The 56,627-nt window shown below is 71.5% G+C and carries 51 protein-coding genes, 1 tRNA gene and 1 pseudogene (2 of these 53 only partly in view); 12 read left to right on the plus strand and 41 right to left on the minus strand.

Annotated elements, in window-relative coordinates; all coding sequences use genetic code 11:
* From ACQP2Y_RS32785 to ACQP2Y_RS32835, 11 genes are all read right to left on the minus strand, one after another.
* A protein-coding gene (locus ACQP2Y_RS32785; RefSeq protein WP_433719527.1) for a zinc-dependent alcohol dehydrogenase family protein crosses the window boundary here: on the minus strand, positions 1 to 18 show its 5' end (the start). It extends 1,023 nt beyond the left edge of the window; the window shows 18 of its 1,041 coding nt (coding positions 1-18); the start codon lies at positions 16 to 18; its stop codon lies off the left edge, out of view.
* A gap of 314 nt (positions 19 to 332) precedes the next feature.
* Entirely contained in the window at positions 333 to 812 is a 480-nt protein-coding gene (locus ACQP2Y_RS32790) for a universal stress protein (RefSeq protein ID WP_433719530.1), read from the minus strand.
* A 51-nt stretch (positions 813 to 863) separates the two neighbouring features.
* Entirely contained in the window at positions 864 to 3,533 is a 2,670-nt protein-coding gene (locus tag ACQP2Y_RS32795) for a cation-translocating P-type ATPase (protein ID WP_433719533.1), read from the minus strand.
* Between the two features lie 201 nt (positions 3,534 to 3,734).
* Positions 3,735 to 6,356: a cation-translocating P-type ATPase gene (locus ACQP2Y_RS32800; protein WP_433719535.1), complete on the minus strand. Its 2,622-nt coding sequence runs from the start codon at positions 6,354 to 6,356 to the stop codon at positions 3,735 to 3,737.
* A gap of 5 nt (positions 6,357 to 6,361) precedes the next feature.
* Entirely contained in the window at positions 6,362 to 7,075 is a 714-nt protein-coding gene (locus tag ACQP2Y_RS32805; protein WP_433719538.1) for a hypothetical protein, read from the minus strand.
* Complete coding sequence (locus ACQP2Y_RS32810) at positions 7,072 to 7,962, minus strand: hypothetical protein (protein WP_433719541.1); 891 nt, start codon at positions 7,960 to 7,962, stop codon at positions 7,072 to 7,074. The genes ACQP2Y_RS32805 and ACQP2Y_RS32810 overlap by 4 nt, the downstream gene beginning before the upstream one ends.
* A 120-nt stretch (positions 7,963 to 8,082) precedes the next feature.
* The gene (locus ACQP2Y_RS32815; protein WP_433719544.1) at positions 8,083 to 8,517 is read right to left on the minus strand and encodes a hypothetical protein; all 435 of its coding nucleotides are present in this window, start codon (positions 8,515 to 8,517) and stop codon (positions 8,083 to 8,085) included.
* A 107-nt stretch (positions 8,518 to 8,624) separates the two neighbouring features.
* Positions 8,625 to 9,356, minus strand: a complete 732-nt coding sequence (locus tag ACQP2Y_RS32820) for an ANTAR domain-containing protein (protein ID WP_433719546.1) — start codon at positions 9,354 to 9,356, stop codon at positions 8,625 to 8,627.
* 37 nt (positions 9,357 to 9,393) lie between these two features.
* Positions 9,394 to 10,110, minus strand: coding sequence for a GAF domain-containing protein (locus ACQP2Y_RS32825; protein WP_433719549.1), 717 nt, complete (start codon positions 10,108 to 10,110; stop codon positions 9,394 to 9,396).
* A 243-nt stretch (positions 10,111 to 10,353) separates the two neighbouring features.
* Entirely contained in the window at positions 10,354 to 11,157 is an 804-nt protein-coding gene (locus tag ACQP2Y_RS32830) for an ATP-binding protein (RefSeq protein WP_433719551.1), read from the minus strand.
* A gap of 1 nt (position 11,158) precedes the next feature.
* A complete protein-coding gene (locus ACQP2Y_RS32835; RefSeq protein WP_433719554.1) occupies positions 11,159 to 11,461 on the minus strand; it encodes a hypothetical protein in 303 nt (100 codons plus the stop codon).
* Between the two features lie 198 nt (positions 11,462 to 11,659).
* On the opposite strand from ACQP2Y_RS32835, the pseudogene ACQP2Y_RS32840 reads away from it, so the two are divergent.
* Positions 11,660 to 11,769 (plus strand): annotated as a pseudogene (locus ACQP2Y_RS32840) (ABC transporter ATP-binding protein); the annotation flags it as partial.
* Between the two features lie 306 nt (positions 11,770 to 12,075).
* Here the strand turns inward: ACQP2Y_RS32840 and ACQP2Y_RS32845 are convergent.
* From ACQP2Y_RS32845 to ACQP2Y_RS32870, 6 genes are all read right to left on the minus strand, one after another.
* A tRNA-Pro gene (locus ACQP2Y_RS32845) sits at positions 12,076 to 12,149 on the minus strand.
* A gap of 96 nt (positions 12,150 to 12,245) precedes the next feature.
* Complete coding sequence (gene der, locus ACQP2Y_RS32850) at positions 12,246 to 13,598, minus strand: ribosome biogenesis GTPase Der (RefSeq protein ID WP_433732161.1); 1,353 nt, start codon at positions 13,596 to 13,598, stop codon at positions 12,246 to 12,248.
* A gap of 50 nt (positions 13,599 to 13,648) precedes the next feature.
* Positions 13,649 to 14,329, minus strand: coding sequence for a (d)CMP kinase (gene cmk, locus ACQP2Y_RS32855; RefSeq protein WP_433719557.1), 681 nt, complete (start codon positions 14,327 to 14,329; stop codon positions 13,649 to 13,651).
* Positions 14,330 to 14,384: 55 nt separating this feature from the next.
* Positions 14,385 to 15,125: a pseudouridine synthase gene (locus tag ACQP2Y_RS32860; RefSeq protein WP_433719559.1), complete on the minus strand. Its 741-nt coding sequence runs from the start codon at positions 15,123 to 15,125 to the stop codon at positions 14,385 to 14,387.
* Positions 15,112 to 16,011 carry an SMC-Scp complex subunit ScpB gene (gene scpB / locus ACQP2Y_RS32865; protein WP_433732163.1) on the minus strand — a complete coding sequence of 300 codons (900 nt, stop codon included), beginning with the start codon at positions 16,009 to 16,011 and terminating at the stop codon, positions 15,112 to 15,114. Before scpB ends, ACQP2Y_RS32860 begins: the two co-directional genes overlap by 14 nt.
* A 614-nt stretch (positions 16,012 to 16,625) precedes the next feature.
* Positions 16,626 to 17,801 (minus strand): segregation and condensation protein A, encoded by a 1,176-nt coding sequence (locus tag ACQP2Y_RS32870; protein WP_433719561.1) that lies wholly within the window; start codon positions 17,799 to 17,801, stop codon positions 16,626 to 16,628.
* Positions 17,802 to 18,065: 264 nt separating this feature from the next.
* Between ACQP2Y_RS32870 and ACQP2Y_RS32875 the strand changes: the two genes are divergently transcribed.
* Positions 18,066 to 19,238 carry a hypothetical protein gene (locus ACQP2Y_RS32875; protein WP_433719563.1) on the plus strand — a complete coding sequence of 391 codons (1,173 nt, stop codon included), beginning with the start codon at positions 18,066 to 18,068 and terminating at the stop codon, positions 19,236 to 19,238.
* Positions 19,239 to 19,263: 25 nt separating this feature from the next.
* On the opposite strand, the gene ACQP2Y_RS32880 is transcribed toward ACQP2Y_RS32875, so the two are convergent.
* The 4 genes from ACQP2Y_RS32880 to ACQP2Y_RS32895 all read right to left on the minus strand — a co-directional run bounded on the left by ACQP2Y_RS32880 (position 19,264) and on the right by ACQP2Y_RS32895 (position 23,734).
* Entirely contained in the window at positions 19,264 to 20,040 is a 777-nt protein-coding gene (locus tag ACQP2Y_RS32880) for a glycosyltransferase family 2 protein (RefSeq protein WP_433719565.1), read from the minus strand.
* A 7-nt stretch (positions 20,041 to 20,047) separates the two neighbouring features.
* A complete protein-coding gene (locus ACQP2Y_RS32885; RefSeq protein ID WP_433719568.1) occupies positions 20,048 to 20,722 on the minus strand; it encodes an ElyC/SanA/YdcF family protein in 675 nt (224 codons plus the stop codon).
* A 94-nt stretch (positions 20,723 to 20,816) separates the two neighbouring features.
* A complete protein-coding gene (locus tag ACQP2Y_RS32890) occupies positions 20,817 to 23,156 on the minus strand; it encodes a S8 family serine peptidase (protein WP_433719571.1) in 2,340 nt (779 codons plus the stop codon).
* Between the two features lie 89 nt (positions 23,157 to 23,245).
* Positions 23,246 to 23,734, minus strand: coding sequence for a hypothetical protein (locus ACQP2Y_RS32895; protein WP_360828645.1), 489 nt, complete (start codon positions 23,732 to 23,734; stop codon positions 23,246 to 23,248).
* 61 nt (positions 23,735 to 23,795) lie between these two features.
* Here ACQP2Y_RS32895 and ACQP2Y_RS32900 point away from each other — a divergent pair, with 61 nt between their 5' ends.
* Positions 23,796 to 24,782 carry a helix-turn-helix transcriptional regulator gene (locus ACQP2Y_RS32900; protein ID WP_433719574.1) on the plus strand — a complete coding sequence of 329 codons (987 nt, stop codon included), beginning with the start codon at positions 23,796 to 23,798 and terminating at the stop codon, positions 24,780 to 24,782.
* Here ACQP2Y_RS32900 and ACQP2Y_RS32905 read toward each other — a convergent pair.
* Both ACQP2Y_RS32905 and ACQP2Y_RS32910 read right to left on the minus strand, forming a co-directional pair.
* On the minus strand, positions 24,764 to 25,978 hold the full coding sequence (locus ACQP2Y_RS32905; RefSeq protein WP_433719576.1) for an MFS transporter: 1,215 nt from the start codon (positions 25,976 to 25,978) through the stop codon (positions 24,764 to 24,766). The two genes, ACQP2Y_RS32900 and ACQP2Y_RS32905, sit on opposite strands and share 19 nt — an antisense overlap.
* A gap of 4 nt (positions 25,979 to 25,982) precedes the next feature.
* Positions 25,983 to 26,585, minus strand: a complete 603-nt coding sequence (locus ACQP2Y_RS32910; RefSeq protein WP_433719579.1) for a TetR/AcrR family transcriptional regulator — start codon at positions 26,583 to 26,585, stop codon at positions 25,983 to 25,985.
* A 73-nt stretch (positions 26,586 to 26,658) separates the two neighbouring features.
* On the opposite strand from ACQP2Y_RS32910, the gene ACQP2Y_RS32915 reads away from it, so the two are divergent.
* Positions 26,659 to 27,573, plus strand: coding sequence for an NADP-dependent oxidoreductase (locus ACQP2Y_RS32915; protein ID WP_433719582.1), 915 nt, complete (start codon positions 26,659 to 26,661; stop codon positions 27,571 to 27,573).
* Between the two features lie 10 nt (positions 27,574 to 27,583).
* Here the strand turns inward: ACQP2Y_RS32915 and ACQP2Y_RS32920 are convergent, their stop codons facing one another.
* Entirely contained in the window at positions 27,584 to 28,300 is a 717-nt protein-coding gene (locus ACQP2Y_RS32920) for a VOC family protein (protein ID WP_433719584.1), read from the minus strand.
* A gap of 132 nt (positions 28,301 to 28,432) precedes the next feature.
* Here ACQP2Y_RS32920 and ACQP2Y_RS32925 point away from each other — a divergent pair, with 132 nt between their 5' ends.
* On the plus strand, positions 28,433 to 29,317 hold the full coding sequence (locus ACQP2Y_RS32925; RefSeq protein ID WP_433719587.1) for a UbiA prenyltransferase family protein: 885 nt from the start codon (positions 28,433 to 28,435) through the stop codon (positions 29,315 to 29,317).
* Here the strand turns inward: ACQP2Y_RS32925 and ACQP2Y_RS32930 are convergent.
* Complete coding sequence (locus ACQP2Y_RS32930) at positions 29,302 to 29,790, minus strand: inorganic diphosphatase (protein WP_433719589.1); 489 nt, start codon at positions 29,788 to 29,790, stop codon at positions 29,302 to 29,304. The two genes, ACQP2Y_RS32925 and ACQP2Y_RS32930, sit on opposite strands and share 16 nt — an antisense overlap.
* A gap of 136 nt (positions 29,791 to 29,926) precedes the next feature.
* On the opposite strand from ACQP2Y_RS32930, the gene fucP reads away from it, so the two are divergent.
* Positions 29,927 to 31,255 carry an L-fucose:H+ symporter permease gene (fucP, locus tag ACQP2Y_RS32935; protein ID WP_433719592.1) on the plus strand — a complete coding sequence of 443 codons (1,329 nt, stop codon included), beginning with the start codon at positions 29,927 to 29,929 and terminating at the stop codon, positions 31,253 to 31,255.
* Positions 31,252 to 32,538, plus strand: coding sequence for an ABC transporter substrate-binding protein (locus ACQP2Y_RS32940; RefSeq protein ID WP_433719594.1), 1,287 nt, complete (start codon positions 31,252 to 31,254; stop codon positions 32,536 to 32,538). The genes fucP and ACQP2Y_RS32940 overlap by 4 nt, the downstream gene beginning before the upstream one ends.
* A 4-nt stretch (positions 32,539 to 32,542) precedes the next feature.
* On the opposite strand, the gene ACQP2Y_RS32945 is transcribed toward ACQP2Y_RS32940, so the two are convergent.
* Complete coding sequence (locus ACQP2Y_RS32945) at positions 32,543 to 32,920, minus strand: VOC family protein (RefSeq protein WP_433719597.1); 378 nt, start codon at positions 32,918 to 32,920, stop codon at positions 32,543 to 32,545.
* A gap of 127 nt (positions 32,921 to 33,047) precedes the next feature.
* On the opposite strand from ACQP2Y_RS32945, the gene ACQP2Y_RS32950 reads away from it, so the two are divergent.
* A complete protein-coding gene (locus ACQP2Y_RS32950) occupies positions 33,048 to 33,644 on the plus strand; it encodes a DUF6518 family protein (RefSeq protein ID WP_433732165.1) in 597 nt (198 codons plus the stop codon).
* A 3-nt stretch (positions 33,645 to 33,647) separates the two neighbouring features.
* Here ACQP2Y_RS32950 and ACQP2Y_RS32955 read toward each other — a convergent pair whose 3' ends face one another.
* Positions 33,648 to 35,732, minus strand: coding sequence for a M6 family metalloprotease domain-containing protein (locus tag ACQP2Y_RS32955; protein WP_433719600.1), 2,085 nt, complete (start codon positions 35,730 to 35,732; stop codon positions 33,648 to 33,650).
* 101 nt (positions 35,733 to 35,833) lie between these two features.
* On the opposite strand from ACQP2Y_RS32955, the gene ACQP2Y_RS32960 reads away from it, so the two are divergent.
* Positions 35,834 to 38,089 (plus strand): molybdopterin oxidoreductase family protein, encoded by a 2,256-nt coding sequence (locus tag ACQP2Y_RS32960; RefSeq protein ID WP_433719603.1) that lies wholly within the window; start codon positions 35,834 to 35,836, stop codon positions 38,087 to 38,089.
* Between the two features lie 35 nt (positions 38,090 to 38,124).
* Positions 38,125 to 38,580: a hypothetical protein gene (locus ACQP2Y_RS32965; RefSeq protein WP_433719605.1), complete on the plus strand. Its 456-nt coding sequence runs from the start codon at positions 38,125 to 38,127 to the stop codon at positions 38,578 to 38,580.
* On the opposite strand, the gene ACQP2Y_RS32970 is transcribed toward ACQP2Y_RS32965, so the two are convergent.
* From ACQP2Y_RS32970 to ACQP2Y_RS32985, 4 genes are all read right to left on the minus strand, one after another.
* Positions 38,559 to 39,536: a hypothetical protein gene (locus ACQP2Y_RS32970; RefSeq protein WP_433719606.1), complete on the minus strand. Its 978-nt coding sequence runs from the start codon at positions 39,534 to 39,536 to the stop codon at positions 38,559 to 38,561. The two genes, ACQP2Y_RS32965 and ACQP2Y_RS32970, sit on opposite strands and share 22 nt — an antisense overlap.
* A 115-nt stretch (positions 39,537 to 39,651) precedes the next feature.
* Complete coding sequence (locus ACQP2Y_RS32975; RefSeq protein WP_433719609.1) at positions 39,652 to 41,163, minus strand: vanadium-dependent haloperoxidase; 1,512 nt, start codon at positions 41,161 to 41,163, stop codon at positions 39,652 to 39,654.
* A 94-nt stretch (positions 41,164 to 41,257) separates the two neighbouring features.
* Entirely contained in the window at positions 41,258 to 41,890 is a 633-nt protein-coding gene (gene prfH / locus ACQP2Y_RS32980) for a peptide chain release factor H (protein WP_433719611.1), read from the minus strand.
* Positions 41,887 to 43,032: an RNA ligase RtcB family protein gene (locus tag ACQP2Y_RS32985; RefSeq protein ID WP_433719614.1), complete on the minus strand. Its 1,146-nt coding sequence runs from the start codon at positions 43,030 to 43,032 to the stop codon at positions 41,887 to 41,889. Before ACQP2Y_RS32985 ends, prfH begins: the two co-directional genes overlap by 4 nt.
* 153 nt (positions 43,033 to 43,185) lie before the next feature.
* On the opposite strand from ACQP2Y_RS32985, the gene ACQP2Y_RS32990 reads away from it, so the two are divergent.
* Positions 43,186 to 43,602 (plus strand): DUF1801 domain-containing protein, encoded by a 417-nt coding sequence (locus ACQP2Y_RS32990; protein ID WP_433719616.1) that lies wholly within the window; start codon positions 43,186 to 43,188, stop codon positions 43,600 to 43,602.
* Between the two features lie 10 nt (positions 43,603 to 43,612).
* Here the strand turns inward: ACQP2Y_RS32990 and ACQP2Y_RS32995 are convergent, their stop codons facing one another.
* The 6 genes from ACQP2Y_RS32995 to ACQP2Y_RS33020 form a co-directional block, all read right to left on the minus strand.
* The gene (locus tag ACQP2Y_RS32995; RefSeq protein WP_433719619.1) at positions 43,613 to 44,296 is read right to left on the minus strand and encodes a hypothetical protein; all 684 of its coding nucleotides are present in this window, start codon (positions 44,294 to 44,296) and stop codon (positions 43,613 to 43,615) included.
* A gap of 1 nt (position 44,297) precedes the next feature.
* Complete coding sequence (locus tag ACQP2Y_RS33000) at positions 44,298 to 45,230, minus strand: ParA family protein (RefSeq protein WP_203774887.1); 933 nt, start codon at positions 45,228 to 45,230, stop codon at positions 44,298 to 44,300.
* A 112-nt stretch (positions 45,231 to 45,342) separates the two neighbouring features.
* On the minus strand, positions 45,343 to 46,239 hold the full coding sequence (locus tag ACQP2Y_RS33005) for a site-specific tyrosine recombinase XerD (protein ID WP_433719622.1): 897 nt from the start codon (positions 46,237 to 46,239) through the stop codon (positions 45,343 to 45,345).
* Between the two features lie 23 nt (positions 46,240 to 46,262).
* Complete coding sequence (gene ald, locus ACQP2Y_RS33010; RefSeq protein ID WP_433719625.1) at positions 46,263 to 47,378, minus strand: alanine dehydrogenase; 1,116 nt, start codon at positions 47,376 to 47,378, stop codon at positions 46,263 to 46,265.
* A gap of 137 nt (positions 47,379 to 47,515) precedes the next feature.
* Positions 47,516 to 48,514, minus strand: a complete 999-nt coding sequence (locus ACQP2Y_RS33015; RefSeq protein ID WP_433719628.1) for a CU044_5270 family protein — start codon at positions 48,512 to 48,514, stop codon at positions 47,516 to 47,518.
* Positions 48,511 to 49,134, minus strand: coding sequence for an RNA polymerase sigma factor (locus ACQP2Y_RS33020; protein WP_433719631.1), 624 nt, complete (start codon positions 49,132 to 49,134; stop codon positions 48,511 to 48,513). Before ACQP2Y_RS33020 ends, ACQP2Y_RS33015 begins: the two co-directional genes overlap by 4 nt.
* A 100-nt stretch (positions 49,135 to 49,234) precedes the next feature.
* Here ACQP2Y_RS33020 and ACQP2Y_RS33025 point away from each other — a divergent pair, with 100 nt between their 5' ends.
* Entirely contained in the window at positions 49,235 to 50,239 is a 1,005-nt protein-coding gene (locus tag ACQP2Y_RS33025; RefSeq protein ID WP_433719633.1) for an LLM class flavin-dependent oxidoreductase, read from the plus strand.
* Positions 50,240 to 50,381: 142 nt separating this feature from the next.
* Here the strand turns inward: ACQP2Y_RS33025 and ACQP2Y_RS33030 are convergent, their stop codons facing one another.
* The 4 genes from ACQP2Y_RS33030 to ACQP2Y_RS33045 form a co-directional block, all read right to left on the minus strand.
* Positions 50,382 to 50,978, minus strand: coding sequence for an NUDIX domain-containing protein (locus ACQP2Y_RS33030; RefSeq protein ID WP_433719635.1), 597 nt, complete (start codon positions 50,976 to 50,978; stop codon positions 50,382 to 50,384).
* Positions 50,975 to 52,741, minus strand: a complete 1,767-nt coding sequence (locus ACQP2Y_RS33035; RefSeq protein WP_433719637.1) for a CTP synthase — start codon at positions 52,739 to 52,741, stop codon at positions 50,975 to 50,977. The genes ACQP2Y_RS33030 and ACQP2Y_RS33035 overlap by 4 nt, the downstream gene beginning before the upstream one ends.
* 141 nt (positions 52,742 to 52,882) lie before the next feature.
* Entirely contained in the window at positions 52,883 to 55,093 is a 2,211-nt protein-coding gene (locus ACQP2Y_RS33040; protein WP_433719640.1) for a hypothetical protein, read from the minus strand.
* Between the two features lie 740 nt (positions 55,094 to 55,833).
* A protein-coding gene (locus tag ACQP2Y_RS33045; protein ID WP_433719643.1) for a glycosyltransferase family 4 protein crosses the window boundary here: on the minus strand, positions 55,834 to 56,627 show its 3' portion. The gene runs 340 nt beyond the window's last position; 794 of the gene's 1,134 nt are visible here — the last part of the coding sequence; its start codon lies beyond the right edge, outside the window; the stop codon is at positions 55,834 to 55,836.

Consider the following 56,627-nt stretch of genomic DNA (forward strand, 5'->3'; position numbering starts at 1 on the left):
GTAGACGAGCGCCTTCATGGTGAGCCTTCCGGGATCGGTAGTGCCCGAGAGCTTCCGCCGGGTTCACCGGCAGAACCGGCAGAATCCGACGCACCCTCACCCTCTTCGTCCAGCGCGCCGATGCGCAGAGTCTTTGGTCCTGTCCCCGACGCCGGTTCCTCAGCCGCGGGTCGTGCCGCAGTGCGGTCAGTGGCCAGCAGGTTGAGTTCGCTCTGCAGGCGGGCTACCAGGGCCGGCAGATCCGGGCAGCGCCAGCTGCCGCCTCCGCACCGTGGCAGCCGCCGCGACGACGGTCATCGACATGACCAGGGAGGAGACGCGCGCCGTCCTGGTCATGGCGAGGTCCTGGGCTTGACGTCGTCCGGCACGACGATCACGGGGCAGGGCGCATGGTGGGTGCAGTGCTGGCTGACCGATCCGAGCAGCATGCCGGCGAAGGCGCCGTGCCCGCGGCTTCCGACGACCAGGAGTTCCGCACCGGCCGCGGCTTCCAGCAGGATCTGTGCGGCAGGTCCGTGTGCGACCTTGACCCGGACGTCAACGGGTTGGTCGCTGGTCCCGACGACCTCCGCCACGGTCTCGGTGAGGACCTTCTCGGCGGTGGTGGCGATGCTGTCGCCGGGCGACGGGAACGGAACCGCGCCGTAGGAGTATTCGTAGGTCGCCGGCTGCTGCCAGGCGGCCACTGCTTCGACCGTCGCGCCGGTCAGTCGGGCTTGCGCCAGCGCCCACCGCAGTGCGGCTTTGGAGCCGTGCGAGCTGTCGACGCCCACGACGATGTACCGGTCCTCGGAACGTGTCTGGTCGCTCATGTCTACCTCCGGGTGAGTCGCCTCAGTAGAACGCCGCGCCGGTGCGAAGCGTCAGTGCCGAACGGCCCGTCCGAGCCGGGACTCCCCCGGTGTCGAGGCCCGTGCGCGCACCACCGCTTTGCGGATCTCGTCCGCGACCAGCAGCACCACACCGAACCCCACCAGGATGGCCCAGTCCAGCGCGGACAGCGGCGCGGTGTGGAACAGCCGCTGCAGCGCCGGCACGTAGCTGATCGCGCAGATCAACAGCAGGCTGAGGCTCTGGGCAGCGAGCATCCGGCCGCTGGAGCGCAGGCCGAGGGTGACGATGCTGAGCCGGTCGCTGCGCACGGTGAGACCGACGAAGATCTGGCTCACCACGATGCCGGCCTGGGTCATGGTGAGCGCCTCGCGGTAGACCGGGTTGTCGACGGTGAAAGCATCGAACGGCAGACCCGCGGTGTGGATGCACCAGAAGAACGCCGCAGTGACCCCGGCTGCCTGAAACCCGCCGAGGAACAGGATCCGGCGCACGACCGCGCCCGAGAACAGCGACTCGCGAGGGTTACGCGGCGGCCGGTCCATCGTGCCGGGCTCGGGATGCAGGGTGCCCAGGGCCAGGGCCGGCAGCACATCTGAGCCGAGGTCGATCGCAAGGACCTGAACGGCGGACAACGGTACGAGCGGGAACCCGGCGAACGTGGCCACCAGGATCGGCACGAGCTCGCCGACGTTCGAGGTGAACACATAGATCAGGAACGTACGGATGTTCTGGTAGACGGATCGGCCCCGCTCCACTGCCGCGGCGATGGAGGCGAACGAGTCGTCCAGCAGCACCATCACGGCGGCTTCGCGGGCGACGTCGGTGCCGGAGGCGCCCATGGCCACCCCGATGTCGGCGCGGCGCAACGCGGGCGCGTCGTTCGCGCCGTCACCGGTGACCGCGACGACCTCGCCCAGGTCTTTGAAGGCGGACACGACCCGCATCTTGTGTTCCGGCTTGACCCGGGCGAACAGCACCGGTGACGGGTCCTTCAGCAGGGCCCGCAGGGCGTCTTCGCCGAGGCTGTCGAGGTCCGCGCCGGTCACGGCCCGGGGTACCGCCTCGGTGATCAGTCCGATCTTGCGGGCGATGGCTTCAGCGGTCAGCGCGGAATCACCGGTCACCATGACGATCCGGATCCCGGCCCGGTGGCAGGCCGCGATGGCCGGGGTGACCTCCATCCGCGGCGGGTCGAGCATCCCGACCAGACCCAGCAGAATCAGCTCCTGTTCGGCGTCGGCCGGCCCGACGCCGGACGGCACCGGGCGGTACGCGACGGCGAGCACCCGCAGCGCGTCCCGCGACATGTCGTCGTTGACGGCCAGCGCCCGGGCGCGCATCGCCTCGCTGATTGGTATGACTCCGCCGGATCCGTCGACCACCCGGGTGCAGCGAGCGAGCAACTCCTGCGGGGAGCCCTTCACGTAGGCGACGAAGGCGTCGTCGACCCGGTGCACAGTGGTCATCAGCTTGCGATCGGCGTCGAACGTGAACTCCTCGACACGCGGCGCCCGCTGTTGCTCCGTGGCGAGGTCCACACCGCTCTTGGCGGCGACGACGAGCAATGCCCCCTCGGTGGTGTCCCCGAGCACCCGCCAGCCTGCCTCGTCCTGCGGCGGCAGCAGACGCGCGTCGCAGCACAAAACGGCAGCCCGCAGGGTCTGCCGCAGTGGTTCGGGGCCCTCGACGTCGCCGACCGGCTCATACCCGGCGCCGGACACCGTATGGGTCCGGTCCGGGACCCAGACCGCCTGCACCGTCATCTCGGCCTTGGTCAGCGTGCCGGTCTTGTCGGTGCAGATCACCGTGGTGGACCCCAGCGTCTCCACCGCGACGAGCTTCTTGATCAGGGCCTTGCGGTGGGCCATCCGCCGGACGCCGACGGCCAGCGCCACCGACATCGTCGCCGGTAGGCCCTCGGGGACGAGCGCGACCATCACGCCGAGCGCGAAGACGAAGGTGGTCACGACCGGGCCGCCGAGCGGCAGCCGGATCGCGAACACCAGCGCGCCGAGGCAGAACGCTCCGGCGGCCACCCGCCGTGCCATGGTGGCGACCTGCCGCTGCAGGGGGCTGCGTTCAGCCTTGGTCTGAGCGGTCAGCCGGTAGATGCGGCCGAACTCGGTGTCCTTCGCCGTGGCGACGACGACGGCGCGGGCGGTGCCCGCCGCGACCGTCGTGCCCATCCACACCAGGTTGCCCGATTCCGACGGTGGTGTGCCGGGCGCGGGCGGGTCAGCGGTACGCCGGGCAGGCTTGCTCTCCCCCGTCAGTGCGGCGTTGTTGACGGTCAGGCCGTGGGACTCGATGACACGAGCGTCGGCCGGCACCGCGTCACCCGCCTCCAAGACCAGGACATCGCCGACGACCAGGCCGGCGGCGGGCACGTCGGCACGTTCCCCGTCGCGGAGCACCGTGGCGCGGTGGGGCACCATCGCCCGCAGCGCTTCGGCCGTACGCTCGGCCGCGAACTCCTGCCCGAATCCGATCACCGCGTTGAGCAGCACCACGGCCAGGATCGCGATCGCCAGTTGCAGGTTGCCCACGTCGCGGGGCCGGCCCAGCTCGTACGCGACGAGGGTGATCACCGCCGCGACCAGCAGCATCACGGCGAACAGGTCGGTGAACTGGGCCGCGAAGCGGCGCAGCAGCGACGGCCCGCGGGCGATCGGGAGTTCGTTGGGGCCGTCACGGGTCAACCGCGCTGCGGCCTCAGCGGCAGACAGGCCATGCGAGATCCCCGCCGAGGCATCAAGCGTGTCAGCCGCGTCCGCAGCTCTGGTTCCAGGCGCACCGGGCGGCGTGCGTGCCTGCCCGTCGATTTCTAGCGTGGCTCCTCCTCAGCCGCTGCGGGCGGCTCTGCGGTGACGACGAATGGTGCCAGGGTGGCCATGGTGCAGTCAGGATCGTCCGGCGGGCCGTTTCGCCGGGTGGATGAGGCGGTCGAGACGGATCGCCGCGTAGCCGAGGCTGGACACCGCACCGACGATCAGCAGGTCCGCCAGAGCCGGCGGTTCGGTGCCCAGCAGGTCCTGCAGGAACGGCAGATAGAGGCCGGCAAGTTGCAGGATGAAGGCGACGCCGACAGCGGCGAGCAGCATCGGGTTGGCCCGGGTGCCGGGACGGGCCCGGGAGCCGAGAGCGACGGCGAGCTGGGTGGCGCCGAGGGCGAGGAACGTCAGGGTCTGCCACGGCCGGTCGGTGGCGTGTGCCCAGACCCCGACGCCGATGGTGACCGCGGCGATGACCGCACCGACGCGGATGATGCGTTTCCAGAGACCGGCGCCGAGCACCGTTTCCGACGGCGGCCGAGGTGGGCGCCGCATGGCGTCCGGGTCGACGGGTTCGCTGCCCAGGGCGAGCCCCGGCAGGCCGTGGGTGATCAGGTTGATCCAGAGGATCTGCGCCGGCAGCAGCGGCAGCGGCAGGCCGGCGAACGGTCCGGCCAGCATCACGGCGATCTCGGCGGCGCCGCCGGACAGGGCGTAGAGCAGGAACCGGCGGATGTTCGCATACACCCGGCGGCCCTCCTCGGCCGCCGCCACGACAGTGGCCAACTCATCGTCGGCCAGTACCAGGTCGGCGGCCTGCCGGGCCACCTCGGTGCCCCGCTTGCCCATCGCGACGCCGATGTCGGCGCGGTGCAGGGCGGGGCCGTCGTTGACGCCGTCACCGGTCATCGCGACGACGTGCCCGGCAGCGCGCAGCGCGTCGATGATGGCGACCTTCTGCTCCGGGGTGGCCCGGGCGAAGACCCTGCTGCCCTGCCCGGCGCGGGCGCCCGGGTCGGTGATGCGGCAATCGGTCACGTCGTCGCCGGCGGCGATGATGCCGAGGTCGCCGGCGATCGCGGCGGCGGTGGCCGGGTGGTCCCCGGTGATCAGAACCGGGGTGATGCCGGCTTCGCGGCAGGCGGCGATCGTGCCCGCCGCCGAGGCCCGGGGCGGGTCGAGAATGGCCACCAGGCCGAGCAGGCGCAGACCCTGCTCCGCCGCGTCGTTGTCGGGGGCGGTCGCCCGGTCGACCTGGGCGACCGCCAGCACCCGGAAACCGAGAGCGGCGAGTTCGTCGGCCCGGGTCGCGGCCCGCGCGATCAGCTCGTCCGGATCGGACAGGACGGCGGCCTGAAGCACCGCTTCCGGTGCGCCCTTGCAGACGGTCAGGATCCGGCCGCTGGGCAGTCGGTGTGCGGTCGACATGCGTTTGCGGATGCTGTCGAAGGGCTGCTCCGACACCCTCGGCAGCTCCAGATCCAACGCTCGCCGGTCGATGCCGGCCTTCGCCGCCGCGGTGATCAGTGCGACCTCGGTGGGGTCGCCGACCGGTGACCAGTCCGGGCTGTCGCCGTCCGGCGCGCGCAGCGATCCGTCGTTGCACAATGCAGCTGCTCTGAGCAGCTCCACCAGATCAGGGGCGTCCGGGCCGGTGACGACCTCGCCGGCCCGGCGCAGCTCACCGTGCGGTGCGTAGCCCGAGCCGTCGACGCCGGCGTCACCCTGGATCGTCCACAGCTCGCGGACCACCATGGTGCCTTCGGTGAGGGTGCCCGTCTTGTCGGTGGCCAGAACGGTCACCGAGCCGAGGGTCTCCACCGCGGGCAGTCGCCGGATGACGGCGTGCCGGGCAGTCATCCGGCGCGCGCCCAGGGCGAGACTGAGGGTGACCACGGCCGGCAGGGATTCCGGGACCGCCGCGACCACCAGGGTGATCGCGATGACGATCATCAGCTGCACGGGCTGCCCCCGCCACAAGCCGAGGGCGAGCACGACGGCGCACAGCCCGACCGCGAACAGGGCCAGCATCCGGCCGACCCCGGCGAGGCGCCGTTGCAGCGGGGTCAAGCCTGCGCTGGTCACCATCATCGCCGCGATCCGACCCATGGCGCTGGCCGCGCCGGTGGCAGTGATGACGCCACGGCCTCGGCCGCGCACCACTACCGTGCCCGCCGACAGGGCGTCGCCGGTATCCGTCGCATCGTTGCCGTCCATCTTGTCGACCGGAACGGACTCCCCGGTCAGCGCGGACTCGTCGACCAGCAGCGCGACCGATTCCGTGACGTGCGCATCGGCCGGCACGATGTCGCCCTCGGCCAGCACGAGCAGGTCACCGACGACCAGGTCGGCGGCCGGAACCTGCTGTTCGGCGCCGTCGCGGACCACCCGGGCATCCGGCGCGGTCAACGCCGACAGCGCGGTGATGGCCCGTTCCGCTTTGACCTCCTGCACCACGCCGACCGTGGTGTTCACGACGATGACGAACAGGATGACCGACGCGTCGGTGAAGTCAGCGGTGAACAAGGTGAAGGCGGCCGCGGCCAGCAGAACCAGCACCAGGGGATCACGCAGTTGCGACACGACCCGTCGCCACAGCGGCGCCGGCCGGCGCGACGGCAGCACATTGGCCCCGTCACGCAGCAACCTGGCGGCCGCCTCGGGCGCTGACAGGCCGCCCCCATCCGCGGCCGTGTCCGCACCGAAAGGATCGGACTGTTCGGGCGCCAACTGCAGGTCAGGGATACTCATGCCGGCTACAGCCTCTCCGCTGGAAGGCCACTTCGTGGTCCCCGGTGGTCGGCGAAGCCCTTGGCATCAGCGCGACGGTGCGGCTGTCCCCTGCGGTGGCGGCCGCCTCGGACCAGCAGCACCGCGCCCATGGCCATGAAGCCGAGATCGCGGACGGCGGCCGACGCCGTCTGGGCGGCGGCCGGCAGGCTCAGGGTGCTGACCATCAGCAGCATCCCCGCGATCAAGGTCGCGCCGGTCCACCACGGAAGCACCCTGGCCCGGATGACCGCGATGCCGAATCCGATCCCGGCCACGATCATCAAGGCCGAGTGGATCGTGATCCACATTCCCAGGCGTCGTTCGAGAGCCGGCCAGTCGCTGGTCCCCTCGACCAGCGCGTACACGACCGTGCCGGTGAAGTACACGAAGGTGTAGGCGTACAGGACGGCACTTGTCAGACCGAGCCGGCCGATCCGCGGCCGTTGCACCCCGTAGAGGCCGAGGACAAACAGTGGGATGGCGGCCTCGGCGGCGTAGGTCAGGACAAGTTGCGACGTCGAGAAGCCGCCGTGAACGAGCTCCAGCAGATCCGAGAACAGATAGATCGCGGAGAACGCGACCGCGACCAGCCCGACCAGGACGGCGACACTCGACGTATCACCGGACGGCCGCGGGCCGGCCCTGGAGTCAGCCATCCGGGCGGGTTCCTCGTCCACGTGGTCGGTCAGGCTCGTCATACCGTGCTCTCCTCGAGGCGGGCAGGGGCTACGGCCACGGACGGTGCCGTACCGGCTCGCCGGAACAGCGGCCGGTAGACGGCGCACGTCAACCCGGCCAGCAATGCCGTCAGCAGGACGGACCCGACGGCGGTCGCGGTGGAGGCGTCCGGGTCGTCGCGGGCGACCATGGTGATCGCCATGCCGGCGACGGAGGCGCCGATCAGCGTGTACGCACCCAGCAACGCGTAGACCGGTTTACGGGCCCACTGGCGGTGGCGCAGCGTACCGATGCCGACGGTGATCGCGGCGGGCACGACGATGCCCAGGTCCATGAACTTGACCAGCCAGAACGCTGTCGGGCTGGACAGGTACTGCACAGTGTCGGGATGGTCGCGCATGGCGTCCAGATAGTTCGGCAGATGCAGGCCGACCAGAACGAACGTGGCAATCACCAACAGCAGAACCCCGGCCGTACGGTCGACAGCTACCGACGTCGGTGGCAGTCGTCCTGCCGGAACGCTGTTCCACGCCCGCAGAGCGATTGCACCGGCCAGGATGAACACCGCGAGCAGGAGCGGGAAGAAGCGCTCGACGTTGCCCGGCAGCTGGAGATATTCATTCCCGATGATCAGCTGCGTGTACGTGTAGACCACGAAGATCGACGGCGCCAGTGCCAGCACCGAGGCGGCCGGATGGCCCCGAATCGCCAGGAAACCCACTGTGACGGTGATCGGCACAACCACGGCCAGCGCGGCGGCGTCACCCCCGATGACCTGGTTCAAGCTCGTCGCAGAGATGCGGTAGCGCAGCACGTCGAGCACGAGCGGACCCAGCACCGCCACGGTCGCCATCGCCACGCCGAGCGTCACCAGCCCGGCACCGAGCAGACGGTTCTGTGTCCCCATCGCGTACCTCCGGCAGGTGTTCGTGCCGAAAGTCTGCGCCCGAACGGCCGGGTTGGTCAGGGCCGTACGACCCCTCACGCGGAGCAGTCAGGACGCGCCGGGGGCATCCGTGGGTGTAGGTCAGGCGTTGTCGCCGTCCGAGGACGTGGAATTGTCCTCGGTGAGTTCAGATCGGTCCGTCGCAGCCGAATGCCGGTCGGTCTTGGAATCCGTGCGGTCGATGGCGGCAGAGCGGCGCGCCGTCAGGGCCGGACCGTATTCCTGCTCGCCGTCACGCAGGAAGGAGCGCAGGCTGGCTGCTGTGTCGCGTGTTGTCGCGGCAACGTCACGCGCGTCTGCTTGATCGTCACGTTTGTCGGCTTCGGCGAGGATCCGTGTCGCCCGTTCCATGCGGTCGGCTTGCTCCGCTTCGCGGAGGTCGGCGCGCACCTCACGAACATCAAGCTCGGCTTCGCGCTGGTCGGCCCGGGTCTCCCTCGAGTCCCCGGCATCCGGCGCCTGGGCTGCGGTCCCGTCATCGGAGAGCCCTGGAGAGTCTCCTTCAGGCTTTTCCACGCGGTACCTCCCTCGTCCGCAACGCCCCATCGGCACGCTGCGGTCTCAGTATCCGCTGCGGCACGTTCCGGCGCTGCGCGCCTGACCGGCACCCGTCACGGACCGGCTCATTGCGGGAGGATCTGCTGCAGGGTCTCCGGGTCGGTGACGATGCTCTGGGCGACTTCGGTCAACCGGCGGTTGTGCCCCCGGGCATAGCCGCGGATGGCCATGAACGCCTCGTCGACGCTGATGCCGCGGGCCTGCGCGACCGCACCCTTGGCCTGTTCGATGATCACCCGGCTGTTCAGGGCTGATTGCAGCTGTTCGGTGAGCGCCTCGCTGCGGCTGACGGTGCGTTCCTGCAGCAGGCCGATGGTGGCGGCGTCCGCCAGGGCCTGCATGATCGCGATGTCGTCGTCTTCGAAGTCGTTTCCAGAGGTGTCACCGAAGACGTTGAGCGCTCCGATCACCTGCCGGCGCAGCCGCATCGGGAAGGCGTGCACCGATTGGAACCCGGCCGCAGCGGCGCGCGGTGCGAAGCGTGGCCAGCGGGCGACGGCCTCGCCCAGGTTCACGTTGACGACGGGCTCGCCGGAGTCGAACGCTTCCAGGCAGGGCCCTTGCTCGTTCTGCAACTGGAACAACTCCACCAGTTTGACGTTCTCGTCCGAGCCGGCGATGAACTCGAGCCGGCCCCGCTGGTCGGCGAGCAGCATTCCGGCGGCTGCCGCGTCGGTCAACTCGACGACCCGCTCGGTGAGCATGTGCATGTAGTCGAGCAGATCGAATTCGTCGACCAGCGTGTCGGCGATCTCGACGAAGACCTTCGCGAGCTGCTGCGCGGATACGGTTTTCATGCCTGCCTCCCGGCCTGGCCGGCGGTCACGTGCGCGGTCATGGGCGGTCCCGGTCGAAGTGCAGTCTGCGGGCGAGCACATCGGCGGCCACCTGGTCGAGGCGGCGGCCGTGCGCGTACGCGTACGCCCGCATCCGGACCATCGCCTCACCGATGGGAACCCCCAGCTGCACCATGACCATCCCCTGGGCCTGGAACAGCTCGGCGCGGTACTCGACCGCCTCGGCGAGGCCCTCGCTGAAGGTGTTCACCGCCGCCTTCTCGTGCTGGTCCAGCAGAGCCGTGATGGTCACGTCTGCGAAGGCGAGCGCGGTGGCGAGTTCCTCGCCGGTCAGCGACCCGGTCCGCTTGCGGAAAACGTCGAGAATCCCGATACGAGCGGCACCCATCTGCAGCGGGAACGAGAACACCGCCCGGATGCCGCTGTCGTGGGCGGCCGGGGTGTACATCGGCCACCGAACCGCCGACTCGCCGTCGAGGTTCGGTACCAGCACCGGCCGCCGGGTGGAAAACGCATCCCAGCACGGTCCCTCGCCGAGAACGAACTGCAACTCCTCTATGTGCTCGGTCAGCGGGTCCGACGCGGCGTAGACCCCCCGGGCCCCCGCCTCGCTCATCATGCTGATCCCCGCGCCCGAGGCCGCCAGCGTGCGCGCGGCGACGGCGCATACCCGAGGCAGCAACCCTGCGCCGTTGTCCGGCGACGGCGGCTCATCCTCGATCAGGTGGCGGATCATGGCGACGCGATCATCCATGGCGACCACCCGACGCCATGCCCTCACCGGCACGCCGGCACGCCGCTGAAGCGGCGGAAACACGCTGCACTGGATGTGACACCGCTGTACCTCCACGCCAGGGGCCACGACACGGGCCGGGCAGTGAGGCCGGAACCTTCCCGGGCCCGTCGAAGTCTACCGACGCCGCGTGCCCCTCGACGAATCCCGGTACTCGCCCCGCATGCGCCGGCCGCAGTGGCGGCCCTGCGCACGCTCGCGCCGTCACCGGTGTGGGCAGGCAAGCACGGTGGCCCAGACGACCTTGCCTCCGCGGGTTGGCATGGCACCCCACGCCGTGGCGCAGACGTGCACCATGCGAAGGCCGTTGCCCCGCTCGTGCGGCGGCTGCCCGGCGGCCGAGGGCGTACCGTCGAGCAGGCGCGGTAGCCGGGTGGTGCCGTCGCGGACCGCCAGGTGCAGGCCCGTGCCGCGCTGCGACACGGTGACGAGCACGGTGGTGCCCGCGTGTTGCACGGCGTTGGCCACCAGCTCGGACAACACCAGCTGGGCGCGTTGCCGCAGCTTCGGCAGGTGCCAGTCCTCACATGCATGGGTGACGAGGTCGCGGGCCGTATCGGGCGAGGCCGGCTGCGGCAGCAGGGTCGCCTTCAGCGTCGGGGTCGCCGGCAGCCGGCTGATCACGGCGGTGCGGGCCTCGGGCATGGTGGTGAACACGGACGGGTGTTGCGCACCGAGGCGCCGTAGCCGGCGGTTCAGCATCGTCGCTGTGGGCAGGCACAGAGCCAGGGGCACCGGTGGCTGCATGACGATGCCGGCCCGGCGCGCGGCCAGCCACATCGGCATGCTGGCACCGTCCGGGTCGCCCATGTCCCGCAGGTCGGCGATGATCGCCGCCGGGTGCTCGGCCAGGCCTTTGCGGATCGCGGTGGACACGTCCATGCCGAGACGCTGCGACCACCGGCCGTGCACCGCCATCTCCACCACCCCGGTGGTGACGTCACCGGTGACGCTCAGCGTGCGGCGTCGATCGTCGGCGTTGAACAGATACGGGGCGCGCACCTGCATGTCAATCTCCTTGCGGGCCGCGGTGGCCATCAGGCGCGGCGAGCCGGGCCGCCAGTTCCGCGTACTGCTGCCCATAGCGGGCATCGTCGATCGCCGCCTGCCACGTCCGTGCCGGACCGGCACCGATCAGGCGTAGCTGTTCGGTGGCCCGGTGCAGAACGCCGAACGCGTCCCGGTCACCCCGGGTGACTGCGGCGACGAGTCGATCAACGCGGCAACGTCCGACGTGGTCGCTGGACGGATCTTGCTGCACCGACAGGTACGGCAGAGGCCGGGCGGCACCGGCGCGGATCTCAGCGGTCACGGCAACTCCTGATAGGCACCTGCGCTGACGGGGTGCACTACCGGGGTCCGGGGTAGCGGGCTACGGACATGACGCCCGACGCCTTCATCGAGGGTAAACCACCCTGCTTCAGACGCCGTCCCGCATATGGGGTCATCCACATCGCCCTGTTGGCGACTTTGCGGACAAGCGCAAGTGAACTCCCGGCCGAAGAGGGTGCGGGTCGTGTGCGCCCGGGCGCTGGTCAGCCGACGGCGATCGTCTTCGCCGATGAACCCACCGGCAACCTCGACTCGCGGGCCAGCGCGGAGATCCTGCGCTTTCTGCGAGCGTTCGTGTCGTGCAGGTGACACGATTATCCATCGTGGATAGCCGAGCAGCCGTCAGGCTCCAAGGTTGAGCCAGGTCCGCAGTCAGCGAACCAAGACAGATCTCGCCTGGTCAGCGGCGCGTCAACGATCAACGCTTCACCCTGAGCCGCGGCTTCAGCCACGTCGCCGATCAACTCGTGGCCGCCGAAGGCAGGACTGAGCGGGAAACCGTACAGGCGTACGGGCGAAATAGAGTGTCGCGCGATGCCGTATAGATTAAAATCGGTAAATGAAAAAGGCCAGCTGAGCTGGCCTTTCACAAAGTCGGGCTGACAGGATTTGAACCTGCGACCCCTTGACCCCCAGTCAAGTGCGCTACCAAGCTGCGCTACAGCCCGATGCCACGCCCCGGAACCCCAGTGCGCGGCAACACCACAACCCTACCCCAGCCCTTCAACCGACTTACCACCGGCCTGCCGGGACGAGGCCAGAACCTACCCGTGCGCCTTACCCCGCCCACCAGGCCCGAGCTTCTTCCGTGGCTTCACCGAAACCTCGATCGGTGACCCCTCGAACCCGAACTCCTCACGGAGCTTCCGCTCGATGAACCGCTGATACCCGGCATCCAACGGCGCGGTCGTGAAGAGCACGAACCGGGGCGGCGCCACCCCCGCCTGCGTCGCGAACATGATCCGCGGCGCCCGCCCACCTCGCACCGGGTGGGGCGTGGCCTGTGTCAGCGCCGTCAGCCACTGGTTCAGCGTCCCCGTCGGGATGCGCTTCTCCCAGCTGTCCAGGGCCTTGCGCAGCGCCGGTGCCAGCTTGTCGACCGCGCGGCCGGTTTTCGCTGAGATGTTCACCTTGATCGCCCACGGGATGCGCTTCAGCTCGCGGTCGATCTCCTTGTCCAGGAAGATCCGGCGGTCGGCGTCGACCAGGTCCCACTTGTTGAAGGCGATCACCAGTGCGCGCCCGGCCTCGACCACCTGCGTCAGCACGCGCTGGTCCTGCTCGCTGATGACCTCCGACGCGTCCAGCAGGACGACGCCCACTTCGGCGGCTTCGACAGCTCCGGCGGTACGCAATGACGCGTAGTACTCCGTACCGGATGCCTGGTTGACCCGCTTGCGGAGGCCGGCGGTGTCGACGAACTGCCAAACTTCGCCGTCCATCTCGACCAGGCTGTCGACCGGGTCGACCGTGGTGCCCGCCACCGAGTCCACGACCGCTCGCTCTTCGCGGGCCAGGCGGTTCAGCAGGGACGACTTGCCGACGTTCGGGCGGCCGACCAGGGCCACGCGGCGCGGGCCTCGGGGGGCGTTCTCGATGATCGCCGGGGCCGGGGGCATCGCGGCCAGGATCTTGTCGAGCAGGTCGCCCGCGTTGCGGCCGTGCAGGGCGGACAGCGGGAACGGCTCCCCCAGCCCCAGGCCCCACAGGGACACGGTGTCGTTCTCGATGTTCTGGTTGTCCGCTTTATTCGCCACCAGGATGACCGGCTTGTGGCTGCGGCGCAGCATCCGGACGGCCTTCTCGTCGACGTCCGTGGCGCCGACCATGGCGTCGACCACGAAGATGACCACGTCGGCGGTCTGGACGGCGATCTCGGCCTGGGCGGCGATCGCGGCCGCGCGGTCGCGGGCGTCCGGTTCCCAGCCGCCGGTGTCGACCACGGTGAAGCGGCGGCCGCTCCACTGCGCGTCGTACGGGACGCGGTCGCGGGTCACGCCCGGCTTGTCCTCGACCACGGCCTGGCGGCGGCCGATGATCCGGTTGACCAGGGTCGACTTGCCGACGTTGGGCCGGCCGACGACGGCGACGACCGGTACGGGGCCTTCCTCCGCCATGGATTGGTGCAGTGCGGATTCCAAGGCCGAGACCTCGGAAGAAAAGTCACTCACGAACTCACCTTGCTGTTGAGCATGCTCAGGAGCGTTGCCACGACCTCGTCGATGCCCATGCCCGTGGTGTCGAGCGTGACGGCGTCGTCGGCCTGGCGCAGCGGGTCGACCGCGCGGCTGGAGTCGAGCTTGTCGCGGCGGTTCAGATCGGCCTCGGTGGCCGCCACGTCGGTGGCGTCCTCCGCGCTGCGGCGCTGGGCGCGCGCGGCGGCCGACGCGGTCAGGTAGACCTTGAGGTCGGCGTCCGGGGCGACGACGGTGGCGATGTCACGGCCCTCGACGACGATGCGGGGGGCGGCGGTGATGATCTCCTGCTGGAGGCGGACCAGCTGACGGCGTACCGCTGGGACCGCGGCCACGGCCGAGACCGCGCCGGTGACCTCGGGCCCGCGGATGGCCGCGTCGACGTCCTCGCCGTTGGCGCGAAAATGCGGCGCGAGCGGGTCCGTGCCGATCTCCAGGGTGGTCTCCTGGGAGATCTTGGCGATCGCGTCCGGGTCCTGCAGATCGACGCCGGCCTGCAGCACCGCCCAGGTGATCGCCCGGTACATCGCGCCGGTGTCCAGGTAGATGCCGTCGATCGCGGTGGCGAGCCGCCGGGAAACGGTGGATTTGCCCGATCCCGAGGGACCGTCGACGGCCACCACGCATCGTTCGGGCCGCACTGCTCGCTCCACCGCTACCTCCAAGACGTCTGACGGACAACTACCTATTGTGCCGGGCGCGCCCGGCTCAGTCGCCGACGGCCTTGAAGAGGGCGCTCACCTCGGCGTTCGACAGCCGGCGGAAGCCGCCCGGGCGCATGTCGCCGAGCCGGATCGGGCCGACCGCCGTACGGATCAGGCGCGACACCGGGTGCCCGACCTCGTCCATCATCCGGCGCACGATGTGCTTGCGGCCCTCGTGCAGGGTGATCTCGATCTGCGCGGTCTTGCCGACCGCGTCGACCAGCTTGAACGAGTCGACCTTGGCCGGGCCGTCCTCCAGCTCGACGCCGGACTGCAGCCGGCGGCCGACGGTGCGCGGCAGCGGGCCGGCGACCTCGGCGAGGTAGGTCTTGGCGACCCCGTACGACGGGTGCATCAGCTTGTGCGCGAGCCCGCCGTCGTTGGTGAGCAGCAGCAGGCCCTCACTGTCGGCGTCGAGCCGGCCGACGTGGAAGATCCGCTGCTCGAACGTGCCGAGGAAGTCGGCGAGCTCGTTGCGGCCCTTCTCGTCGTCCATGCTCGAGACCACGCCGCGGGGCTTGTTCATGGCCAGGTAGACCAGCTTGGTGTCCGTGACGATCCGCGCGCCGTCCACCCGGATCTCCACCTTGGCCGGGTCGACCTTGTCGCCGAGCTTGGCGACCTTGCCGTTCACGGTGACGCGTCCCCGGAAGATCAGATCTTCAGACGCGCGCCGGGATCCGATTCCCGCGGTGGCGAGAATCTTCTGCAGCCGCACGGAGCTATCCGGATCAGCCTGAGGCATCGAGCACTTCTTCCACATCGTCGGGTAGGAACGGGGCCAGCGGCGGAAGCTGGTCGACCGAGTTGAGGCCGAGCTTCTCCAGGAACAGCGCCGTGGTGCGGTACAGGAATGCCCCGGTCTCGCCCTCAGTGCCGCATTCCTCGATGAGGCCGCGAGTGGTAAGCGTACGCATGACGCCATCACAGTTCACACCGCGGATGGCCGAGATGCGCGACCTGGTGACAGGCTGCTTGTAAGCGACTACAGCGAGCGTTTCCAGCGCGGCCTGGGTGAGCCGCACCGACTGGCCATCCAATACGAACCGCTCAACGTAGGCCGCATATTCCGGCCGCGTGTAGAGACGCCAGCCACCCGCGGCCCGCCGCAGGTCGAACCCGTGCCCGGCCGCGGTGTACCGCGCCGAGATGTCCTCCAGCATGCCCGCGACCCGCTCGGTCGGCTGCTCTACGATCTGCGCGAGCTGCATCTCGGCGACCGGCTCATCAACAACAAGCAGAATGGCTTCCAGCGCCGCCCGCAACTCGGCATCGTCCATCGGCGGGAGTGGTTCCGCTTCTTCTTCGGTACGGGTCGACGACGCCACAGAAGCAGCGGCGCCCCCCTTGCTGCCACGTCCCTGCGCGGGAATCCCGGAACTCGGCCGCGCCCGTGCCACAGGCTGACTCGCGACGGCCCCGGCGGTCACCGCGGCCTCGACATCGGCGGCACCCCGAGCGGCCGCATCCGCGGCCACCAACCCACCCCCGGGCGCAACGGGCTCCGCGTCGTCGTCGCCGGCCGCCGGCACGGCATCGTCGGCAGCCGTCAGCGCGGCATCGTCGACGGTCGTCGGCGCGCCGGCGGCCGCGAGGATCGTCGGAGCCGCATCGTCGGCGGTCGTGCGCATGCTTGCGTCGTCGGCGCGGGCAGCCGATTCGTCGTCGGACGTCAGCGCCTCGGTGGTCGACGCGGATTCCTGAGACTGATCGCCGGCGGGCGGCTCGTCGTCCTCTTCCGGCCCGGGCACCTCCTCCGTGAACGGCAGGTCGACCTCCGCGTCATCCCCGACGTCGTCATCGGCGGCCACGTCGAAGACATCCCCGGCATCGTCACCGTCGAGCGGCGCGTCGACCAGCGGGGCGTTGCCGATCTCGTTCTCGGCGGCCTCCTCGATGGCACCCGGCAGCGGCAGTTCCGGCCCGACACCGACGTCGGTCGGCTCGCGCTCCTCGTCGCCGGGCATCTCCCGGGGAGCGTCCACGGTCGGCGGCCCACCGGCCTCCTCCGGGAACGGCGGCAACTCGGCCGGCACCCCGTCACCGGGCGACGGGTTCGCCCCCTCGAAGGCGGGATCGAAATCGTCGTCGTCATCCGTGAGATTCGACTCGGTGAGCTCCTCGTCGTCGCTCTCCCCGGCCCGGACCTTGGCCTCGAAGTCCCGGTCGGGCGGCCGCGGCGCCCGCTCCCAGGGCGGCACCCAGGAGGCGGCCTGCGCGGCAAGGGACTCGGGACGCTCGTCGCTCATGACTGTTCCTCGTCGGTCGAAACACGGTCTGCGGTGCGGTCGGCCCCAGGAATACCCGCCCCCACCGACCCGAACTCACCCGGCCCGGGCAGCCCGGCGGCGTCGGCGTCGGCGTCGGCGGAATCAAAGGCGGAGCCGGGGTATTCGGTGATCTCCGGGATGTCGAAGTCGTCGAGATCAGCGTCGTCGTCGGCGTCCTCGCCCTCGTCCTCCGCCACCGAGGCCATCGCCCCCGGCACGGAGTGGGCGTCGTCCTCTTCATCCAGCTCCATCGCCGCGGTGTCCGGCTCCGGCGGGCTTCCCTCGTAGTCGTCGATGTCCAGGTCCCCCTCGACCTGGTCGCCGCCGATCCAGCGGACCGTCATCTCCTCCAGCGACACCGGCTGCTCAAAATCAATGAGCCCTTCGCGGTACAGCTCCAGCAACGCCAGGAAGCGGGCCACCACCTCGAGCGTGTTCTCGCAGTCGGCGATCAGCAGGCTGAACGTCGCGCTGCCCGCGCGGCGGAGGCGGTCGCGGATGAGGGTCGCGTGTTCGCGGACGCTGACCCGGACCTGGTGGATGTGCGCGATCGACACCTCGGGCGGTCCCGGTTTGGGCAGGAACTGCTTCAGGGCCATCTTCAGCAGGCGCTCCGGCCCGATGCCGAGGACCAGGTCGGGCAGCGCCTCCGCGTACCGGGGCTCCAGGGAGACCGCGCGCGGCCAGCGTTTGGTGCCGACGCCTTCCAGGTCCGCGATCACGGCCGCGGCTTCCTTGTACGCCTTGTACTGCAGGAGGCGGGCGAAGAGCAGGTCGCCGGCTTCCAGCAGGGCCAGGTCGTCCTCGTCCTCCACCTCCGCCGAGGGCAGCAGCCGGGCCGCCTTCAAGTCCAGCAGAGTCGCCGCGACCAGCAGGAACTCGCTGGTCTCGCCCAGGTCCCAGTCGTCGCCCATGGCCCGGATGTACGCGATGAAGTCGTCGGTGACCTGGTGCAGCGCGATCTCGGTCACGTCGAGCTTGTGCTTGCCGATGAGCTGCAGCAGCAGGTCGAACGGTCCGGTGAAGTTGGTCAGCCGGACCGTGAACTTGCCGGAGTCGACCTCGGCCTCGACGGGAACGCCGAGTTCCGCGACGGGAACGCCGGCTTCCGGCGCGGCGTCGGCCGACTCTGAGACTGGCTGTTCAGGCACGTGAAGACCGTAGACCACGGGCTCGACAAGCTGTTCCCCGCTCAACCCCGTACCCCCGCCGCCCGTGCGGAACACCGCTCCGCGATGGTTCAACGCCGCTGGGTACCGCCGGTCACGGTCCGGCCGGCCTTGACACCAGGAAGGTGACCGTTAACATCTCCTTCACATCGATGCCCGTGTATGGAAAGCGCTTACCGGAGGCATCGGGACACAGCCGTGAGGGCGCACGGCGGTCAGCTCGTCAGCCGAGATTTTGGAGCAGTCATGACCTCCCCAAGCCCGAAGACCCCGTCGCGCCGGCGCTGGCGGACCGGCCTGCTGGCCGCCACCACGCTGGTGCTCTCCGGTGCCGGCGTCGCCGTCGGCCTCTCCCAGGCCTCGGCCGCCGCCTGCGGCGCCCTGTCGTACCAAGCCGAGGCGACGCTCAGCGGCAGCACCTGGACCGCGCGCCGGGGCAGCAGCACTGTCTACACCGGCACCGACATGCGCGCGGCGGTGCAGGCCGCGATCAGCAGCCTGCCCAGCCGGACGGCCAAGCAGAACGTGCTGGTCCGCGGCTCCGGCTCGATCAGCGCCAACTCCCGCATCTCGCTGCCCAGCTACACGCTGCTGGACGTGTGCGGCACGATCAACGTGACCGGTACGGGCTCCGGCGACCAGGCCCCGATCTACTCCCGTGGCACCCGCGACGTCGAGGTGGCCCATCTCAACGTCACCGGCGCCCCGCTGTACGGCATCTTCATGCGCAGCGTGAACAACCTGATCCTCGGGCAGATCGACATGCGACTGTCCAGCGGCCTGGGCGTACGCATCGACAACTACGGTGACAAGAGCGTGCCGTCGCGCAACATCCGGATCGACAGCGCCTACGTCTCCGGGGCCAGCTCGCACGCCGTGGAGACCTACGGGGTCGACGGCATCACCATCGGCACCGTCACCGCGCGCAACGTCGGCGAGTCCGGGCTGCTGCTCAACCAGACGGTCAACGCCACCGTCGGCACCGTCGACGCCGAGAACGCCGGCGCCGGCACCGGCTACGCCGCGTTCCGGATGGCCAACCGCAACGGCCGGATCGGCAGCAGTTACAACACCAACATCCGCGTCGGGACCGTCAAGGCGCGCGGCGGCGGCCGGGGCGTCTTCTGCGTCTCGGAGAGCGGCGGCGCGGTCATCGACCGGGTCGACATCGCCAACACCGGCAACAACTCGGTGCTGATCGAGAACTGCTACAACGTGGTGCTGGCCGGCGTATCCGGGACGATCAGCGGCGGTGGCGAGGTACGGATCTCCTCGCGCACCGACTTCCCGCCGTCGTCGAACATCCGTTTCCAGAACCTCACCGTCAGCAACACCAACATCCGGTGGAGCCCGTGCACCGGCACGAACAACACCATCAGCAACGTCACCCGGTCGAACTCCACCCTGACCTGGTGCTGAGCTGAGGTGATGCCGTCCCGGGCGGTCAGCGGGTCGCCCGGGCCGGCGTCAGCAGTGACGCCGCCGCGTAGCGCAGCAACGGCCAGTAGATGCGGGCCGAGTCGCTCAGCGCGCTGAAGTGCGAGGACGCGTTGTCGTCGAGGTAGGTCGTGGTGATCACGACCTCCTCGATCCGGTGCCCCGCCCGGGCGGCCTCGAGCAGGACGTTCATCTCGTACTCGAAGCGCTCGCCGGGGACCGTGCCGAGCCAGTCGAGCAGAGCCGACGGGTACGCCCGCAGCCCGGTCTGGGTGTCCTGCACCCCACGGCCGGTGGCGGCACGGAACAGGGCCTGCGTGACCGTGTTGCCGACCTTGCTGCGCAGCGGGACGTTCTCGGCGAAGCGGCGGACACCCAGCACGGTGTGACCGGTCGCCGCGACTCGGTCCGCGACCCGCACGATGTCCGTGACGCTGTGCTGGCCGTCGGCGTCCGCGCAGACGACGTCGAGGCCGGGATGCTGCTCCGCCGCGTACCGGAAACCGGTTTTGAGGGCGATGCCCTTGCCCTGGTTGCGCGGGTGGCGCAGGACCGTGCCGCCGAGGTTTTCGGCCTGGCGCAGCACTTCGGCGGCGGCCGGGCTGCTGCCGTCGTCGACGATGACGAAGTGGCACCGCGGGGCGGCCCGGCGCAGCTCGGCCATCAAGGTGGGCAGGTGGTGGCTCGGCTGGTAGACCGGCAGGAGAACGACCATGGACCGGTTCTCGTCGTGCACGTGGTTCTCCTCGGTGGTGTCGCCGGCCCGTCCGTGGTCCGGTGGCACCCCCTCCTTACCCAGCCGGACCCCGCCCGTCGCGGGTCCGGCGTAATTCCTTGGGTGGGTTTCGTAACAGTCGCTCGGCGCGACGCAGGGAGGCGACCATCCGGCGTTCGCGGCGCAGCAGGGCGGCCGGGTCGCGGGTGCCGAGGAAGCCGAGGCGGGCGATGACCCGGGCGGCCCGTTCGGACCGCCACGGCAGCGGCGTCTCTCCCCCGGTGGCGGACACGTCCAGCAGGGCCCGCGCGGGCAGGGCGAGGACCTTGGCGGCGAGCAGGCGGATCCGCGGCAGGTGCTCGCGGTGCGAGACCAGACCGAGCGGGTGTACGGCGTCGAACGCGTACCCGTCGAGCAGCCCGTCCTCGACGGTGTGCACCAGGTTCTCCAGGGTGCTGCGGGAACGGGTCTCGGCGCGCAGGTCCGCGTACCGGTCGAGGCCCGCCGCCCGGGCCTCGCGCAGCATCAGGTCGCCCTCCCGCCAGCCCGCCGGGGGTTGCCCGGCGCCCTCGGTGGCCTCCGCCCAGCCGCCGGTGAAGACGATGCGGGAGACCCCGGGGTGCGCGACCGCGTAGTCCGCGGCGGCCTGCACGCGGGCGGCGCTGGCGGGCGTGAGCATGTAGTGCTCGCCGGCGCCGACGACACCGCGCCCGAACACCAGCAGCACGGCGGCGGTCCTGCGGTCTTCCACCCGTCGATCCTGCCAGAGCACCCGGGCCGCCCACCGGCGGAGGGTTCGGCGGCCCCAGGGCTGGGCCGCCCGTTGCCGGGCGGCCCAGGGGCCCTTACTTCTGACCGGCCGCCTTGGCGATGCTCACCGTGCGGGTGACCGTGGTGACGTTGCCCGCCTTGTCGGTGACCGTCCAGGTCAGCGTCGGGCTGCCGGTGAGCCGGCCGGCCGGGAACGAGAAGAGCAGCGTCGTGCGGCCCCGCACGCCGGTCGTCCGCTTGCCGTTGACCAGCAGGTCGATGGCAGCCACGCCCTCCTCGTCGGTGGCGGTCAGGCTGGTCGCCAGCGTGCCGGTGACGGAGGCCGCGGCGGCCGGGCTGACCGAGGTCACGACCGGGGCCTTGTTGTCGACGACGACCGTGCGCGCGGCGGTGGAGACGTAGCCCAGCTTGTCGGTGGCCCGCAGGACCAGGGCGGTCCGGCCGGCGGCACCGGCGGTGTTCCAGGCGAAGGAGTACGGCGCGGTGGTGTCGGTGGCCAGCACCGTGTCGCCGCGCAGCAGCTCGACCTTCGTCACACCGGAGACGTCGGTGGCGCTGGTCTCCACCTTGAGCGTCCCGCCGACGACGGCGTCGGCCGCCGGTGTCCGCCAGCTCAGCACCGGTCCGGCGTTGTCGGCGACGACCGCGCGGGTGACCGTGGTGACGTTGCCGGCCACGTCGGTGACCCGCACGGTGAGGCTCACGCCGGCGTTGGCGCCGGCGCTGTCCCAGCTCAGCGCCCACGGGGCGGTGGTGGCGGTGGCGACAACCGCGTTCTTGACCAGCAGCTCGACCTTCACCACATCTGTGGCGGTGGTGCTGATGGTCACCGGGACGGTCCTGGTGACCGTCGCGCCGGCTGCCGGGCTGGTGACCGTGGCGGCCGGGGCGGTGTTGTCCACGGTGACCTGGACCTGCGCGGTGGCGGTGCGGCCGGCGGTGTCGGTGACCGTCAGCGTCAAGGTGGCCGGGCCGGTGAAGCCGGTCGTCTTCCAGGAGACCTGCCGGGTGCCGGTCAGGGGGAGGTTGGTGGTGGCCTCCTTGGTGCCGGTCTGGGTGCGCAGCTGCACCTTGGCCAGGGCGGTGGCCGAGGTGATCGACGGCGAGAACGTCACGATGCCGCGGACCAACTGCCCGGCGGTGAGACCGAGGCCGGTGATGACCGGGCCGGCCGGGGTGGCCGGCGGGTTCGGGACCGGGTTCGGGGTGGCGGGCGTGCCGGTCAGCGCGGCCAGGGTGGCGCCGGCGTTGACCCGGCCCTTGGCGACCCAGGTGCCCACCGGGTCGGCGCCGCTCTCGATCGCCGCGCGGATCTGCGCCACTGTGGCGGCCGGGGCCGCGGCCCGGGCGAGCGCGGCGATACCGGCGACGACCGGACCGGCGGAGCTGGTGCCCTCGAACCAGTACAGGCCGCCGTTCATGCCCTGGGCGATGTTCCTGCCCGGAGCCGCGACATCCACCCACGGGTCGGCGACGGTGCCGTAGTTGGACCAGGAATACCGGCCGTCGGCGCTGGTCGAGCCGGCGACCGCGATCGCGTTGGGGTGCCCGGCCGGATAGCTGCGGGCACTCACGCCGGAGTTGCCGGCCGAGGCGATGACGACGGCGCCCTTCGCGACGGCGTAGTTGACGGCGTTCTCGGTCAGCTGGCTGTAGTCGGGGCCGCCCAGGGACAGGTTGATGACCTGCGCGCCCCGGTCGGCGGCATAGGTGATGCCGGCGGCGACGTCGTCGCTGTAGCCGGAGCCGTTCCCGTCCAGGACCCGTACGGGCAGGATCTTGCAGTCCCAGCACACCCCCGCGATGCCGGTCGCGTTGTTGCCCTTGGCGGCGATGACGCTCGCGGCCTGGGTGCCGTGGCCGTTGACGTCGGTGGCGTCGCTGTCGTCGTTGACGAAGTCGTAACCGGGCAGCAGCCGGCCCGCGAGCTCGGAGATCGGGCTGACCCCGGAGTCGACGACGGCGACGGTGATCCCGCTGCCGGTGGAACGCGACCAGGCGGCCGGCTGGGCGGTCCGCGTGGCACCCCACTGGTCGACGAAGGCCGGGTCGTTGGGCGTGACGTCGGTGATCCGTACCTGGTGGTTCGGTTCGGCGTACGCCACGCTCGGATTGCTGCGCAGCTGCTGCAGCGCGGCGCTCACGTCGGCGGCCGGGACCGTGACGTCGGCCGCGGCCAGCCGGCCGATCGGGTCGGACTCCAGCACCTCGATGCCCGGCCGGGCGTCCAGCTGGCCCACCACCGCGGTCGTGCTCGCCCCGGGCCGGACCCCGACGATGATCGAGGACGTACCCGGGGCGGCCGGGTCCGCCGCGGCGGCGGGCAGCGCGCCGAGGGCCGAGGACAGGGCGGTCAGGGCGGCTGCCGCCGTGGCGGCAGCCTTGGTGCCGGGGCGCCGGGACCGATTCGACATGGGACTGCTCCGGGGGGAGGGGAACCCCGTGGCGGGCACGTCACAGGTGAGAGCACCATCGGCCCCCGCGCCCCGTCCTTGAGGGAAAGTCAGCCGTCGCGGCGGGTGAAGGTCATGATCCAGTTGACCGGGTCCCAGGTGCGGCCGCCGTCGAAGGAGAACTCCTGCTCCCAGCGCGCCGACGTGGGAGTCATCGCCGACCACAGGAAGCGGACCAGCGCCGGCTTGCCGCCGATCTCGTCCTCGCCGAGGAAGACGCCCCGGCCGTCCCGGAAGCGGCCCTCGACCGGCGGGTCCAGCCGGCCCGGGTTGGTCGTCGAGGACCACCAGATGCGCCACAGGTCGGCCCCGGGGTCGTACAGGCGCAGCGTCAGGCCCTCGAACGAGCGCCCGTCGGGCAGCGTCGCCGTGACGGTGTCGACGTTGCCGGCACCAGCGAGGACGGGACGGGCCTCCCCCAGGCCCTCGAAGTCGATCCAGTCGGTGCAGTCCCGATCGGTGACGTCGGCCAGCTTGTGGTGGTGAACCGTCCAGCGGCCCATCAGGAAGTCGAAGTCGGTGGTGCCGTCGTGTGTCATGCCCAGACCGTATGGCCGGGCTGTGTCAGTACCTGTCAGGGTTCAGCGGCATGATCAGCGCATGCCTGCCGGTCGCCTGTTGTCGATGCTGTTGCTGCTGCAGACCCGCGGCCGGCTGTCCGCCGGCCAGCTCGCGGCGGAACTGGAGATCTCGGTACGCACGGCGTACCGCGATCTGGCCCGGCTGCAGGCGGCGGGGGTGCCGCTGTACGCCGAGACCGGCCAGCACGGCGGGTACCGGCTGGTCGAGGGTTACCGGACCCGGCTGACCGGGCTCAGCGGTGGCGAGGCGCGGGCGCTGTTCCTGGCCGGGTTACCGGCACCGGCGGCTGACCTGGGGCTGGCCGAGGAGGTGGCGGCGGCCCGGCTGAAGCTGCTCGCCGCGTTGCCGGCCGAGCTGCGTGACCAGGCCGCCCGTACGGCTGCGGTGTTCCACCTGGACGCCCCCGGCTGGTATCACGAGGCGCAGGCCCAGCCGTTCCTGACGCTGCTCATGGACGCGGTCGTGGCGCAGCTCGCCGTCGACGTGGGCTACCGGCGGTGGCGGGCGCCGCAGGAGGTCCAGCGGCGGCTGCGGCCGTACGGGCTGGTCCTCAAGTCCGGCACCTGGTATCTCGTGGCAGCCACCGGGGACGCCGCCCGGGCCGCCACCTACCGGGTCGCCCAGTTGCGGGAGGTCACCGTCACCACCGAGCGCTTCGAGCGGCCGGCCGGCTTCGACCTGGCGGCGCACTGGGCGGCCTACCTCGCCGAGTTCGAGGCCCGGCGGTTCACCGGCACCGCGACGATCCGGCTCTCCGCCGACGGCCTGGCCCGGCTGCCCGACCTGCTCGACCCCGCGGTGGTACGGGCGGTCGCCGAGTCCGCGGGAGAGCCGGACGCCGACGGCTGGGTGACGGCGACGATCCCGACCGAGAACGTCCGGCACGCCTGCCAGGAACTGCTGCGTCTCGGCGCCGAGGTGGAAGTGACCGGGCCGGCGGAGCTGCGCCGGGCCATGGCCACGACTGTCACCGCCCTCGCCCACCGCTACGGCGCGACTCGCTGACCGGGGTCGGGCAGCAGGTGGCGGCGGCCGGCCCACACCACCGCGGCCAGGCCGACCCCGCACGCCACCGCGGTACGGAAGCCCGCCTGGTAGCCGTACCGCTCGATCACAAACCCGCCCAGCGCCTGGCCACCCGCGTTGGCCGCGAAGATGGCCGTGGTGATCCAGCCGAAGGCCTCGGACAGCCGGCGCGGCGGCACCAGCCCGTCGAGCAGGGTGTTGTGCGCGGTGACCTGCGGCACGAGGGTCGCCCCGGCCAGCACGACGCCAACCGTCAGGGCCGGGGTGCCGCCGACGACAGCCGGCAGCACCAGGAACAGCCCGAACGCGGCCATCAGCACCGGCAGGCGGACCGGCAGCGCCCGCGGCCAGGGCGCACGCTGGTAGGCCACCCCGCTCAGCACGGACGTGATCGACCACAGGCCCAGCAGCACCCCGGCCAGCTGCGGCACGCCGTTGGCCCGGGTGCCGGCCGTGACCCCGACCACGACGAAGCCGATGGTCAGGCCGAAGGCGCAGGTGGCGACGAGCAGGACGGCCAGACCCTCCGCGCGCAGGCCCTCGGCGGACCGGGCTGCCGCCGCCGAAGGCGTGGCCGCGCCGCGGTGAGACCGGGCCGCCGCCGTCAGGGCGAAGCCGACCGCGGGGACTGTGCTCAGCGTGACGGAGATGAGCAGGGCCGATCCGGGCCACAGCCAGGTGGCGAGCACGGCGGCCACCGCGGGACCGAGCAGCCAGCACATCTCGAAGCTGATCGCCTCGTAGCTGTAGGCGGCGTCGCGGACCGGACCGGCCGGGGCGAGGTGACTCCACATCGCGCGGGAGGCGACCTGCACGGTCGGCAGCACCGCGCACTGCACGGCGACCAGGACGGCCAGCGGCAGGGTGGACAGACCCGCGTCGATCGCGACGAGCACGGCGGCGCTCAGCAACGCGTACGGGGCGGTGCAGGTCAGCAGGGTACGGGTGGTTCCGTACCGGTCGAGCAGTCTGCTCTGCGCGATGATGCCCGCCGCCGTGCCGATCAGGCCGGCCGCCGAGATCGTCCCCGCCACGGCGTAGGAGTCCGTCCGGGCCGCGACATAGAGCAGCAGGCTCAGGTTGTTCATCGCGAACCCGAAGCGGCCGAGCAGCGACCAGGCGGCCGCCGGCAGCGCTCCCGGGACGGCGAGCGCGGTCCGGGCCGATGCCGTCACGGGGTCACGCCACGGGCATGAGCGGCAGGCGGACCGCCGGGGGCAGGGGCTGCGGGCCCGGCTCGGCGGAGAAGCCCTGGATCAGCAGCGCGGCGAGGCGGCGGGACGCGGCGGCCGCGGCGGCCGGCGACGAGGCCCGGATGCCGCTGTTGGCCATGAGGATCAGCGCCAGGTCGTCGAGGACGAAGTCGGGGCGGAGTTTGCCGGCGGCCTTGGCCCGGTGGGCCAGCTCGGTGACGGAAAGCAGCGCCCGTTCGCGGGTCGCGGTGAAGTCGATTGCGTGCGGGAACGACGACATGAACGCGGCAGTGAACCCCCGGTCGCGGGCGTGCAGGGCACACACCGTCTCGATCAGGTGGCAGAAGCCGCGCCACGGGTCCGGGTCGGCCAGGCCCTCCTCCACGGCGACCGTGCAAGCGTTCATCTGCTCGGTGAAGGCCTCGGTGATCAGCGCTTCCTTGGTCGGGAACCGGCGGTAGAGGGTGGCCGGGCCGACCTCGGCGCGGCGGGCGATCTCGCGCATCGACACGTCCAGGCCCGCGCTGGCGAACGTGCTGCGGGCGACCGAGAGGATCCGCTCGCGGTTGTCCCGGGCGTCGGATCGCAAGGTGTGAGGCAACCGTTCGGGCATACGTCTCACTTTAGCTAAGTGGACGGGGTGCTCCGCTAGCGTCCGGGCCATGAGAGCTCTGCAGTTCAGCGAGTACGGCCCGGCCGGAGTCCTGCGCGTCGCCGAGGCACCGGAGCCGCACGCCGGGCCGGGCCACATCCGGATCGCCGTGAAGGCATCAGGGGTCACGCCCGCCGACTGGTACCTGCGGTCCGGCCGGTTCCGCGACTGGATGCCCCTGACCTTCCCGCACGTGCTCGGCGCCGACGCCGCCGGAGTGGTCGACGAGGTCGGCGCGGGGGTCACCGGGGTCCGGCCGGGTGACGCGGTCTTCGGCGTCGTCGACGTGGCCCGGCTCGGCGGCGGGAACGCCGAGTACGCCGTCCTGACCGGCTGGACGGCCAAGCCGGACGCGCTGAGCTGGGAGCAGGCCGGTGGCGCGGCCGCGAACGTCGAGACCGCCACCCGGGTCCTCGACCGGCTGGGCGCCGGCCCCGGCCTGACCCTGCTGGTCGAGGGCGCGGCCGGGGGCGTCGGCTCGGTCGCCGTGCAGCTCGCGGTGGCCCGCGGCGCCACGGTCATCGGCACGGCGAGCGCCCGCAACCACGACTTCATCGCCGGCCTCGGGGCGGCGCCGACCACGTACGGGCCGGGCCTGCGCGACCGCGTCGGCGCCGTGGACGCCGTGCTGGACTGCGCCGGCTCCGGCTCGTTGCCCGACCTGGTCGACCTGGCCGGGAGCCCGGACCGGGTGGTGACGGTGGCGGATCTGAACGCCGCGGCGTACGGGGTCCACCTGTCCCGCTCGGGCGGTCCCGGCGCGGATCCGCAGGCGCTGCACGGGCTGGCCGCTGCGGCCGCCCTTGCGGAGCAGGGCCGGTTCACCGTGCCGCTCGCCGCCGCGTTCCCGCTCAAGGACGCTGTCGCCGCTCACGAGCTGAGCGAGACCGGTCACGCCCGCGGCAAGATCGTGCTGACCCTCTGACCCGGCCGGCTCAGCCGCGCACGGTGAACTCGTTGCCGTCGGGATCGGTCATCAGCACCCGGCCGTCGTCGCCCGGGCCGGTCTCGACGCGCTTCGCGCCGAGGGAGATCAGCCGGTCGATCTCGGCCGGCCCGTCACCGTGGACCGGTACGGCGAGATCGAGCAGCAGCCGGTCCTTGCCGGTCCGGGGCATCAGCGGCGGACCACCCCAGGTGATCTTCGTGCCGCCGCCGGGCGACTGGATCGCCGTCTCCTCGTCCTGGTCCCAGACCAGCGGCCAGTCCAGCGCCGCGCTCCAGAAGTAGCCGACGGCCTGCGTGCCGTCGCCGGCCAGCGCGCCGACGAAACCGCAGCCGGCCAGGAAGTTGTTGCCCGCCTCGATGACGCAGAACTCGTTGCCCTCGGGGTCGGCCAGCACCACGTGCCCCTCCTCGGGGAGCTGGCCGACGTCGGTGTGCCGGGCGCCGAGCTCCAGCGCCCGGGCCACCTTCTGCTGCTGGTCCTGCTCGGAGTCGCTGGTCAGGTCGAAGTGGGCCCGGTTCTGGCCGCGCTTGGGCTCGTCGTGCGGGATGAACCGGATCCGGTACGCGTTGTCCGCGTCGGGCAGCAGGGCGATCCCGTCGCGGGCGTCGTCGACGAGCTCGCGGCCCAGGAACTCGGACCAGAACCGGGCAAGACGCCGGGGCTCGTCGGCCAGGAAGCAGATCGCGTGCAGTTGGCTCGTCATTGCCGACCATCCCCCGTGCGCGGACTGACTGTTGTCGATCGGAGCCTAGGTGCGGTCCGCAGTCGCCCGCAGCCGATTAACGCGCGGCGGTTCTCAGCGCACCCACAGACACGACGGTGGACCATGCCGGGTATGACTACGGTGCTGGACCGTCCCGCCGCGCTGCTCGTCCTGGTCTCCCGGCCCTGGTTCTGGCCGGTCTCCTGGGTTCCCGCCTACCTCGGCACCGTGCTGGCCGGTCACGCCTGGCTGCCGGCCCGCGCCGACACGGCCCGGGCCCTGGTGGCCCTGCTCGTGCTCGGCCCGCTCGTCTGGGGTGCGGTGCTGGCCCAGAACGACCTGCACGACCTGAGCAGCGACCGCGCCAACCCGCGCAAGGCCACCGCTCCCCTGGTCACCGGCGCGGTGTCGGCCGCCCGGCTACGGCGGTGGTACTACGGCATCGCCGGCGCCGCGATCCTCAGCGCCCTGTTCGTGGGGCCGCTGTTCGTGCTCGGCGTTGCCGGGGTGCTGGCGCTCGGCTGGGCGTACAGCGTGCCGCCGCTGCGGCTCAAGACGCGGCCCGGCTGGGACGTCGCGGTCAACGCGCTGGTCGTCGGGGTCGTCTCGCCGGCGGCGGGATGGGCGATCACCCGTACGCCGTGGGAGTTCCCGTGGCAGTTCGGGCTCATCGGCCTGCTCTTCGCCGCGGCGCTGTATCTGCCGACGACCGTGACGGATCTGGCCGCCGACGCGGGCGCCGGGGACACCACGTTCGCGGTGCGCTTCGGGGCGCGCTTCGCCCACCGGCTCGGGATCGCCCTGTGGGCCGGCGCGCTGGCGATCTCGATCCTCTGCGCGTGGCTCGACGTGCTGGTGCCCCGGACCACCCTGACGGCGCAACTGGTGATGGCGCCGGTGCTGCTGGTCGCGTACGCGATCCTCACCCGCCGCCCGACCATCACCAAGCTCGCGCTGATCTCGGTGCTCTTCGGCGTCCCGACGGTCGGCTTCGCCCTCGCCTACGTCGGTTCCTGACCGCCGAAGGCGGAAGTGACCTGGGCCTCCGCTTCGGCCCGGCCGGCCCACCGCTCGCCGCCGACGTCGACGCTCTTGCCCGGCTCGATCGCCTTGTAGATCTCGAAGAAGTGCTGGATCTCCAGCTGCAGGAACGGGTCGAGATCGGTGATCTCGCGCAGTTCCGCGAGGCGGACGTCGGCGGTCGGCACGCACAGGACCTTCGGCGTCGGCCCGTGCTCGTCACTCATCCGGAACATGCCGATCGGCCGGCACCGGATGAGGCAGCCCGGAAAGGTCGGCTCGCGAACCAGCACCAGCGCGTCGAGGGCATCCTTCTCCGCGGTCCACGTGCCGTCGATGAAGCCGTAATCGGCCGGATACTGGGTGGCGGTGAACAGCGTCCGGTCCAGCCGGAGCCGGCCGGTGCGGTGATCGAACACGTACTTGTTGCGAGTTCCCTTGGGGATCTCGATGGTGACGTCGAACTCCATGACCACGCACCCCTTCAGCCCTTGCACGCTACACCCAGTGGTTCCCATCGATGGAGGGAGGAGGTAGCGTCGCCGTAATGGACTGGTGACGTACCGCAACCAGGTGGGCGTCGCCGTCCGGGGCGGAGGTTCGCGGATGCCGAGTATCGCCCCGGCTCCGATCACCGACGACATCGAGGCCGCTCGCGGTCAGCCGCTGCTCGGGCGCGGGATGTTGCTGCTGTTCATCGCCCTCATCGGCTGCTTCACCGCCTGGGGCGTCGCGCAGGACCTGACCACGCCGATGGTGGCCGGATTCAAGCGCATCTTCGAGATGAGCACCTTCCAGGCCTCGCTCGTGCAGCTCGCCTACTTCGGGGCGTACTTCCTGCTCGCGCTGCCCGCGGCCTTCATCAACCAGCGCTTCGGCTACAAGACCGGCATCCTGACCGGGCTCGGCCTGGCCGCGATCGGCGCGTTCTCGTTCTACCCGGCCAGCAAGATCATGACGTACGAGGCCTTCCTGGTGGCCCTGTTCGCGATGGCCGCCGGCTGCTCGATCCTGGAGACCTCGGCCAACCCGTACGTGCTCTCGCTCGGTCCCGAGCAGACGGCGACGCGGCGGCTCAACCTGGCCCAGGCGTTCAACCCGGTGGGCACCAACATCGGCGTCCTGCTGGCCTCGACGCTGATCCTGCCCAAGCTCGCCGACCCGGTGGACATCGCGACGCTGACCCCGGCCGAGGTGCACACGATACGGGCGGGTGAGCTGGGTGCGGTCATGGCGCCGTACCTCGGGCTGGCCTTTGTCCTGGTGCTCATCGCCGTGGCGATCGCCAGCCAGAAGGCCCCGCCGATCGTCGAGGAGTTCCCCGACGCCGGTCCGCACGAGGGCGGAGTCGGGAGCCTGTTCCGCGTGCTGTGGCGCAACAAGCAGTACCGCTACGGCGTGGTGGCGCAGTTCTTCAACGTGGCGGCCCAGGTCTGCGCGTGGACCTACCTGATCCAGTACGTCCAGCAGGCGCTCGGCGGCAGCCTGGAGAAGGGCGGCTTCTACCTGCAGCTGAGCCTGCTGGTCTTCCTCGCCTCGCGGTTCCTGATGACGTGGGTCATCGGCCGGATCCGGGCGACCAAGGTGCTGGCGGTGCTCGCCGCGCTGGCCGTCGTGCTGTGCGTCTTCGCGATGGTGAGTCCCAACCTGGCGGGCGTCATCGCGGTGGTGGGCCTGTCGTTCTCCCTGTCGCTGATGTTCCCGACGATCTACGGCGTCGCCCTCAAGGGTCTCGGACCGGCCACCAAGTTCGGCGCCGCCGGGCTGGTGATGGCGATCGTGGGCGGGGCCATCATGCCGGTGGTGCAGGGCACGCTCGTGGACAGCACGAGCGCGGCCTTCTCGTTCATCGTTCCGGCCGTCTGTTTCGCCGTGGTCGGGCTCTACGCGCTGTATGACCTGCGGACCCGGCCGAGCGTGGGGAGGACGGCATGAACGCCCGGCGGGCCTTGGCGGCCGTGGCCGCGCTGACCGTGCTCGCGGCGAGTGGCTGCGGCAACGACGAGCCGACCAGCGCGACGACCCAGACCGGCAAGCTCGAGGTCGTGTCGTGGTGGACCTCCGGGTCGGAGGCCGCCGCGCTGGACACCGTCCTGGCCGCATATCGCCGGAGCGATCCCGGCGTCGACGCCGTGAACGGCGCGGTGGCCGGGGGCGCCGGCTCCCAGGCCATCGTGGCGCTGGCCAAGCGGCTGCAACGCGGCGACCCGCCGGACGTGTGGCAGACCTTCGCCGGCAAATCGGTGCAGGGCTACGCCGAACGCGGTGCCGTCCGCGACGTCTCGTCGGTCTACGCCGCCGGCGGGCTGGACGCGACCATGCAACCGGCGATCCTGCAGTCCGTACGCCGCAACGGCAAACCGTACGGCGTGCCGACGGGCGCGCACCGCAGCAACGTCCTGTGGTTCAACCCCGCGGTGCTCACCCGGGCCGGCGTCACCCCACCGAGCGCCGGCTATCCGCTCGCGACGTTCCTGGACGACCTCAAGAAGCTGAAGACGGCTGGGGCCACGCCGCTGTGCCTGGGTGGCAAGGACCCGTTCACCACCGTCGAGCTGTTCGAGAACGTGCTGCTCAGCACCATCGGCGTGCAGGGCTGGCGGGACATGGCCGCCGACAAGCTCGACTGGCGCAGCGCGCGGGTGGCGTCGGCCCTGCGCACCTTCGGCGGCCTGCTCACCTACGCCGACCCGGAGGCCAGCGGCCTGACCTGGGACGCGGCCACCAAGAAGCTGACCACGGGCGGCTGCGCGTTCGAATCCATGAACGACTCCGCGTACGGCGAGCTCCTCGCCGACGGCGCCAAGGAAGGCACCGATTTCAACGGCGTGGCGTTCCCCGGCACGGACAGCAGTTACCTGGCCGTCGTCGACGTGTTCGTCGCCGCGACCCGGGCGGAGAACGCCAAGAACGCCCTCGCCTTCCTGACCGAGATCAGCCGGCCCGAGGTCCAGGTGGCGTTCAGCCGGGCCAAGGGGTCGATCCCGGTGCTGCGCACGGTGGACGTGTCGGCGCTGCCGCCGTACCAGCGCGACGCGTCGAAGACCTTCTGGAGTGCGCCGGTGCTGCTGTCGGTCACCCACGGCGAGTCCATGAGCCCGGCGTTCCAGGAGGGCTTCTACGACGCGGTGTCGACCTACATCCGGACCCGGGACCCGGACGCCTTCGCCGCCGACCTGGAGAACGCCGTCTCCCAGGGCCGCATCCCGCAGCGCTGAGGCGTCAGGGCATCAGCCCGTCCCAGGTGGTGAGGCAGAAGGGGTGGCCGGCCGGATCGGCGTAGACGAAGCACTGCCCGCTGTTGGGCTGGAACTCGTACTTCGTCGCGCCGGCGGCCAGCACCCGGGCCTCGGTCGCGGCGCGGTCGGTGACGAGGAAGTCGAGGTGCATCTTGATCGACGAGGCCGGGTCGGGCCAGGCCGGCGGGGTGTAGCCGGGGACGCGCTGGAAGTCGATGCGGCCGTTCGGGCCCTGCACGGTGGCCCACTGCGTGTCCAGGCTCGTCACCGTGCCGCCGATGACGGCCGCATAGAACTCCGCGAGAGCGCGAGGGTCGGGACAGTCGAGGGTGACGGCACTGAGCCGGATCTGATCAGACATACCGCTACGACGAACAGGGCGGCCCGGAATCGACCGCCGGGTCGGCCTTTCGGCCGATCACGGGGCAGTGATCCCGGTCCAGGGCCCGATCCGCGCGGCCCACCGGATGCCTAAGCTCCCGGAGGTGATGATCAACCGGTACGCCGCCGTGGCGGCGCCCGTCGCCGGCCTGCTGCTCGGGGCGCTCGACTTCGTGTGGATCAAGTACGTGCCGTTCCCGTTCGGCGGGCTGGGCAACTCCCTGGCCGTGTGGGCGGTGGCCGGCTTCCTGTTCACGTACTGGGGGCGGTGGGACTGGGCCCGGGGTATCGCCGCGGCGGTCGTCATGCTGGTCGTCGCCGTGCCGAGCTACTACCTCGCGGCGGCCGTGATCCAGAACGACGACCTGTCGAACCTGTACAACACCGTGGCCATCGTGTGGATGGGCTTCGCCGTGATCGCCGGAGTGGTCTTCGGCGGGGCCGGGATCGCCGCGCGGCGCCCGGGACGGTGGCAGACCGCCGCCTCGGCCATGCCCGCGGCCGTCATGTTCGCCGAGGCAGCGGTGCTCGCCCGTCGAGGCGGGGACGAGCCGCTCTGGTCAGCCCTCATCGACGTGGCGCTCGGGGTGCTCCTCACGGTGCTGGTCGTGGACACGTGGCGGCGCCGCCTGGTCGCGCTGCTGCTCGCCGTACCCCTGGCGGTTGTGGGGTTTGCCCTGCTGTCCGTCGCCCGCTTCGAGTAGCGCTCACCGCACCCGGCACGAGGTCGTGGCCGTCGCGGCCGGGTTGCTCTCCGAGGTGACGGTGACCGCGACCCGGGTGCCCCGGGCGCCGGCCGGGCGCTTGACGTAGACGTCCACCGACGCGGTGCGGCCGTTCGCGACGTCGGTGACCGCACGCGGCAGCCAGGACGTCCAGCCACCGGCCGAGACCGACACGCGGTAGACGTCCGAGCCGGTGTAGGCGCTCAGCGGCCCCGCGGTCGTGGTGGCGCGGCCGGTGTTGCGCACCGGGATGCGGCAACGCGCCCAGCCGGACGACGCCACGGCGGCGACAGCCGGGCCGGCCGCCACCCCACGGGCCTGCGGTCCGGCGCCGTCCAGGGATCGGACCGCGACCGTGTACGACAGCACGCCGGCCCGGTCCCGCCGCACGTCCAGCACGTAGAAGTGCAGCCGGTTGGCGGTGTCGACGTACTCGTACTCGCTGCCCGAGCCGGCGCCGGCGTGGAACAGCGCGTCGGAGAGCTGCCGATAGTCGCCGACAGTCATCTTCTGCGGGGTCCCGTCCGGCAGCACGAAGTCGACCTTGTCGATGTCCTGCGGGTTCGCGTCGACGGTCCAGATGAACGGCGCCGAGTCGGCGTTCTTGGTCTTGGCCAGCAGCACGCCGGAGTCGGGGGTGAACGAGTCGAAGCCCATCCGGTCGACCACCTCGACCGTGTAGTTGTCGTACTTCCCCCCGTCGCAGTACGGGTCGGCGGCGGTGTCGCAGGCCGGGCTGCTGTCGCCGCCGTCCAGCGTCACGTTGATCCCCGACAGCCCCTTGCCGGGCTGGACAGCGCGGGCCTTCACCCGCGCCACGACGACTCCCGAGCTGGTCAGCGCTTCGCGGGAGAGCCGCAGCACCGCGGCGTCGTCGATGATTCCGAGCTTCATCTTGTTGCGCAGCATGTGCTGGGCGCCCATCGACGACCCGGCGGTGCCGGGGATGAGCCAGCGGCTGTGCGGGCCGCCGGGACCGTTGAACGTGCCCCGGCTGAGCATCTCCCACGGCCCGCTGTAGTCGCGCCGCGCGGGCACCGAGTACGGGTTGTTGTAGTTGTCCCCCACGCCCAGGATGTGGCTGAACTCGTGCGCGTAGGTCGACATGCCCGAGCTCTCCGCCTGCACCGAGCTGCCGTTGGCGGCGTTCGGCCAGACCGTGGCCGAGGCCTGCCAGGAGGTCCAGTCGACGTACCGGGTGGCGTTCCAGTTCGGCAGCGCCTCGTCGGGCGGCCCGAAGGCGTCCGAGACGCTGTCCTTGCCGGCGAACTTCATCTGGCCGAACTCCTGCCAGGTGGACGACTCGTCCTGCCCGGCGGCCAGGTAGAAGACGAAGTCGTACTGGGCGGCCACCTCCTCGCCGACGTCGGCGAGCCAGGCGGCGCGGGCGTCGGCGCGCAGGTCACGGCCGCACTTGTCGCCGGCCGGGCAGCCGAGGCCACGCTGCATGGAATTCTCGATGCCGTACTCGTGGCTCTTGGCCGGCAGCTGGTAGACGCCGAACGAGCCCAGGCCGATGCCGTAGCGACCGCCGGAGTCCTCCATCCAGTACTCGTGGATGGTGTGACCCTGGTTGAGCTCGCCGGGCTTGTTCAGGAAGTCCCGGTAGAAGGCGGGGACGTCGGCCCGCGGCAGATCGTGCACGGTGGACGGATTGCCGAAGACCGTGGAGTTCGGCGGCTGGGTCACGACGAACGGCTGGTTGGGGAAGTCCACGAGCACCAGGGCGCCGCGGAAATTGCGCTGTGAGCCCGGCACGGCGGGATCCGACCAGTCGGTGCCCGGCACCGACCGGTAGTCGTTCCAGGTCATGGTGTCCGGCAGCTCGTAGTTCTGCGGGTCGATCGGCTGCGGGGCGTCCGCGCCGGCCCGGCGCGCGGCCGGCTGGTCGCGCTGCCACGGCTGGGTCTGCGGCCAGTGCCGCATCCGCCAGGGATGATCCGGGTCGCCGTCCGGCGGCGCGGCCGCGGCGGGCGTCGCCGTCAACGCTCCGGCCAGCACCAACACCATCAGAGAGAACGCCGGGACCACAGCCCGCTGCACGGTTGCCACCACGCCACCAGTCACCTACGTCATCCTCGCAGTCCGAGTGATACCTATCAATGCCTGGGGGGAAGGCCGCCGCCATGGCAGGATACTGCTCAGTAACCACGAGACGGGTGATCGACATGGCCGGTGAAGGCACGCGTACGGCATTTCGGACCTGCCCGCTGTGCGAGGCGGCCTGCGGGCTGGAGCTGACCACCCGCGACGACCGGATCGTCGCCGCCCGCGGCGACCGCGAGCACGTGTTCAGCCACGGCTTCCTCTGCCCGAAGGGCGCCACCTTCGGCGAGCTGTCCGCCGATCCGGACCGGCTGCGCCGGCCGCTGGTCCGCCGCGGCGACCAGCACGTCGAGGTGAGCTGGGACGAGGCGTTCCAGGCGGTCGAGCAGGGTCTGCGCCCGATCATCGACCGGTACGGCCCGCACGCGGTGGCCCTGTACCTGGGCAACCCGAACGTGCACACGATGGCCGGCGGGCTCTACCTGACCCCGCTGCTGCGCACCCTCGGCACCCGCAACATCTTCTCCGCCAGCACCGTCGACCAGATGCCCAAGCACGTGTCCTGCGGCTACCTCTACGGCAACCCGCTGACCATCCCGGTGCCCGACCTCGACCGCACCGACCTGCTGCTGGTGCTGGGCGCGAACCCGTGGGAGTCCAACGGCAGCCTGGCCACCGCGGCCGACTTCCCGGGGCGGCTCAAGGCGATCCAGGCCCGCGGCGGCCGGTTCGTGGTGGTCGACCCGCGCCGCACCCGCACCGCCGAGCACGCCGACGAGCACCTGTTCATCCGGCCCGGCACGGACGCGTTCCTGCTGTTCGGCATCGTCCACACGCTGTTCGCCGAGGGACTGGTCGAGCTGGGCGGGCTGGCCGAGCACGTGACCGGCGTCGACGAGGTGCGGGAGCTCGCCGATGCCTTCCCGCCCGAGCGGGTGAGCGCGGTCTGCGCGGTACCGGTGGAAAGAATCCGCGGCCTGGCGCGGGAGCTCGCGGCCGCGCCCACCGCCGCGGTCTACGGCCGGATCGGCACCTGCACGGTCGAGTTCGGCACCCTGACCAGCTGGCTCGTCGACGTCGTCAACGTGCTCACCGGCAACCTGGACCGGCCCGGCGGCGTGATGTTCCCGCTGGCCGCGCACCTGAGCCCGCGCCCGCGCGCCGGCAGCAAGGGCTTCCGGACCGGCCGGTGGCACAGCCGGGTCCGAGGGCTGCCCGAGGTCAAGGGTGAGCTGCCCGTCGCCACCCTGGCCGACGAGATCGAGACGCCCGGCGACGAGCAGGTCCGCGCGTTCGTGACGGTGGCCGGCAACCCGGTGCTGTCGACGCCGAACAGCGACCGGCTGGACCGGGCGCTCGGCGGGCTCGACTTCATGGTCAGCGTCGACCCGTACCTCAACGAGACCACCCGGCACGCCGACGTCGTGCTGCCACCGACCGACCCCGCCCGCAAGGGTCACTACGACTTCTCGTTCCTGGCGCTGGCGGTGCGCAACTTCGCCGCGTACTCCCCGCCGGTGCTGCCGGCCGAGCCGGCGAGCATGGACGAGTGCGACATCCTGGCCCGGCTCACGCTCATCGCCGCCGGCCAGGGCGCGGGCACCGACCCGGCGGTGCTGCACGAGCAGCTGCTGGAGCAGGCCCTGCAGCGGGCCGCCGCGGCCACCGGACGCGCCGCGACCGAGCTCCGGGCGCTGGTCGGTGGGGACCATCCGGCCGAGCGCCTGCTCGACGTCGCCCTGCGCACCGGGGCGTACGGCGACCGGTTCGGCGCCAGCCCCGGCGGGCTCTCCCTGGACCGGCTGCTCGCGAACCCGCACGGCGTCGACCTCGGCCCGCTGCAGCCCCGGCTACCCGAGGTGCTGCAGACCCCCAGCGGCAAGGTGGAGCTGTACGGCGAGCCGATCGCGGCCGACGTCGAGCGGCTGCGCGCGGCGCTCGGACGCGACCACGAAGACCTGGTCCTGGTCGGCCGGCGCCACCTGCGCTCGAACAACAGCTGGATGCACAACGTCCCCGCCCTGGTGAAAGGCCGGGACCGCTGCACGCTGCAGGTCCATCCGGCCGACGCCGACCGGCTCGCGCTGACCGACGGCGGCGACGCCCGGGTCACCTCGCGGGCGGGCACGCTGTCGGCGCGCGTGGAGATCACCGACCGGGTCATGCCCGGCGTGGTGAGCCTGCCGCACGGCTGGGGCCACGGCCTCGCCGGCACCAGGATGACGGTGGCCGCCGCCCACCCGGGGGTGAACAGCAACCTGCTCACCGACGAGACCGTGCTCGACCAGCTCTCCGGCAACAGCGTGCTCAACGGCATCCCGGTCGAGGTCAAGGCCGAATTCGCGGTTACCGGCCGGGCCGGCGAGGTGCTGACCTAGAGTCGAATTCGGGGAGCCTGAGCGGGGGGTGCACGGTGTCCGATCAATTGCGGGCCGACTGGGGTGGGCCGGACAAGGTCCTCGACACCTACGTCGCGCAGATGGACCGGCTCACCGAGCCGGTGGACCCCGGCGTCCAGCTCAGCCTGACGGTGCACGGCCTGCTGGTCAGCGGCGAACTGATCCCGCAGTGGCAGTGGTTCGCCGAGGTCAGCGAGATGACCAACAACGAGGACGCCTTCTACACCGGCATGGCCGAGCACGTGAAGGAACAGTCCGACCTGGCCCACGCCGCCGTCAAGCTGCGCGACACCGGCGGCGAAGTGACCCACCGGCAGTACACGGCCCTGATGGCGCCGACGAGCTACATCCACCTGCGCAACGCCCGGATCCACTCCCCCGACCACGCGGGCCGCGGCGGCTGCCTGTGGCGCGGCCGGCTCTGCGACGTCTCCGGCTGGACCCCGGGCTACTCGCCCGCCGCCGACTGAGGCACGCCGGATCCGGCCCCCGGCCGGGGAGCGATCACCACGGCGAGCACGACGAGCACCGAGCCCGCCAGCAGCGTCCGCACACCGGGCCCGACAGAGTCCGGGAACACGGCCGGATCGCGCAGGGACCAGGGCATCCAGGCGAGCGCGTCGTGCACCAGCGCGCCGACACCGAAGCCGTCGTCCCGGCGCAGGAAAACAACCAGGCCCTGGTAGAGCCGCGCGGCGGGCACGGCCAGGGTCACCGCCCCGAGAGCCGCCACGACAACGGCCGGGGCGCGCTGACGCGAGGCCGTCAAACGGTACGCCAGAGCCGCTCCCACGAGCCAACCGGCCAGCAGCCCCACCAGCAGACCGCCGAGGACCAGGGGCAGGTATGGGGCCGGGCGCACCGGATATCCCAGGGCCTCGACGGACGGGTCCGGGCCGGCGAGCCCCGACACCGAGACCCGCAGCCCGCCGGACTGAGCCCAGAAGGTCCATTGATCGTCGACGGGGGTGACACTCCAGCCCGTACCGCCGAGGCGCTGGTGGATCTCCCGCACCCTGCGCTCCACCTCGGCCGGTCCGGCGAGCCGCTCGGTGACTTCCAGGTCGAAACGCTCGCGCTCGAGGCGGTCGGGCCGGGCATCCGGGCCCAGGATCTGGCGGGCCGCGGGAACCGCCGCGGGCATCGACGGGTACGTCTGCTCGCCGGCCCAGGACCCGCCGGCCAGGCCGATCGCCCCGCCGGCCAGCGCGGCCAGCACCGCGATGACCACGCCCAGCGGTTGCCGCACCGGCAGCCGGAAGCGTTCGCGGAGCCCGTCGGCGATTAGGTGCAGGCGGTCGGCGCGGGACGGACGACCCTGCGTGAGCTCGGTCAAGGTGGTGATCAGCTCGGCGCCGTGCCGGCGGCGCAGACGGGCGGGGTACGCGGCCAGGAGCACACGATCGCGGAACATGAGTTCTTGCACGCGGCGATAGTACGGTCGGCGATATATAACGTCAACCGTTGCAAGGCGCCGGTCCGCGACCGGGTCCACGGCAAGCGCGGTCCCGGTCGCGGGAAACAGGCGACGGAAATGTGCGTCAGCGAACGAACAGGTCGAACGAACTGCCACTCACCGCGCACCGCCAGAATTCCCACCGGTGCTCATTCGACAATTGCCGACCGGTGTTGTTGCAAACCGTCGAGGGATTGGTGACGCCGTCCCGATGCTGATACAACAGCTCCGTGGCGGACGTGTTGTAGTAGAGCGTGTTGTCGACCGTGAATTCGCCGAGTTCGTTTCCCGGATTGAGCACACTGTCGGCGTCGAAGTGCCAGTGCACGCCGAGCCAGAGCCGGCTGTGTGCGTTCCCGTCCGCGGCGGCGGTGAAGCTCGCGAACGTGCGCGTCTTGACGACGGCGTCGGGGTCGTCGGTGCCGCCGGTGAACCGGATGTTGTCGCGACCGAACCAGTGCCTCATCACCATCGCCCACGTGTAGGCGAAGGTCGCGTGGCCGGACACGAAGGCCGGGAAGTTGGGTGTCGCCCGGCCGAGCGGCTCCCAGTTCTCGCGGTCGGTGTCCGGGTTGCCGTCGATGTCGGCCTGGTTGATGGCGGTCACCGGCCGCCACAGGTCCACCGGCGTGTTGTACTTCGTGTCCCAGGCCAGGATCGCCGCGTCGGCCAGGGCGAGCGCCACCTGCGCGTACAGCTTGACCTTGGACTCGGCCGGCACGTTCTGGGCGGCGGCGATGGTCTGCGTGTGCGAGAACAACTGACCCGGCGGCTTGTAGGTGCCCTCGGAGTCGTTGGCCCAGAAGAACGCGGCCCGGGTCTGGTCGGCGGTCCGTTCGGTCGACGTGCGGGAGCCCAGCCGCCGCACCTCGTCGAACTGTGCGGTGTATTCCGCGCTGGTCAACAGCTCGCTGTAGGTCGTCGCGTCGGCGGGAACTTCCGGCCGGAACTGCGATCCGCTGGTCATCGCGAACGGCCGGACAGCACCCCACTGTGGAGTCACCGGCGGGCTGGCACCGATCTGCTGGAAGGCGCCGGGGACCCCGTCGAACGTGTAGGACATCGGCGCGTCGGAGCCGTCACCGGCGCGGCTCTGCAGCATGGCCCGCGCCGCCTGCTCCCCGACCGACCGGCCCGCGGCCTGCTGCGGCGAGGCGGTGATCCCGTCCTGGGCCTCGGTCAGCTTGCCCTGGAAGAACGACGCGAACGCCGGGTAGAGGTCGGTCAGGACCGTATAGGCGGCGTAGTCCACCGCGGTGTTGAAGTCACCGCCACCGGCCACCTTGACCACGTACGGCTGACCGAGGCAGTCGGCCGCCCGCCGCGCGCAGAGCACCGAGTTGGCGGCGTCGTAGATCGCGATGTGCACCATGGCCCCGGCCCGGCTCATCCGGGTCGGCGTCGCGGCACCGCCGGTCAGCTGGCGGTAGGTGTCGAGCAGGACGGTGTTCCAGAAGGTGGCGTGGTCGGTAGCGATGACCGCACGGGCCGGCCGGGCGGGCCAGGCGATTTGCAGGAATGCGGCGAGCAGGACGGCGACAGCGGCCAATGTCCCGTAACGACGCGATAGGCGTGATTGTCCGTCGGAAAACAGCACGGATCCTCCCCGTCAGTTACCGCGCCTCCCCCGTGGCGACGCGGAACTGCTCGTAGGTTAATCGGTGCGGTCCAATATCGACAGACCCGCTTGTTCATTTCTGGGGAAAGTCGGCCGGCCGTTCGACGCGGGTGGGATTGCCGCGTACCAATGCATCATGGATCTGGTGGCGGCCGGTGATGACGGCCCGGTCCGCGGCGCGGTCACCCTGTTCGAGGCGCGTGCGGATGCGTTCCAGGGCCAGGCGGCGGTTCTGGCCGAACTGCCGCTCGGTATCGACCACCACGACGATCCCGGTCGGACGGTGGGTGGCCCGTACGGCCGTGCTCGCCTTGTTGCGGTGCTGGCCGCCCGGTCCGCCGGTGCGGCAGCCCACGATGTCGACGTCCGTCTCCGCGAAGGCCGTGTGCGCGGCATCCACCTCGCATGGCTCGGCGATGACGTACCAGTTCTTGCGGCCGGCGCTCGTGCGGTAAGGGCTGGGCGCCTGCCAGCACAGGGTGCCGGTCCACGACGCGGCGAACCGGGCTGCGCCCGTACCGGAGATCTGGATCAGGACCGAGCGGAACGTCCCCGGTCGCTCGCCCGGCACGGTCTCGACCCGCTGGGTCGTCAGGCCGTCCCGGCCGGCGCCGGCCTCCAGCCGGCGGACGAGCTGGGCGACCGCCCAGGTGCATTCCTGCGGGCCGCGCCCGGCCGACAGCAGCAGATGCACACGCTCGCTCACGACCGGCCCCGCCCACGACGCTGGTCCCGGCGGTCGCGCCGCGGTGCGCTGCCGAGGTCCGCCGTCTTGTAGGTGACCACCGGTACGGTCTCAGCCACGGACGTCGCCAGGCCGTGCGCGACGAGATCCCCGACGACCCGCTCGATCCGCTTGTACGCCGTCGGCGCCTCCTCGAACAGCAGCTGCCGGTCGCCGCACACCACCAGCGACCCCAGCGGCGTCCGGCGCAGCTCCTCGACCGTGTGCTTGGCCCGGCCCCGGACCAGGGCGTCGGCGCGCGACATCTTGCGCCCGGCACCGTGGGCGACCGAGTAATTGGCCTCCGGCCCGGCGTGCGCCGCCACCAGGTACGACGGGGTGCCCCGGGTGCCGGCGACCAGAACGTCACGGCCGTCGCCGCGGGCGGCGCCCTTGCGGTGCAGGTACACCCCGTCCCGGACCTCGACCAGGTTGTGGCATTCGTCGACGATCGGCGCTGTGGGCGTGGCCCCCAGGGCGAGTGCGACCCGGGCCGCCATCAGCCGGCGGTTGAGCGAGCCCCAGCGCACGGCCTCGTCGTGCCGGGCCAGGTAGTCCGCCGGGTCGGCGGCGGGACCGGCGCCGTGCACCTCGGTGTGCGAGCGCAGGATGCGCTCGCCCAGGCCGCGGGAGCCACTGTGCACGATGAGGACGAGGTCACCGGCGGCCAGGCGGAGCCGGGCCGCGTGGCCGGCGTCGAGCACACCGCGGACCCGCGCGAGCTCGACGAAGTGGTTGCCGCGCCCGACGGTGCCCAGGCTCTCGGTGTGACCGGCCGGAATGTCGGCGTCCACGTAGGCCCAGGCCGGGTCGTCCGGCTCGACCGGCTGGTCGAGGTCCGGGAAGCGGCCGGCCAGGCGCTCGGGTACGGCTCGCTTGAGGTCGACGGGGAACACGGCGATGCCGCAGCCGATGTCGGAACCCACCAGGTGCGGGTAGAGGACGGTTGAGGCCATCGCAGCGCCGATCGGGGCGCCCTTGCCGGGGTGCAGGTCCGGCATGGCGGCGACGTGGAGCATGCCGTCGAGGGCGGCCACCTGGTGGCACTGCGTGACGGCGTCGGACTCGATCCAGCTCCCGTCGGAGGCGAACACGGTGACGGAGGCAGACTGGTGCTGAGACAAGGAGTGCTCTTTCTGAAGACGTACGGGCGCGGCTAGCAGGGCGAGGTCGTGCGCGTCAGTACGTCATGCAGGCAGCTTGCGGGAGATCACCCACCGGCGGCAACCGCTTTTCCGCGCGGTGCGGGCTTAAAATCCGGCGGGAGGTACACGACGATGGCGGACAGCCGCAACAAGACGACGGCGACCGAGGGTGACGTCGGCGCGTTCATCAACGGCATCGGCGATGACCAGCGCCGCCGGGATGCGACGCTGCTGATCGACACGTTGCGCGAGGTGACCGGCGAGCCGCCGGTGCTGTGGGGCACGTCGATCGTCGGCTTCGGCTCCCGCCACTACCGCTACGACTCGGGCCGTGAGGGCGACACTCCCGCGGTCAGCTTCTCCCCGCGTGCCGCCCAGACGACGCTGTACCTGTCCGGCGCCATGGAGGAATACGCGAGCCCGCTGGAACGCCTCGGGCAGCACAAGCTCGGCAAGGGCTGCCTCTACCTCAAGCGGGTCGAGCAGGCGGACGCCGGCGCGCTCCGGGAGATCCTCGCGCTGTCGTACCGGATCGGCACGGCCGGCTGACCCGCCGGCCTCAGAGCGGGACCGGTCCGCCCCACAGGCGCAGGAAGAGGACGCCGAGCACGTCCAGGATCATCAGCAGGAACGGGTAGCTCAGCGGGAAGAAGCAGCAGATCAGCAGGATCAGCACGCCGAGGTTCTTCTCCTCGAGCCACAGCCGCATTTGCTGCGCGCCCGTCCCCGGCCGCTTCAGCGCCGACCACAGGATGCCGAAGCCGTCCAGCGGCGGGATCGGGATCAGCGCCAGCAGCCCGAAGGCCAGCAACCCGACCGCCAGGCAGAGCAGCACCTGCTCGCCCAGCGGCAGCGTGAAGCCACGCAGCACGTCGGACATGTTCAGCACCGACAGCAGGTTGTCCGGGAAGAGCAGCACGTACGCCAGGAACAGCACCTGCGCGACCACGATGCAGGCCACCGGCCCGGACGCGAAGACCGCCGCCGCGCGGCCCCGGCCGTGGTAGCGGGGCACCTCGTCGACCGAGATGGTCTTGCCCCAGCCCATGCCGCCCACGGCCGCCGCGACCGCGCCGAACGGGTCGACGTCCTCGCGCAGTTGCGGGGTCACCGGGTCGCGGCGTTCACTCAGGCGCAGCGTGCGCGCGGTGATCCGGATCGCGAAGGCCCGCACCAGCAGGCCGAGCAGGAAGGCGCCGACCAGCGCGACGAACGCGACCGGTTCGCCGAGGGCGAAGAGCAAGCTAGCCTCGTTCCGCCTTGGCGGCGATGACCTCGCGGGCGAGCTGGCGGTAGTTGCGGGCGCCCGAGCTGGCCGGGTCCAGGCTGGTGATCGGCGCGCCGGCCACGGTGGACTCGGGGAACTTGACCGTCTTGGTGATGACGGTCTGGTAGACCTTGTCGCCGAACGCCTCCACGACCCGCTGCAGCACCTGGCGGCAGTGGGTGGTGCGGCTGTCGTACATGGTCGCCAGGATGCCCTCGAGCTCCAGGTCGAAGTTGAGCCGCTCGCGGACCTTGTCGATGGTGTCCAGCAGCAGGGCCACGCCGCGCAGGCTGAAGAACTCGCACTCCAGCGGGATGAGCACGCCGTGCGCGATGGTCAGCGCGTTGATCGCCAGCAGGCCCAGCGAGGGCTGGCAGTCGATCAAAATGAAGTCGTATTCCTTGCGCACGGTGCGCAGCACCCGCGCCAGGGCCATCTCCCGGGCGACCTCGTTGACCAGCTGGATCTCGGCCGCCGACAGGTCGATGTTGGCCGGCAGCAGGTGCAGACCGGCCACATCGGTCTTGATGATGACGTCCTCGGCGGTGACATCGTCCTGCATGAGCAGGTTGTAGATGCTCAGGTCGAGGTTGTGCGGGTTGACGCCCAGGCCGACCGAGCAGGCGCCCTGCGGGTCGAAGTCGACGAGCAGCACCTTGCGGCCGTACTCGGCCAGGGCGGCGCCCAGGTTGATGGTCGTCGTGGTCTTGCCGACGCCACCCTTCTGGTTGGCCAGGGCGATGATCCGCGCGGGGCCGTGCCGGTCGGTCGGCATCGGCTCGGGGATCGGCCGGCGCATCGTGTATGCCGTCGGGTCGGCCGGGCCGAGGTCGGCGCCGAGGTCCAGCGAGCTCTGCTGATCGCGCAGGGCATTGGTCCACGCCTCAGCGCGATCATGATTTCCGCTCACGTCCCCAGCCCCCTCTCGACCCGCAGCCGGAGCCGATGCCCGACTGTACGCCAAAAGGTCCGCCCGACCGGGGTCAGCCGTTCGGCGTGTCGCAGGGACTGACGCTCACCTTCTAACGAGCGCGCGGGTGGGAGGTCGCGTACACCTCGCGAAGCCGGTCCACTGTCACCAGGGTGTAGAGCTGCGTGGTCGTCACCGAGGCGTGTCCGAGCAGCTCCTGCACGACCCGGACGTCGGCGCCGCCGTCGAGCAGGTGCGTCGCATACGAGTGCCGCAGTGTGTGCGGCGACACGGCGTGCGGGCCCTCCACGGGCAGCCCGGCCGCCGCCGCGGCCCGGTGCAGGATGGCCCAGGCGCTCTGCCGGGACAGCGGTCCCCCGCGCTGGTTCAGGAAGACCGCCGGCGTGCCGCGTCCCTTCACGACCAGCTCGGGGCGGCCCTGCACCAGGTAGGCCTCCAGGGCGGCGCGGGCGTAACGGCCGAGCGGGACGAGCCGGGTGCGGCCGCCCTTGCCGTGCAGGGTGACCGCCGCGTCGTCGGAGAAGTCCAGGTCGTCGACGGCCAGCCCGACCGCCTCGGAGATCCGCGCGCCGGTGCCGTAGAGGAACTCCAGCAGGGCGGTGTCGCGCAGCGAGCCGGGAACGGCCAGCAGCCGGGTGACCTGGTCGATGTCGAGGGCCTTGGGCAGGCGCTTCGGCGGGGTCGGCGGTTTCACCTCGCGGCTCACGTCGTGCGCCACGAGACCCTCGCGGGCGGCGAAACGGTGCAGGCCGCGGACCGCGCTCACGGCCCGGGCGGCCGACGCGGCCGACAGCGCCGGATGCTCCGGCGACCCCGCGCGCAGCTCGGCCAGGTGCCCGGTGACCTGGGCCGCGGTGACGTCGGCGAGATCACCGACGCCGGCCGCGGCCAGCGTTTCGGAATACCGGTCCAGATCCCGGCGGTACGAGGCCAGCGTGTTGCGGGACAGGCCGCGCTCGACCGACAGATGGTCGAGATACGTCTGCACGGCCCGCCGCAGCTTGTCTGACGTCAGTTCAGCACCTCGGTGAGGGACAGTGCCTGCATGCCGTGGGCCTCGGCGACCGGGCCGTAGGTGACGTGCCCGGCGTGGGTGTTCAAACCCAGAGCCAGCGCCGGGTCGGACTTGACCGCGTCGCGCCAGCCGCGGTTGGCCAGCTCCAACGCGTACGGCAGGGTGACGTTGGTCAACGCATACGTGCTGGTGTGCGGCACCGCGCCGGGCATGTTGGCCACGCAGTAGAACATCGACTCGTGCACCCGGTAAACCGGATCGGCGTGCGTGGTCGGCCGCGAATCCTCGAAACAGCCGCCCTGGTCGATGGCGATATCGACCAGCACACTGCCCGGCTTCATCCGCGACACCAGCTCATTGGAGATCAGGTTCGGCGCCTTCGCGCCCGGCACCAGCACCGCGCCGATCACCAGATCGGCGTCGATGACAGCCTTCTCGATCTCGTAGGCGTTCGACGCGATCGTCTGCAGATGACCGCGGTAGTCGGCATCCGCCGCCCGCAGCCGGGCGATGTTCTTGTCCAGCACCAACACCTCGGCCTGCATACCCAACGCGATCGCGGCGGCGTTCATCCCGGACACACCGGCGCCGATGACCACGACCTTGGCCGCGTACACGCCCGGGACGCCACCCATCAGCACCCCACGGCCACCACCGGAGCGCATCAGATGGTAGGAGCCGACCTGCGGAGCCAGCCGACCGGCGACCTCCGACATCGGCGCCAGCAGCGGCAACGAGCGGTCGGGCAGCTCGACGGTCTCGTACGCGATCCCGGTGACCTTACGATCCAGAAGCGCGTCGGTGCACTCCTTGGACGCCGCCAGATGCAGATACGTGAACAGGACCTGGCCCTCACGCATCCGGCCGTACTCCTCAGCGATCGGCTCCTTGACCTTCAGGATCAGGTCGCCGGTGGCCCACACCTCGTCCGGCCCGGCCAGGATCGTCGCCCCGGCCGCGACGTAGTCGGCGTCGGTGATCGACGAACCGGCACCCGCACCGGCCTGCACAAACACCTCATGACCGGCCCGGTCCAGCTCGAAAACCCCCGCGGGGGTGATCGCCACCCGGAACTCGTTGTTCTTGACTTCGCTCGGAATGCCGACCTTCATGAGTCGACACCGTCCTTTCCGGGAGAGACGTCGATGGCTCATACCCGAGACGGGCTGCTTCGCAGATTACCGTCCCACCAAGTGGAAGATACTGCCGATCCGTTGCGCGAAGATCAAGATTTGGAGCCGGTCGCCGGCTAACGAGGAAGCACGCCCGTGCCGGAGACGACGCCCCGCTGCAGGACCGCGGTCGTACCGGTGAGCATGCCGGCCTTGCCCAGCGGGGTGTCCCTGACCAGGTACGAACGCTCGCCGAGGTACTCGAAGGTGACCGGGTCGAAGATCCACTCCTGCCGTTCGCCGTCCTCGCGGGTCCGCGCCACGGCGACCCCGTGCCGACCCTGCGCGTCGACCGAATCGGCCACCAGCACCACCCCGGGGATCCGCGCGGCCGCCCGGTAGATCGCGGCGGCCACCGCCGGGGGCAGCAACGACTCCCGCAGCGCGTCACCGAGGAAGCCGAAGGCGGCGGTGTCCGGACCGCTGTCCTGCCCCTCGGTCTCGGCGTAGATCCGCTTGAGCAGCTCGGCCGGATCGGTGGGCAGCTCCGCGTACGTGCTGTTCGGTTCCGCGCCGGACAGACCGAACGTCTCGCCCCGCTCCCGGATGAGGCCCTCGTCGCCCCGCGTCGCGGGCAGCCAGATCTCGCGGTCGTGCACCCGGTCGAGGACGGAGTTGGCGGCACTGATCTCCTGTTGATCGGAGCCGGGATCTCCGTTGATCATCAGCCAGGCCACCCGGCTTCTGACGTAGACGTACTGGCCCTGGTTGAGCGGCACCGACGGCTCCCGGCCCGCGACCGCGGCCACCCGGTCCATCAGCAGCGCCACGCCGGTCGCGTCGCCGGCGGCGACCGCCACGCGCGAATCCGCGCCGGTGGTCGCTCCGCTGCCCGTACGACCGTTGAGCACCGCCACCCCGATGATCGCCGCGACCAGCACCGCGGCCGCGACCGGCGCGGCGAGCAGGGCGAACCGAGGACCGGACCGTACGGCCGGAGGCTCGGCCACGTGCTGCAGGAACGCGTCCTTGAGCAGGCGGTGCCGGACGCGGCTCAGCTCCGGGTCCCCCGGGGGCGGCAGCAGGCGCGCCAGTTCTGCCCGTTCGGCCGGATCGAGCCGTGGTGACTGCTTCATCGCTTGTGCTCCTGGTTCGATCGGGCCGCATCGCTACGGCCGAGGTGTTCCTGTCCGCTGCCCGGTCCGGGGGCCGGCCGGCCCGGCTCCGCGGTCAGCTCCCGCAATTTCGCCCGCGCCCGGGACAGCCGGGACCGGACCGTGCCGACCGGTACGCCCAGTGCCTCCGCGGTCTGCGCGTAGTCGAGCCCGGACCAGACGCAGAGCGTGAACACCTCCCGCTCGGCCGGCCGCAGCCGGTCCAGGGCGGCCGTCGCGGCGGCCAGCTGCTCGCTGTCCCGCATCCGGTTGACGAGCTCGTCGGCGAAGTCCGGCATCGCCTCGGCCGGTGGCAACCGGACCAGCGCGGCGGCGTGCCGGCGGGCCGCACGCCGGTTGTTGCGCAGCACGTTGACGGCGATACCGAGCAGCCAGGGCAGCACGCTGTCACCGTCAGGCCGCAGCTTGCCGCGCAGCCGCCACGCCTCCAGGAAGGTCAGCGACACGATGTCCTCGGCCGCGCTCCAGTTGCCGGTGCTCCGCACCACGTGCCGGTACACCGCCTGCGCATGGTCCTCGAAGAGCTGCCCGAACGTCACAGGATCGCCGGCGCGGATCCGGGCTCGCTGGGATGGGTTCACAACCACTTCCTGTCCGCTCGCGCCGCCGAGTTCCCGTGGCGGTCGTCACGCCTGGTCGCAGCCGGTTGGCGGTGCGACCACCACGACGGAGGATTCACGGATGGCTGCCTCTCCCCTGCCCCTGGCCCTGCTCGACCTCGCCCCGATCACCGCCGGCCAGGCCGCGCGGGAGAGCTTCGAGGCCAGCGTGGCCGTCGCCCGCGCCGCCGAACGCAGCGGCTACCGGCGCGTCTGGTACGCCGAACATCACAACATGCCGTCGATCGCCTCGTCGGCCACCAGCGTGCTGATCGGCTACATCGCCGCGCGCACCGACACGATCCGGCTCGGCGCGGGCGGGATCATGCTGCCCAACCACTCGCCGCTGGTGATCGCCGAGCAGTTCGGCACCCTGGCCACCCTGTTCCCCGGCCGCATCGACCTGGGCCTGGGCCGCGCGCCGGGCAGCGACCAGAACACGATGCTGGCGCTACGGCGTGATCCCACGTCGGCGGACTCGTTCCCGCAGGACGTGCTGGAGCTCCAGGGCTACCTCAGCGGCAAGACCCGCGTCCCCGGCGTCCAGGCGGTGCCCCGGGCGCCCGAGGTGGTGCCGCTGTACATCCTCGGCTCGTCGCTGTTCGGCGCGCAGCTGGCGGCCCAGCTCGGCCTGCCGTACGCGTTCGCCTCGCACTTCGCCCCGGCCCACCTGCACCAGGCGGTGGAGATCTACCGCGAGACGTTCCAGCCGTCCGCGCAGCTCGAGCAGCCGTACGTGATCGCGGGCGCGAACGTCTTCGCGGCGGAGGACCACGACGAGGCGGTCCGGCAGATGACGGTGGCATACCGGGCCCGGACCCGGGCGATGATCTCGCGGGGCGCGGTCGGCACCAACTTCACCGACGCGGAGATCGACGCGTTCCTGGCCTCACCGAACGGGCGCCAGCTGGCCGCGATGACGAAGTACACGGCGGCCGGCACGCCCGAGGAGGTGCGGGCCTACCTGGAGGACTTCGCGGCGTCGTGCGGGGCGGACGAGGTGATCGTGGCGCACTACGCCTCGGAGATCGACGACCGGGTGCGCTCGGTCGAGCTGACCGGCGAGGCCGTTCTCAAGGCCGCCTGACGGCCGGGCTCCGGCCCGGCCCGCTTCGGCCCGGCTTCGGCCCGGCCCGGCTTCGGCCGGGCTCGCTTCGGCCCGGCCCGGCTTCGGCTTCGGGCCGGCCTCGATCCGGTACGCCCGCCGGGCGGGCGTACCGGTTCGCAGCTCAGAGTGGCGGCGTGTCGGTCGGGCGCAGCGTGGCCCAGCCGTCCTCGCGCGCCCGGGCGGCGGCGAGCAGCCCGCTGACCGCGGCCGCGTTGGTGATCTCGCCGCGCAGCACCATCGCGACGGCCTCGTCGAGGTCGCGCCAGACGATCTCGATGTCGGCCTCCTCGTCGGTGCGTTCGTGGCGCTGGTCCTCGGGCACCGGGGTCAGCTCCCGGGCCAGGAAGATCCGCACCTTCTCGGCGCTGAAGCCGGGCGACGGGTGCAGGTCCACCAGCAGGTCGAAGCGGCCGGCGTTGAGGTCCGCCTCCTCGGCCAGCTCGCGGGCGGCGGTGACGACGAGGTCCTCGCCCTCGACGTCGCACAGCCCGGCCGGGAGCTCCCAGAGCCGCTTGCCGACCGCGTGCCGGTACTGCTTGATCAGCACCACCCGGTCGACGTCATCCAGGGCGACCACGACCACCGCGTTCTTGTTGACCACCACGTCGCGCCCGGCGGTGCCGCCGCCGGACATGGTGACCTCGTCGGAGTAGACCGTGAAGATCGGGCCCGCGTACCGCTCGGTGCGCGAGAGGGTCTCGTGCGCGAAGGCCGTCATGACGCCGCGACCGCGGCCCTGCCGGCCTTGCCCTTGCCACCGTCGGCGACGGGCTTGCCGCCCTCGGCGACGGTCTTGCTGCCGTCGGCGACCTCGACCGGCAGCTCGTCGGCGGCCGCGTACTGCACCGCGGCCTTGACGAACGCCGCGAACAGCGGATGCGCCCGGGTCGGGCGGCTCTTGAGCTCCGGGTGCGCCTGGGTGGCCACGAAGAACGGGTGCGTCTCGCGGTCCAGCTCGATGAACTCGACCAGCCGCCCGTCGGGCGAGGTGCCGGAGAACTTCAGGCCGGCCTGGGCGAGCCGGTCCCGGTACGCGTTGTTGACCTCGTAGCGGTGCCGGTGCCGCTCGGAGATCTCCGTGCCCTCGTACGCCTCGGCCACGATCGAGCCCTCGGTCAGCGCCGCCGGGTACGCACCGAGGCGCATCGTGCCGCCCAGGTCGCCCTTGCCCGCGACGATGTCCTCCTGGTCGGCCATGGTGGAGATGACCGGGTGCGGGGCCTGCTCGTCGAACTCCAGCGAGTTGGCGCCCTCGAGGCCGGCCAGGTTCCGTGCGGCGTCGATGGTCATGCACTGCAGGCCGAGGCAGAGGCCCAGGATCGGCAGGCCGTTCTCCCGCGCGTACCGGGAGGTGTTGATCTTGCCCTCGATGCCACGGATGCCGAAGCCGCCGGGGATCACGATGCCGTCGACGCCCTTCAGGGCGGAGGCGGCGCCGGCCGGGGTGTCGCAGTCGTCGCTGGGCACCCAGCGCAGCTGCACCCGGGCGTGGTTGGCGAAGCCGGCCGCCCGGATCGCCTCACTGACCGACAGGTACGCGTCCGGCAGGTCGACGTACTTGCCGACCAGCGCGACGGTGATCGTCCGGCGCGGGTGGTGGACCCGCTCGAGCAGGTCGTCCCAGCTGGTCCAGTCGACGTCGCGGAACGACAGCCCGAGCCGCCGCACCACGTACGCATCCAGGCCCTCGCGGTGCAGCACCTTGGGGATGTCGTAGATGCTGGGCGCGTCCGGGCAGGCCACCACGGCCTCGCGGTCGACGTCGCAGTAGAGCGACAGCTTGTGCTTGAGCTTCTCCGGGATCTCCCGGTCGCTGCGGCAGACCAGCGCGTCGGGCTGGATACCGATGTTGCGCAGCGTGGCCACCGAGTGCTGGGTCGGCTTGGTCTTCAGCTCGCCCGACGGCGCCAGGTACGGCACCAGGGAGACGTGCAGGTAGAAGACGTGGTCGCGGCCGATCTCGTGGCGCACCTGGCGGATCGCCTCGAGGAACGGCAGCGACTCCATGTCACCGACGGTGCCGCCGACCTCGGTGATGACGACGTCGGGGGTGCGGCCGTACTCGTCGGGATCGGCCATCGCGAAGATGCGCTCTTTGATCTCGTTGGTGATGTGCGGGATGACCTGCACGGTGTCGCCGAGATATTCGCCGCGCCGCTCCTTGGCGATCACCGAGGAGTAGATCTGGCCGGTGGTGACGTTCGCCTTGCCGGCCAGCGCCCGGTCCAGGAACCGCTCGTAGTGCCCGACGTCGAGGTCGGTCTCGGCGCCGTCCTCGGTCACGAAGACCTCGCCGTGCTGGAACGGGTTCATCGTGCCGGGGTCGACGTTGAGGTAGGGGTCGAGCTTCTGCATGACGACCCGCAGTCCCCGAGCGGTCAGCAGATTGCCGAGGCTGGAGGCGGTGAGGCCCTTGCCCAGCGAGGAGGCGACGCCCCCGGTGACGAAGATGTGCCGCGTCTCGCGTGATGTTGCAGCCAAGGCCTGCTCCCGTGGTCGGTCAGATGCGATCGTGCAGACCGGCGCTCAACCCTCATCGGTAGATCGCGCCATCCACGGGATTCCACGGTAACACCATCGCCGGCGCGCGCACGTTCGGGCTGGTCGTCACGCGTGTCCGGGTCAGAGCTGACGCACGGTCACGCCCGCAGAGTCGGATTTGTCGCCCGCGGGCGGTGGCACGGGGCCGGGTCGCATCGACAGGCCGGGACCGCCGGGACCGTCGGTGCCGCCCTGGGGCCGGGTGCGGTCGGCGGCGTGTCCCAGCACCCGCAAGGTGGTCAGCACGGCCAACGGTACGGCCACCGCCGCGGCGGCACCCGCGACCGCGAACGCCGCCCCGCCGAGCACTCCGGCGATCATCGTGGCGACGGTGGTGCCGGCGAGGGCCGCGCGCAGGGCCGGGTGCAGCCCGAAGACCCGGTTGAGGCCACCCCACGGCGAGAACTGGCTGAAGGCCAGCATGAGGACGCCGATCACCGCCAGTAGCGTCAACGGGCTGTCCAGAGCGTGACCGTTGGAGGTGGCCGCGCGCTGGATGGCCGGGCCCGCCGTACCGTCGCCCAGGGCCGTCAGGGCCCGCCCCAGGCTGCCCTGCTCGAGCTCGGGCCGGCGCAGGTCCAGCACGGCGAAGCCGATGGTGACCGCGAGCCCGGCGAGCGCCGCCCAGGCGAAACGCGGGAACGTGAGCCAGCCGCCGGTGCTGATCGCCGCGGCGACGCACACCCCGGCGGTGACGGCGATCGCGCCGACCGGATCGGCGCCCAGGTAGGGGCTGCCGACCATCACGACGGCGAGCCCGCCGACCATCACGACCACAACGGGCCGCCAGGGCCGGCGCACCCACTGCGCCACACAGCCGGCCAGGAACAACATGCCGGCGACGAAGACCCCCAGGCCGACGCTGCCCACCCCGGAATACCGCGCCCCTTCGATCGCCGAGTAACCGGCGACCCCGTTGAGCTGCAACTGCGCGCCGGTGAGCAGGTCGAACCCGACCACGGCGGCACCGACCGCGCAGACCACACCCATCGGCCACAGCGTGCGCGGATAGCGCGGCGCGAGCCGGACCGCGGCAGTGCCCAGCACCATCAACGCAAAGGTCAGCAGGGCGAACACAATGCCCGGCCGCCCGGCCCGCCACCAGGGCGCCGCGTCGGCCAGCAGGGCGGCGGGAATGGCCAGCGCCACCGCGATGAGCAGCACCTCGGCCCCGAGCACCAGCAGCCGCGGCGCGGCCGCGGGCCCGGTCGGCCCGGCATGCCGCCGGGCCCGGATCATCAACGGCACCGCGAGCAGAAAAATCAGCAACTGTACGGCGGCCAGCCCGGTGAAGAACGTCCCGGCGATGCCGAGCTGAGCCCCGGCCCGCTTGTCGGCATTGTTCTCGCCCCCGACGGCCTCGGCCGGATCAGCGGTCCGCCCAGGAACCGACAGCGCGGTGAAGCCACTGAACCGCCCCTCCGGCGAGGGCCGCCCCAAGGCGGTGAGCACGGTCGGCGCGAAGTCGACAAGCTGCAGATAGCCGTCCCGACCGGTGCCGGCCGAGGTCAGCCAGCCACCCTGCCAGCCCGGCCCCTCGGCGATCGCCACATGCAGCCGCGAGGTGGTGTCGGTGTCGGAAACCCCCGCCACCATGATCAGCGACCGCTCGGGCCGCGCGGCGACGATCCGCGCCAAGGTGGCATCGGCCTGGGCGACCAGCGACTGCCGCGCGGCGCCGGAACCGGTGATCGTGCCCAGATCGACCACGCTGAGCACACAGTAGGAGAGCAGGCTCCGAGGATCCTCGGGAAGCGTGGCCGCGTACCGGTCCACGCGCCCGAACGGCCGCGCCGCCGCGACAGCGGCACCGGGCCCGACGGCCACGGTGCACCGAACGGACTCGGCGAGCGCACCCGGCAGGGCGCCGTACGGCTGGTTGTCCTGATTGCCGCGCACGACACCGCCCAGCTCCGGCAGATTGGCGCCGAGCGCGTCAGGCTGGGTCAGGGTGGGCTGCACGGGCGGACACTGCCCGGTGACGCGGGTGTTCGCCCAGATCGAGTAGTTGCCGGCGCCGAGGGTGAGCCAGCCGTCCGCCGGGCAGGTGGTGGAGTGGGCGGACCGCACCGAGAGCCAGCCGATCGATCCGCGGGTGGCCTCCTGCCAGAGGGCTGGGGTGCGCTGCGGGTCGAGGTCCTCCCAGCGCAAGCCGGCCGCGCCGGCGAGGATGACGTAGTCGGCGGTGTCCTGCGGGGCGCCGGTGGCGGGACGCACGGCCAGGCCGGCGATGCTGGCGGCCGCAGCCAGCACGATCAACAGGTACGGCAGCCAGGTCCGTCCCCGCCGCATCCGGGAGGGGGGCGCGGAGTCCGGCCTGATACCGCGGCGCAGGGTGTTGCGGACTCTTCGCGGCCAGCTGCCCCGGCCTTCGATCGCTGTCCTTCGCGGCCGGGCGGTGGTGGGTTTGCGGGCCTTTCGCTTGTTCGGATCGGCCAGCTTGCGGTCTCCGGCTTTCCCGGCCGTGTCCGTGCCGCCTTCGCGGCTTACCGGGCTGCCCGGATCGCGGTCCGGCGTGCCTGCCTTCCGGGCTTGCGCGTCGCTCTTCGGACTCGCCGGGCTGTCCGAGTTTCCGGCCATCGGGTTGTCCCGCAGGGCAACGCCGTCCTGCCGGTCTTTCGCGCTTGCGGCCGCCTTCGCAGCGTCGGCAGGACGCGCGTCGGCTCGGGCCGTCATCGCGGTGCGATCAGGGTCGGTGCTGCTCGTGGCGGCCTTCGCGGCATCCTTCGGATCTGCTTCGGTCGCGGTCTCCCCGCCATCCGGCTTCGCCTCCGCCGCCCTCGCCGCGTCGCGACGATCGGCCGGCTTCTCCCCCGCGGCGGGCTGATCGACCTCCACCGCGTCACGCCCGGTAGCCGCGGTTGGCTTCTCCGCGCGAGGCGCGTCGGCCCGCGCGGCTTCACCCACCGAAGGCGTGCGCCCAGCGCCCGAGCCCGCTGCAGGCGTCCGCCCAGCGCCCGACCCCGCCGCGCCCACATCGGGCGTCGACTCGTCGTCCGGATCGGGTGAGTGGAGGCCGGAACTCGGGTCGCTCACCCCTGACCTGCCCGTGCGCTCGTGGTCACCGACGCATATGCGGCGAGCACGTCCGCAACAGTGTCCTCCTCGGACGGCCAGGTAGCAGCCTGCCGCGGCCCCCGAGCCGCATACTCCGCCCGCTTGGCCGGGTCGGCCAGCAACTCTCGCACCGCCGTATCCAGCGCGTCCACGTCACCCGGCGGGATCAGCACCGCCGCGTCCCCCACCAGCCCGGGCAGCCCGCCCACAGCCGTGCTGACCAGCGGCACCCCGGCATGCAGCGCCTCCTGGGCGAACAGCTGACGCGCTTCCCAGTCGCTGGTGATCACGGCCAGGTCGGCGCCGGCCAGCAGGTCGGGCACGTCCTTGCGGTGGCCGAGCAGGAAGAACTTGGCGCGCAGCTCCGACGCCCGCTGGGCCAGCAGCATGTAGCTGGGCCCGGACCCCGCCACCACGACCATCGGCGCCGGCGTCAGGTCCCGCCAGCGGGCGGCGGCCTCGACCAGGATGTCGTACCGCTTCTGCGGGTGCAGCCGGCCGACCGACAGGATCAGCGGGGTGTCCGGAGTGAGCCGGAACTCGGCGCGCACTGCGGCGCGGCTGCGCTTGGGCGCGCTCAAAGCCGGCGCGGCGACCGCCCCGAGGCGCGCGTTACGGGCACCCAGCGACGCGGCGCGCTGCACCAGGTCTTCGGACGCGCCCAGGGTCAGCGTGGCGGCCCGGGCGACGATCCGTTCGACCAGCGCCGAGGCCTGGCCGCGCAGGCCGCGGGCGAGGACCGCGTTGTGCCAGGTGACCACCAGCGGCG

This window comes from Actinoplanes sp. CA-051413, assembly GCF_050955795.1.
Classification (GTDB): domain Bacteria; phylum Actinomycetota; class Actinomycetes; order Mycobacteriales; family Micromonosporaceae; genus Actinoplanes.

What these genes read in the sequence shown, in the direction of transcription:
- ACQP2Y_RS32790 (WP_433719530.1), bottom strand. Translation starts at nt 812, where the DNA reads ATGAGCGACCAGACACGTTCCGAGGACCGGTACATCGTCGTGGGCGTC.
- ACQP2Y_RS32800 (WP_433719535.1), bottom strand. Translation starts at nt 6,356, where the DNA reads ATGAGTATCCCTGACCTGCAGTTGGCGCCCGAACAGTCCGATCCTTTC.
- ACQP2Y_RS32805 (WP_433719538.1), bottom strand. Translation starts at nt 7,075, where the DNA reads ATGACGAGCCTGACCGACCACGTGGACGAGGAACCCGCCCGGATGGCT.
- ACQP2Y_RS32810 (WP_433719541.1), bottom strand. Translation starts at nt 7,962, where the DNA reads ATGGGGACACAGAACCGTCTGCTCGGTGCCGGGCTGGTGACGCTCGGC.
- ACQP2Y_RS32820 (WP_433719546.1), bottom strand. Translation starts at nt 9,356, where the DNA reads ATGAAAACCGTATCCGCGCAGCAGCTCGCGAAGGTCTTCGTCGAGATC.
- ACQP2Y_RS32825 (WP_433719549.1), bottom strand. Translation starts at nt 10,110, where the DNA reads ATGGATGATCGCGTCGCCATGATCCGCCACCTGATCGAGGATGAGCCG.
- ACQP2Y_RS32830 (WP_433719551.1), bottom strand. Translation starts at nt 11,157, where the DNA reads ATGCAGGTGCGCGCCCCGTATCTGTTCAACGCCGACGATCGACGCCGC.
- der (WP_433732161.1), bottom strand. Translation starts at nt 13,598, where the DNA reads ATGGCGGAGGAAGGCCCCGTACCGGTCGTCGCCGTCGTCGGCCGGCCC.
- ACQP2Y_RS32860 (WP_433719559.1), bottom strand. Translation starts at nt 15,125, where the DNA reads ATGCCTCAGGCTGATCCGGATAGCTCCGTGCGGCTGCAGAAGATTCTC.
- scpB (WP_433732163.1), bottom strand. Translation starts at nt 16,011, where the DNA reads ATGCGCACGACCGCCGACGATGCGGCTCCGACGATCCTCGCGGCCGCC.
- ACQP2Y_RS32875 (WP_433719563.1), top strand. Translation starts at nt 18,066, where the DNA reads ATGACCTCCCCAAGCCCGAAGACCCCGTCGCGCCGGCGCTGGCGGACC.
- ACQP2Y_RS32890 (WP_433719571.1), bottom strand. Translation starts at nt 23,156, where the DNA reads ATGTCGAATCGGTCCCGGCGCCCCGGCACCAAGGCTGCCGCCACGGCG.
- ACQP2Y_RS32895 (WP_360828645.1), bottom strand. Translation starts at nt 23,734, where the DNA reads ATGACACACGACGGCACCACCGACTTCGACTTCCTGATGGGCCGCTGG.
- ACQP2Y_RS32900 (WP_433719574.1), top strand. Translation starts at nt 23,796, where the DNA reads ATGCCTGCCGGTCGCCTGTTGTCGATGCTGTTGCTGCTGCAGACCCGC.
- ACQP2Y_RS32915 (WP_433719582.1), top strand. Translation starts at nt 26,659, where the DNA reads ATGAGAGCTCTGCAGTTCAGCGAGTACGGCCCGGCCGGAGTCCTGCGC.
- ACQP2Y_RS32920 (WP_433719584.1), bottom strand. Translation starts at nt 28,300, where the DNA reads ATGACGAGCCAACTGCACGCGATCTGCTTCCTGGCCGACGAGCCCCGG.
- ACQP2Y_RS32925 (WP_433719587.1), top strand. Translation starts at nt 28,433, where the DNA reads ATGACTACGGTGCTGGACCGTCCCGCCGCGCTGCTCGTCCTGGTCTCC.
- ACQP2Y_RS32930 (WP_433719589.1), bottom strand. Translation starts at nt 29,790, where the DNA reads ATGGAGTTCGACGTCACCATCGAGATCCCCAAGGGAACTCGCAACAAG.
- fucP (WP_433719592.1), top strand. Translation starts at nt 29,927, where the DNA reads ATGCCGAGTATCGCCCCGGCTCCGATCACCGACGACATCGAGGCCGCT.
- ACQP2Y_RS32940 (WP_433719594.1), top strand. Translation starts at nt 31,252, where the DNA reads ATGAACGCCCGGCGGGCCTTGGCGGCCGTGGCCGCGCTGACCGTGCTC.
- ACQP2Y_RS32945 (WP_433719597.1), bottom strand. Translation starts at nt 32,920, where the DNA reads ATGTCTGATCAGATCCGGCTCAGTGCCGTCACCCTCGACTGTCCCGAC.
- ACQP2Y_RS32950 (WP_433732165.1), top strand. Translation starts at nt 33,048, where the DNA reads ATGATCAACCGGTACGCCGCCGTGGCGGCGCCCGTCGCCGGCCTGCTG.
- ACQP2Y_RS32960 (WP_433719603.1), top strand. Translation starts at nt 35,834, where the DNA reads ATGGCCGGTGAAGGCACGCGTACGGCATTTCGGACCTGCCCGCTGTGC.
- ACQP2Y_RS32990 (WP_433719616.1), top strand. Translation starts at nt 43,186, where the DNA reads ATGGCGGACAGCCGCAACAAGACGACGGCGACCGAGGGTGACGTCGGC.
- ald (WP_433719625.1), bottom strand. Translation starts at nt 47,378, where the DNA reads ATGAAGGTCGGCATTCCGAGCGAAGTCAAGAACAACGAGTTCCGGGTG.
- ACQP2Y_RS33015 (WP_433719628.1), bottom strand. Translation starts at nt 48,514, where the DNA reads ATGAAGCAGTCACCACGGCTCGATCCGGCCGAACGGGCAGAACTGGCG.
- ACQP2Y_RS33025 (WP_433719633.1), top strand. Translation starts at nt 49,235, where the DNA reads ATGGCTGCCTCTCCCCTGCCCCTGGCCCTGCTCGACCTCGCCCCGATC.
- ACQP2Y_RS33030 (WP_433719635.1), bottom strand. Translation starts at nt 50,978, where the DNA reads ATGACGGCCTTCGCGCACGAGACCCTCTCGCGCACCGAGCGGTACGCG.
- ACQP2Y_RS33040 (WP_433719640.1), bottom strand. Translation starts at nt 55,093, where the DNA reads ATGCGGCGGGGACGGACCTGGCTGCCGTACCTGTTGATCGTGCTGGCT.